Here is a 57,671-nt window from a genome sequence, read left to right on the forward strand (position 1 = left end):
TGGTGATTGTGTCGAAGAGCGGCACGACGATGGAAACCAGGGCCAACGAGCAGCTTGTCTGTCAGGCCTTGCGCAGAGATGGTCTCGAGCCCCGGCATCACTGCATTGCCGTAACCGGCAAAGGCAGTCCGATGGACAATCCCGAGCAGTACCTTCGCGCATTTTACATGTATGACTACATCGGCGGGCGGTACAGCCTCACCTCGATGGTTGGCCTGGTGACACTTGGCTTTTCACTGGGGTACGAGAAAATCGTTGAATTTCTGCATGGCGCCGCCGAGATGGATCTTGTGGCCGAGGAGACCGATATCCGCCGCAATCTTCCCCTGCTCCTGGCTGTACTCGGCATATGGAACCATAACTATCTCGGCTATCCGACGGTGGCGGTTCTGCCATACAGCCAGGCCCTGCATCGATTTCCCGCGCACCTGCAGCAGTGCGATATGGAGAGCAACGGCAAATCAATCGACAGGAATGGTCGTCAACTCGTCGGCAAATCAGGACCGGTTCTCTGGGGTGAACCGGGCACGAATGGGCAGCATGCCTTCTATCAGCTGCTGCACCAGGGCACGGAACTCGTGCCGGTGGAATTTATCGGATTTCTCAGGAGCCAGCGGGGTGAAGACCTGGAGGTGGCGGGGACTTCGTCGCAGCAAAAACTGATCGCCAATCTTCTCGCCCAATCCATAGCCCTGGCAACGGGGAAAGAGGACGAAAATCCGAATAAATATTTTCCCGGCAACCGCCCATCGATTCTATTGATAGGAAACAGCCTGACTCCGGAGGTCATGGGGTCCTTGCTTGCTCTGTATGAAGCAAAAATTGTGCTTCAGGGATTTGCGTGGAACATTAATTCATTTGATCAGGAAGGAGTACAATTGGGAAAGGCGTTGGCAACCCGATTGCTCGCGTGTATGACCGGCAGTGAAAGTCAACCTCAAGGTCTTGAGTCGAAACTCCTGAAAGCCGCCTGCAACACCGGCTGAAAGACAGGGGCTGCAGGTGAATGGTTGTTCATTCAAGGCATCCCTGAAAGCGTGATTTTTGTTGACAAACGAGATATACAACGATATTCTCGACTGCTGAATGAATAGTCAAAGGCTGAGTTTTTTCCTGTCTTTTCGCAGCTTGTGACGGAGCGATGAGCAGGCCGGGTGGATGAGTACGAGATTTTCATTCATTCGCCGGGAAATGAGAACTGCTGATAGGATTTAGAGGTTAAGGTTGCAGTATAAACAGAAATTCAAAGGAGGAATTCATGGCAAAGCATGAGACGCCCTTGTTGGATCAACTGGAGAGTGGCCCATGGCCAAGCTTCGTTACCGACCTCAAGCGGCAGGCTGAGAAAAAGCCGGAGTGCTGGGATATTCTTGGTCAGGTCGAGTTGTCGTACAAAGACAGGATCACCCACTGGAAACACGGTGGTATCGTCGGTGTTTTCGGCTACGGCGGCGGTATTGTTGGACGGTATTCAGATGTGCCGAAGCAGTTTCCCGGTGTTGAGCATTTTCACACGGTTCGCGTCGCTCAGCCGGCTTCGAAATACTACTCGACCAAGCATCTTCGTCATTTGATGGAGATATGGGAGAAACACGGTTCCGGTATGACCAACTTCCATGGTTCGACCGGCGATATCATCCTGCTTGGTACCCGTACCGAGCACCTTGAGCCCTTGTTCTGGGATCTGACCCATGACTTAAACCAGGATCTTGGTGGTTCCGGTTCCAACCTCCGGACCCCTGCCAACTGCCTTGGCCAGTCCCGCTGCGAATGGTCCTGTTATGACACCGAGGAATGCTGTCATCAGCTGACTATTAAATACCAGGATGAGATTCATCGACCAGCCTTCCCGTATAAATTCAAATTCAAATTCTCCGGTTGCCCGAATGACTGCGTTGCTGCGATTGCCCGTTCCGATGTGGCGGTAATCGGTACCTGGAAGGACAATATCCGTATTGACCAGGCTGCCGTAAAGGAATACATCGCAGGTAATTACCCATCAAATGGTGGTGCCCACAGCGGTCGTGATTGGGGCAAATTCGACATACAGAAAGAGGTTGTTGATCTCTGTCCGACCAAGTGCATGTGGATGGAAGGCGGTGAACTGAAGATTGATGACAAGGAATGTACCCGTTGCATGCATTGCATCAACGTCATGCCGCGTGCGCTCCGTCCTGGTGTCGATACTGGTGCAACAGTCTGTGTTGGAGCAAAGGCCCCGATTCTTGACGGCGCCCAGTTTGCGACCCTGATCGTTCCGTTCATGAAGATTTCCGCGGACAACGAGTTCGAGGAACTTATTGAGTTCATTGAAAAGATCTGGGATTGGTGGATGGAAGTCGGCAAGAACCGCGAGCGTGTGGGTGAGACCATGCAGCGTGTTGGTCTGCCGACCTTCCTGAGCATCATGGGAGTTGATCCGATTCCCCAGCATGTAAAAGAGCCGCGAAGCAACCCGTATGTCTTCTGGAAGGACGAAGAGGTTCCGGGTGGTTTCGAGCGTGATGTCGAGGAATTCCGCCGTCGTCATGCGGCTTAATGAGTACAAGCTTTGATCAAAGTTTCATCTCATAATCAATATAAGGAGACTTACCATGGGTTATAATCCCGATAAACCAATGGACGGTCGGATCTCGGATCTCGGCCCTCCCTACTATGAGCAGTTCCATCCGCCGGTCATTAAAGAGAACAAGGGGAAATGGCTTTGGCATGAGATCCTGAAACCTGGAATCCTGATGCATAAATCGGAGACCGGTGCAGAGGTTTATACAGTTCGTTGCGGTACTGCTCGTTTGATGTCAATTGAGCATGTCCGCGAGATCTGCGACATCGCCGATAAACACTGTGATGGTTTCCTGAGGTTCACCACCAGGAACAACGTCGAATTCATGGTCGATGATAAGGCCAAGGTTCAGCCTTTGCTCGACGACCTTGCCAGCCGTGGCAACAAGTTTCCGGTTGGCGGTACCGGTGCCGGCATTACCAATATCGTCCACACCCAGGGTTGGGTCCATTGCCATACCCCGGCAACGGATGCATCTGGTGTGGTCAAGGCCGTCATGGATGAGTTGTTTGATTACTTCACCTCGATGACTCTGCCGGCCCAGTGTCGTATCGCTCTGGCCTGCTGTCTGAACATGTGCGGCGCAGTTCATGCGTCGGATATCGCCATCCTCGGTGTCCATCGTAAACCGCCGATGATCGATCATTCCCGCATCACCGGCGTTTGCGAGCTGCCGCTGGCAATCGCTTCCTGTCCGCTTGGCGCTGTAAAACCGGCCAAGGCAACTGTTGAAGGAAAAGAAATCAAAACGGTACAGGTAAACGTTGACCGGTGTATGTTCTGCGGCAACTGCTACACCATGTGCCCGGCGATGCCTCTTGCCGACCCTGAGGGTGACGGTATAGCCATCCTCGTCGGTGGTAAGGTTTCCAACTCCAGATCGATGCCGAAGTTTTCGAAACTGGTTATTCCTTTCCTCCCGAACACAACTCCTCGGTGGCCGGAGACTGTAGCCGCCATCAAGAAGATCCTCGAGGCCTATGCCAAGGGCGCCAAGAAGTATGAGCGGCTTGGAGAGTGGGCAGAGAGAATCGGTTGGGAGAAGTTCTTTGAGGAGTGCGAAATTCCTTTCACCGACAAGAGCATCGATGACTATCGGCTGGCGTATGATACATGGCGCACAAGCACGCAGTTTAAATACACCAGCCATACGGCCAAATATACTGCTTAAATACATCAGCCATATCAAGAAGTAGGTTGTTATAGTGAGGTCTGACCAGCATCAGCTGGTCAGACCTACTGGTGCTCTTAGAAGTACCTCTAAATAGGAGATCTACCATGGCCCTTAGTAAAGAAGATCTGAAAGCTGCAATCTTGGAGAAAAGTGAGAAATCTCCTAAGCCACAGCTGTACGTCAAGGATTTCTACGCATGCGATCCTGAGGCCAAGCCACGTGATATCAAAAACGCTGCCAATGATCTGGTGAAAGAAGGAAAATTGATGTTCTGGTCATCAGGTTCGACCACGATGTATGCATTGAAAAGCCGTATTAAAAACGAAGAGGGTGAAGGCGGTATCGGAAATTAAAGATACTCGGTTTTCATATCAATCAAGGAAGGGGCGTTGAGAGTACTCAACGCCCCTTCTTTTTGCCGACTGATTTTGAAAAAAATCTCATTGAAAGACAGATGAGACGTTTTTAGATTCAGAAACCTTTGAGAAATACAAAACCAGTTTAATATTAAGTCAGGACAATTATGTTGCCCTCAATTTACTATTTAACGAAGCGTTTTTTCGCCGAATCGGAAATCAGCTCTCGCACTCATGAACGAACTGTCTGAAAATATGTATGTTGTAATGAATTGCTAGTACCGATAGTACTCAGGCTTGAAAGGACCATCGATATCAACACCGATATAATCAGCCTGTTCCTGGTTCAGTCTGGTCAATTGGGCCCCGATTTTCTTCAGATGCATCATTGCCACCATCTCGTCGAGTTTCTTCGGCAGGAAATAGACCTTCTTCTCATATCTCTCTGCGTTCTGCCATAGTTCGATCTGGGCCAGTACCTGGTTGGAAAAGGAATTGCTCATGACAAAGCTGGGATGACCGGTAGCACACCCGAGATTAACGAGTCGCCCCTCGGCAAGGATGATAATTCTTTTTCCATCAGGGAAGATGACATGGTCGACCTGAGGCTTGATGTTTTCCCACTTGAGGCTGCGGATGGCAGCTATATCGATCTCGGAATCAAAATGGCCGATATTGCAGACGATTGCCTGATCGGGCATTTTCTCCATGTGTTCTCTGGTAATGACTTTGAGATTACCGGTGCAAGTCACGAAGATGTTCCCATATGAGCAGGCGTCTGCCATCGTCACGACCTTGTACCCTTCCATCGCTGCCTGCAAAGCGCAAATAGGGTCGATCTCAATGATAAAAACGGTAGCTCCCATCCCCCGCAATGCCTGGGCGCATCCCTTGCCGACATCACCGTAGCCGACGACGACGGCGTTTTTTCCGGCGATCATGACGTCGGTGGCACGTTTAATGCCGTCAATCAGGGATTCGCGACATCCATAGAGGTTGTCGAACTTCGATTTGGTCACAGAATCATTAACATTGAAGGCAGGGCACGCCAACGTCTCCGCTTTGGCCATCTCGTTGAGGCGATGCACTCCGGTCGTCGTTTCTTCGCTTATGCCACGAATATTCTTAAGTTCAACGGGGTATTTGGTGTGCATCACGAGCGTCAGGTCACCGCCATCATCAAGGATCATATTGGGGCGCCAGTCATTGGGACCGAAGATGGTCTGGTCGATGCACCACCAGAAATCCTCTTCAGTTTCTCCCTTCCAGGCAAACGTAGGAATGCCGGCAGCAGCCATCGCCGCTGCAGCATGATCCTGGGTTGAAAAAATATTGCAGCTGGACCAACGCACTTCGGCACCGAGTGCAACGAGGGTCTCCATCAGAACCGCCGTCTGGATGGTCATATGCAGGCAACCGGCAATGTGCGCGCCCTTGAGCGGTTGTTTGTCGCGATATTCCTCGCGCAGGCCAATCAAGCCGGGCATTTCGGTTTCAGCGATGGCGATCTCTTTTCTGCCCCATTCTGCAAGTGAGATATCGGCAACTTTGTAATCTGTAGTAGAATTAGTCATGAAGGCACCTGATAAGGTCAATATTTGAGGATTGGAATAATTAGCCTCAGATCTTGGCGGCATCCCGCAGGGTAGCGGCCTTGTCTGTACGTTCCCAGGTAAAATTAGCCTCTTCTCTGCCAAAGTGACCATATGCTGCGGTCGGCCGATATATCGGTCGTAGAAGATCAAGCTGCTGAATAATAGCCTTGGGACGGAGGTCAAAAAATTCAAGAATCAGTTCGCGAATGGCATCGTTGGAAATTTTGCCGGTTCCGAAGCTGTTGACGTTGACTGATACGGGTTGTGATATTCCGATGGCATAGGCAATCTGCACTTCGACTTCGGAGGCGATTCCGGCAGCGACGATATTTTTGGCGACATATCTTCCCATATACGATGATGAGCGATCGACTTTCGATGGATCCTTCCCTGAAAAGGCGCCGCCGCCATGAGAACCTTTGCCGCCATAGGTGTCGACAATGATTTTCCGACCGGTGACTCCGCAATCGCCGACTGGGCCTCCGATTACGAAACGACCGGTTGGGTTGATAAAAAATTTGGTGTTGGCGTCAATCATATCCTGCGGCAGCACCGGTTTGATGATCATCTCCATCACCGCTTCCTTGAGATCGGAGTAGCTGACGGATTCGTCGTGCTGGGTCGAGAGGACGACCGCCTCGATACGTTTCGGTTGGCCATCGACATATTCGATGGTCATCTGGCTTTTGGCATCCGGCCGCAGCCATGCCAATTTTCCAGCCTTGCGGATTTCCGCCTGTTGTCTGGTCAGGAGGTGGGCGTAGTAGATCGGCATCGGCATCAGCACGTCGGTTTCATTGCAGGCATAGCCGAACATCAGTCCCTGATCCCCTGCGCCCTGATCGAGATCTAGACCTTTGCCTTCATCAACACCCTGCGCGATATCGGCTGATTGTTTATCGATGGAAGTCAAGACAGCGCATGACTGCCAGTCGAAGCCCATGTCGGAGGAGTTGTAGCCGATTTCTCTGATGGTTTGACGAACGACATCCGGCATGTCAACCCAGGCTGAGGTTGTAATCTCACCGGCGATGATTGCCATGCCGGTGGTAACCAAGGTTTCGCAGGCGACCCGGGCATGGGGGTCCTGGAGCAGAATGGAATCGAGGATTGCATCCGATATCTGATCGGCAACTTTGTCTGGATGGCCTTCGGAGACTGATTCAGAGGTAAAGATGTAATTGGACATGGATAACTCCGTTTGCAATAGAGATGGGATGTGTGTACCCCTCTGAGGGGCTTGACAATACCCTGATACTGGGTGTTGGATGTGATTTTGAAAAATGCAAATGGCTGTTGAGATAGTGGTGTTTGATTTCTCAAAACCATTTATTTTAATCTAAACCGGCAAGAAAAGCTTGAGTTAAAACAAGGAGGGTTTCTGCGCAAGTAAACCGTATAGGTCGCTGATATCTTGTAATAACTTGGATTAGCCTTTTTGGTTCAAGCTGTTGCAATGATCAGGTTCTCGATGTCAATGCTTGAACATTCAACAGAAACCAGTAGAATACTGGGCCTTGAAAGTGGACGGCAAAAATCGATAATGTAGCATCCTGCCAAAGAAAAAACACTTCGGCAAGGTTACATCAAGATAGAGAAGCGAGGTTTGGCTGAATAATGTCGATTGAAGAAGCGAAAAAAGTATTTACCATTGAAATCCAAGGTCTTACATCAGTACGAGATAAAATAAATCAGGAATTTCTTCGTGCTGTTGACCTCATCATGGAGTGCCCGACCCGGTTGGTTATTACCGGAATTGGAAAGTCAGGCATCATCGGTCAAAAAATAGCAGCAACATTGAACAGCACAGGGAGCCCATCGTTTTTTCTTCATCCGGTGGAGGCGATGCATGGCGATCTTGGCATGGTTACCGCTACGGATGTGATATTGGCAATATCGTATTCAGGAGAGACCATCGAATTAAACGCGCTCCTCTCCAGTATGAAAAAACGCGGAAATACGATCATCGCAATGACCGGAGGCAAAAATTCACTGCTTGCCCAGGCTGCCGATGTCGTCCTGGATATTGCCGTACCGAAGGAAGCTTGTCCCCTGGGGCTTGCACCAACCGCAAGTACAACGGCAACCCTGGCGATGGGAGATGCTTTATCTGTTGTGCTGCTCAATCGCAAAAAATTCCAGGCTGAAGATTTTAGATTCAATCATCCCGGTGGAAGTCTCGGAGAACGTTTGAAGGTCCGGGTGTCACAGGTCATGCTAACTGGGCAGGATATTCCCGTAATAACGCAAGAATTTTCTGCAGCAGAGGCAGTTCGTGTTCTGAATGAGAAAAACCTGGGTGCGGTCCTGGTTGTCGATCTGGCTGACCATGTCGTCGGAATTGTGACGGACGGAGATGTTCGCCGGTACGTGCTGGGAGATGCTGGTCTCGCTGAAGTAGGGGTCAGTGGACTGATGACGGTAAACCCGATCTGCATCGAACCTGGCATGCAGGCGGCTGATGCCTTGTCCATCATGCAGCGTCATGAAATTACGGTTCTGCCGATAATCGACAGCGAACAGAAACTGGTCGGAATCCTTCACCTCCACAATCTTCTCGGAAAGGGAGAATTTCGCTTTCTGGTCTAGGTGGTGATCCGGGAGCAATCAGCCACCGGATTGCCCTTCTATTCGGCAGTTTCGCTGTGGAATCCCCATGCTCCCGTGGTTTTTGCAAAACTGTAATACATTATCAAATTCATGGGTTTTCCTCTGCCGCTTTCCGTGCATTGCATTTTGAACAGGAGTTTGTCCTCTTCCTCTTTGATAAAGGTAATGACAGGCGATGTCAGGGATTCAGGGAGAGCGGCAGGATAATTTTCGGCAAAGAAGGCTCGAAAATGCTCTTCGAGATAGGTCTTCTTGTCACTGATAACCTGGGCCTCCCGGGTGGTGGCGAGAGTTTCACCGACCTTTCGGCGAATTTCCGCGAACTCTTTTTCCGCTTTCAACGGACTCCTGTCAATGTATCCGGCAATCTGGTGAAGGATTTTTATCGCTTCGCGGTACTGTTTTTCCGCAATACGCTTTTCGACCTGCTGCTGATCCCTGATAATTGAAGCCTGCAGCATGATCCTCGACAATTTGCGCAGGTTCCTGGCGGCATCTTCCTGATCCAGCAATTGTGGATTATCCATAAGAATCTTGCTGGCGCGTGCGAATTGTTCGATCGCCGCGTTCCACTCATTTTTTGCAAAGGCAACCTTTCCAGCCTTGATCGTCGCATAAAGATCGGCCCTGACGATATCAGTCTGGATTGCATTGAGAGTGATTTCCTCCGCCTGGTCGAGTTTGACTCCAAGGTTGATGGCTTGCTGAAAGGAGGTGAATGCTCCCGTCCAATCGGCGGAGGCAAACAGCGTATCTCCCTGCTGTTTGAGAAGCAGAAAGGTGCTTTTGTCGAGCTGTGGTTGCAGCGAGGCCCTGATATCCTTCTGTTCATCAGGAGGGAGAGGTTGTATTTGAGTTGACGCATTGTCGAAATGATCAATTGCCTGCTGCCATAGCTTTTTCTGCATTGCCGCAATCCCTTTTTCTATGGAAAGTTGAGATTGGACTCGATGCAGTTTCAACTTAAGATCACCCAGAACCGAAGGGTCGAGTTGTGGTTCTTTCTCCAGCTTCAATATTCCATTTCTGTACATCTCAATGGCTTTTTCCCAGTGTGCACCGGCAGCCAGCCGGTCACCTTCGTCCATTGTTTTCCGAATGCTGTTCAGGGTTTCGGCCAACGTTTGGGGAAAATATGCGCCGTTGACGAGCACATTGCCCGCCAACCCCTGTCGCAGATCCTCAGAGTTGAGAAGGGCGTCAATCTTTCCTGTCAGTTCATTACTTTCCTGCTTGTTGAAGATGGTGATGTCCTGTGCCAGCTTGAGGGCGGCACTGCAGTCCTCGGTTGCTTCGTTGAACCTCCTGTTATGGATATGGCCTGTGCATTCGGAGTACAATCGCAGCGCCTGATCGTATCGACCGGTATCGGAAAGGTAGACGTACGCTGGCGGAACAGTGACGCTCAGCAGACCGGCAAAAAGTGCGACTGGCACGAAATTGATGCGCTGCAAGCTGCTGAAAAACCTGGACGGTTTTCTGTCGACGGGCAGAGGGGTTCCAGCGCGTTGTTTTTTGTTGTTCGCCCCGGTTTTGCCGAGAGGTGATGCTGTTTTTTGCGGGGAAGTGTCTTCCTTGCCCTGAACCCAGTCACCGAGAAGCTCCTTGGCCTGTTCCGTGCGACGAATGTCTTCGTCAATTTTTGGAAAATCGCTTACCAGTTGCTCGACGGCAGTAAATTTCTCAAGCGCTTGCGCCGGAAGTCCTCGGAGCTCGAGGTCCTCCCCTTCTTTGTAGATTTGACGAGCCGCTTGGATTGACGTCCTGATCTGATCCGCTACTTCTTCTTTTCCGTCAAAGAAGATAGTGCCAGCAGGATTTTTGAGGATGTTCCGTAGCTGATAGAACCGCTTCTGCCCGACAAGGAGCCAGATGGTTGCCAGATCAATGTCTGAGCCTGGCGTTTCCGCATGGTCAGTCGATGAGGTATCATTTTGGCTCGTTGGTGATTCAGCAGTGCGAACACGACTGATCTGCGAGAGATCGGATAACAATTCCGCCTCTTCAATCGCATTAATCTCCATCGGTTCGGCTACACGCTCGGTCGACAACGATGCGGACGGGTTGGCATCCGAACGGTTTAGGAGTCTGGAAAAGGGAAGTTTTTCGGTATTGCCCAGGTACCATGCCGCGGCATCCTGATTAGGCGCATGTTCCTTTGAAAACAATTCGCCACTGATCATACTGCCGATGAAGATGATCAGTTCCGGAAGGGAACGAGCGTTGTTCCAGAACCCACCGAGACGTATGGCTGCCGGATCAAAATCGGGATGGAAGATGGGAGTGAGCGGTCTGCAGCGTGGAGGAATGTGAGGAAAGCCGGAAGGAATGGCGATGGAGACGACGTGATGCGAAGAAACCTGGAGACGGCCGCTGTCATCCTTGCAGATCCCTTGAATGGAGTAGGTTGCCTCGTACTGGTCCGGGGGATCGCCTTTGGCGGGTCGGACGGCTATGAATGGATGGTTGGCAAAATATGTTTCGATCTCCTCACAAATCACAACCAACTGCTGTGTGTCAGCACTCATGGTGGCCGGTTCCCCAGAAGAATTGAATGCGGTCAGGCAAATTTTGCCTGGCAGTATATCAACTTCTTTGCATAACACAAAAAAAAACGCAGCGGCTGCCGATATGAGGTTTGAATCGCAGCTCAATCAGTTGGTCACTCGATTCGCCTCGGCGATGGAACATGCTACTTGCACGAATGGATCGGTATGAAAAGATAGTTGCCTAGGACCCGAACTCCAATTGAATGAAGGAGGCACTGGTGCAGGATCTCGATTTGGCAGAACAGGATTGCGCTGCGAATTTGCAGCCTGTGAAGGTGCAGGGACGGGCAGTATGGTTGCGGTAAGGGTTAGAATTATAGATGATATACAGGCAGCATCAGGCGTCTTGCCCCAGGTGCTGCCCTGCAAACGGAGGGAGGGCGAGGATTTCCATGAAGCCTTCGACATGGTAAGCTGCGTCCAGTCGCCGATTTTTGAAGGCGATAAAGGGTACGGAGCAGGAGCCGGCGTGGAGTTGGTCTATGGTCGAGTCACCGATATAGATCGACTCATCAGGGCTGCAATCATAGTGAGAGAGAATTTCCAGCAGCGCATCCGGGGCGGGCTTGGGACGTTTGGCATTTTGCGCCGTCATCACTTTGCCGAAATAGTGACGCAGCTGAAATTTCTGCAGCAGGGGTTCCATCGTGTTGGTGCGGTTGGTCGATATCGCCAGGTGATAGTGGGGATGGACGGTATCGAGGAAGGTCGTCAGGTCCCTCTCGACTGTAAGCATTTGCAGAAATGGAGCGTAATCGCATGACAACCTGAAGCGGTCGACCTCCTGCAGGTCCAACTCGGGATAATGGCGAAATATATGGGCAATCGCGTCCATGGTATTGTGAATATGGGCGAAATCACATTCTTCTTCCGTCATCGGCGGTTTGCCGAAGTGGTGCAGAAGGTGATTGTAAAAATGCCGGTTTGATTCCCTGGAATCGAACAGGACGCCGTCACAGTCAAAGACGATGAGCTTGAGCATGGGCTGCGAAACCAAAAATAAGACGGAAAATATCAGTCAAAGAGCCGCTCTCTCAGCCTTTGGATGGCAAAGAGCAGCAGTTCCGGGTCGTTAAAGGACATAACTTTCTGGACGGTGATCGGGGTCATGTCTGGAATCATCCCGCCGCTGATTTCGATTCGCAAGCGATCGAGATCATATAGGAAAAGAAGAAACAGCTCCCGTTCTTCAGGCTGCAGTATTTTACCACGGCGAACCTGAGGATGTTGCAGTATCGACGCGACCTCATCGTTGAACCGGTTGTATTCACTCAGTCCCTGATCGAGGCAGTAGCCCTCGGCCGTCTGGGTTATTTGCTCAAGAAAACCGTGGCAGTGCGGTTCCTGGATCAGAATGTAATGTTCCTCAGTGCTTCCTGCGGCGTTGTGCCTCGACGCCCCCCGACCGAGCGGATACGCACGGCAGGCCCCGGGACGATCCTGGTAGACTGTGCAGCCCAGAGCGCTGACAAAAACACAACTCGCCCGCCCGTCATCGATCATCGTGAGATACAGTCTGGGGAACACCTCGCCTTCAGGATGCTCGATAATGACAAATTTTTCTAAAAAATCGGTGGAACTGAGACCGGTAGCCCGCCGCAGGCGAAGGACGTCATAGGGTGTCAGGGCCAGTTCCAGGAGGCGACAGCATTCGGTGAAGCATTTCAGGCCGCTGTGGCAGGAAAAGGTGAACTGGGTATCTTTTTCCAGTGTCTGGGCGTTGACCGGAAAGTGGGCGATATCGGCCTGGCTCAACCCCATGTCAGATCTTCCTTTCCTGAAAGAGGGTGAGGATGGGGCTGGCGACAAAGACCGAGGAATAGGTGCCTATCACGATGCCGATAATCAGGACCAGCGAGAAATCATGGATGACTGATCCTCCCATGAAGAAGAGGGAGGACAGGACCAGCAGTGTTGTCATCCCTGTCACGACGGTCCGGCTCAACACCTCGTTGATACTCATGTTTATGGTTTCGTACAGAGACTTCTCTTGATTTTTATGTATATTTTCACGGATGCGGTCAAACACGACGACCGAGTCGTTGATCGAGTAGCCGGCGAGAGTCAACAACGCGGTCACCAGCAGCAGGTTCATCTCGATATTCAGCAGCCAGCAGATGCCGATGACGCAGAAGACATCGTGCAGCGTGGCGAGCATGCCGGCCAGGCCGAAGCGGAGGTCAAACCGGATCGCCAGGTAGAAGACGATCCCGCACAGGGACAGGGTGATCGCCAGCAGGGCCTTGTTGCGCAGGGTGGAGCTGACCGAGGAACCGATCTCGGACTGGCTTTCGAGGACGAAATTTCTACCGGGTAGCTCCTTGTTGAGGAGAGTGGTAATGCTGTCGCTGATTCCGGAGAGGACCTCTTCGCTTTTTTTGACCTTGACGATCAGCCGCGATTCGTTCTCGACTTCCTGCAGGTCGATTCCTTCCAGGTTGTTGTCGGCGAACACCTTGCGAACTTCCGCCAGTTCAAATGGCTTTTCCGCCTGGTAATTGAGCAGCGAACCGCCGGCAAAATCGACTCCGAGGTTGGCATTGCCGAGTACGATCTGAATCAAGGCTACAATGCCGATAAGGGTGGTGATGCCGGAGATCACGAAAGAGACTTTTTTGATCCGCAAAAAATCGATATTGGGCTTTTTGATAATATTAAGATAAACGATTTGTTTTATTGGGCGTAAATAATTGAGAACATTGAACATCATCTTCGAACAGGTGAGAGCGGTATAGAGATTGAAGAGGATGCCGAGGGTGAGGGTGATGGCGAACCCTTTGATCGGACCGGTTCCGAACATGAAGAGGACGACGGCGGTAATCAGGGTGGTGACCTGGGAATCCATGATGGAAAAAAAGGCCTTGTCAAAACCACCTTCAATGCTCGATCGCACCGTTTTCCCCACCGCCATTTCTTCCCGCATACGTTCGAATATCAGAACGTTGGAGTCGACCGCCATGCCGATGGAAAGCACGATGCCAGCGATGCCGGGAAGGGTCAGGGTGGCATTGAGGATGGCGAGGCCGGAGAACAGAAAAAGGATGTTAAGGAATAAGGCGGCGTTGGCGATGGCACCGGAGGTCCGGTAATAAATCAGCATGAAGCCGACGACGAGGATTGTCCCGAAGACACCGGAGACCAGACCCTTGTTGATTGAATCCTGGCCAAGACTGGCGCCGACGGTCAGGTTCTGGATGATGTTGACCGGGGCGGGCAGGGCGCCGACACGAAGAACGATGGCCAGATCGGCGGCCTCCTCATGGGTGAAATTGCCGGAGATCTGGGCTGAGCCGCCAAGGATCCGCTCGCGGATGACGGGCGCGGAGCGGACGTTGTTGTCGAGGACAATGGCCATGCGCCGGCCGACATTTTTTTCGGTGAGCTGGCCGAACAGTTTGCCGCCTCTGCCGGTCATATCCAGACTGACGTACGGTTCGTTGAAGCTGCCGCCGATACGGACCTGGGCATCCTTCACCATATCGCCAGTCATCAGCACCTTGTTCTCCAGCAGGATGGGGCTCAGGGTCTCGACCCGCGTCTTGGGATCGACGTTTTTCTCAAAATGGATCGATGTGTCGGCGGGCAACCTGTTCTGCAGAGCCCGGGTGAGTTTTTTCGGGTCTTCGCCATCCTGCCATTGTCCGGATTTCTTTGTCTGGTCGATCAATTCCGGCAGGTTCAGGCCGGCCGGTTCGGCAACGAGCTTGAATTCGAGCTGGGCCGTATCGCCAAGCAGTTTCATCGCCCGCTTCGGATCGCGGACACCCGGTAGCTGGATGACGATTTCATCGGTGCCCTGGCGGATAATGACTGGTTCGGCGACACCGAACTGATCGATACGGTTTCGTATGATTTCAAGGGATTGGTCGACTGAATGGGTCTTGATATAATCTTTTTTCTCATCACTCAAGGTGATGATGATACGGGGAAAGCTGCCCTCCTGGGTTTCAATCTTCGTGTCGATATCGGGAAAATCTTCTTCGATCAGTTTTTTCACCTGCTCGACGCTGCCGGTATTGGGGAGGGTGAAAACGATCGAACCAGCCGCAGGAGATGGCGTCTGGATGGCACTGATCGACTGCTCCGACAGGGTATCCTTGAGATCGTTGGCCGCCAGTTCGAGGGAGTTTTCCTCCGCCTTCTGCAGATCGACCTTCAGCACCAGGTGCATGCCGCCCTGCAGATCAAGACCGAGCCGAAGCCCCTCCGGGGCCATGTACTTTTTCCACCAGTCCGGAGTCGCCGAGTAAAAGGAGGGCACAATCGTGACGACAGCGAGGGCGACGAGAAAGACCAGCAGGCCCAGTTTGAGTTTGAGTGATGTATTCATGGATATCCCGAAGTTTGCGTAACCGATGTGCTACAGGTTGTCAGATATGAATGGAAAGCGGCGAATTCCTGCCTCAGAACCTCGGGATTATACCCCAACGCATGAATCTTGCAAGGTCCAGGGAGGTATCTGCCGGAAAATGAGACCGAATCTCCCGTTGTGACGAAGGGAGTGTGCGATTATTTTTGGGGAAGGGGGCAGATCCGGCCGAGATTGATTGCATGGGCCATGCATGCGGCCCCGAAACCGTTGTTGATATTGACGACCGCCAATCCTGGGGCGCAGCTGTTGAGCATGCTCAGCAATGCGGCGATCCCGCCGAAACTGGAGCCATAGCCGATCGAGGTCGGCACGCCGATGACCGGGCACGACACCAGTCCGGCGATGACCCCGGGAAGCGCGCCCTCCATGCCGGCGACGGCGATGATGGCTGTTGCCTTGTCGAAGAGGGGGCGATGGGCGAGGAGACGGTGAATGCCGGCGATACCGACATCGTAGATTCTGGCGATTGGATTGCCGAGGCTTTCAGCGGTAACGGCGGCCTCCTCCGCGATCGGCATGTCTGAGGTTCCGGCACAGATCACTGCAATCGTTCCGGCATGATCACTGCTGCCGGGTTGTATTTCGCGGGCGCTCAGCATCTCGGCGGCTTGGTGATAGACCATTGTCGGCAGTTCGTCGCGGACGGTCCTCGCCTTGTCCTCCCCAACCTTGGTGACGAGCACTGGAGAGGTGTGGGGCAGCAGCGCTTTGGCAATGGAGATGATCTGCGTTGCAGATTTTGAAGCCCCGTAGATTACCTCGGGCATCCCGGTGCGCAGAGAACGATGATGGTCAATGCAGGCATCGGTCGTCGTTTCGGCCGGGAAATGTTTCAGCTGTTCGAGAGCGCTATCGACAGAACATCGGCCGTCTTGGACAAGCAGGAGGAGGTGTTTGAGAAAATTCTGTTCCATCAGGCGATGCCGGGAAATGTGAGCAGCGAACTGCAGAGATGATGCGATCGGTTGCGAAGCCAGCATGCAGACTAGCATGTTATGGCGTTGCGGTAAAGGATATGGAGAGATTTACGTCCCGGTCAATTTCGTGCTATTATCGATGTGTGATCGCAACAGATGCATGGCCCGTCGAATAGATGGTCAAATAGGTGTCGGGAGTGTGTGATGAATCCGGAAAGATTACCGGAATACATTCAGTTTCTCATGAATGCCGATGCGTATCCGCATCCGGTCGATGCGGTACGGCTGATCCAGACCCACATTTCCTTTGTTGTCCTTGCCGGCTCCTTTGTCTACAAATGGAAAAAGCCGGTCGATCTCGGTTTTCTCAATTTTTCGACGCTTCCCCGCAGGCGCTACTACTGCAGGCAGGAACTCCTGCTCAATCGCCGGCTCTGCCCGAAGAACGTCTATCTCGATCTGGTGGCGCTGACGTGTCAGAACGGGGCGTTTCGCCTTGGGGGCCGTGGCCGGAAGGTGGACTATGGGGTGAAGATGGCCCGGCTCCCGGAAGAGCGGATGATGAATCGGCTGATCCGCGAAGGTGGGGTCGGCCGAAGGGATATCGACAGGATCGTGACCCGGCTGGTGCCGTTTTATCAACGGAGCGAGAGTTCGGCGAAGGTGACGGAGTTCGGCAGTGTCAGGGAAGTCGGCCGCAGCGTCATGGAGAATTTCAAACAGACGGCTCCGTATATCGGGCAGAAAGGGCTGACACAGGCATGCTTCGACAGGATACGCGATTTCGCCGCCGGCTTTCTCGCCAATCGTCGCCTCTTCGACCACAGGATGGCGGAGGGGAGGATACGTGACTGTCATGGCGACCTGCACGCGGCGAACATCTGTCTCGCCGACGAGGTGATCATCTTTGACTGTATCGAGTTCAGCCGCCGCCTACGCTGCACCGATGTCGCCGCTGATGTGGCTTTTCTGGCGATGGACCTCGATTTCCATGGCTTGCACAATCTCTCTGAGTATTTTATACAACGGTTCATGGAGGCGTCAGGGGATTCAGGACTTTTGTCCATGCTCGGGTTCTACAATTGCTATCGTGCCTATGTGCGTGGCAAGATCAATCTGTTGACGGCTATTGATCCCGGGGTGGACAAGTACACAGCCGGTGAATGCAGAGAGCAGGCCGGACGTTATTTCGTCCTGGCCGAGTCCTATGCCGGATTGTCATTGTGAACGCCGGGACGAGAAAGACAGTCTATGTGTTTTTCGGCATGGTGGCCACAGGCAAGAGCTACCTGGCCAGGGCCTGGGCCGAACGGCAGGGGGGACTTTATCTCAACTCCGATATCGTTCGCAAGGAGCTGGCGGGGCTGGAACAGCGAGATCGAAGCAGGGCCTCCTGGAACGAGGGCATCTATACGCCCGGCTTCACCCGTCGCACCTATGACGAACTGCTGCGTCGCGCTCAGTCGTACCTTACAGCAGACAGCCATGTCTGCGTTGTTCTGGATGCCTCGTATCAGTCGCGAGAGGAGCGCAATCGTCTTCGGCAGGAACTTGCAGCGCAGTGCCTATTGCTTTTTATCCACTGCACCTGTCCTGAATCGACGGTGAAAAAAAGATTGGCCGAGAGGGCTGTCGACCGCCATGCGGTTTCCGATGGCCGGTGGGAAATTTATCTGCACCAGAAGGTGCATTTCATGCCTCCCGACGAATTGGAACCAGGTCAGGTGGTGAGCATCGATACCGACAGGCCGCTGGCTGTGTTGCTGGCTGCGCTGGAACAGGCGGTGCAGGAGAAGATCAACGGGGCTCATGCAGCTAAGCCGGTAAGGTGAGGCAAGCGGTGCGATGCAGGAGCGAAGATACATACCAGGCGGTCCGATCAGTCAGGGACCAATGAAGGACACCACGTGTTTACTCAGATTTACGTATTGCGCTTCCCTAAAGAGACAAGCGACCAGCCTTATATTTATCAGCTGGTCAAGGAATATGATATTGAATTCAATATCCTCAAGGCCGATATCCTGCTGCAGAGAGAGGGGGTTATGATCCTCGAACTGAAGGGGAGCAGCAAGCACAATGTCAATGCCGGTCTCGAGTATCTGAAAGGATTGGGTGTCCAGGTCGAGCGACTGGCGGCACGTATCCATCGCGATGACGAGAAATGTTTTCAATGCGGCGCTTGTACCGGAGTCTGCCCTGTTGGCGCTCTCTATATCAAGCGGCCATCGATGGAGGTACTGTTCGATCCGCAGAAATGCACCGGCTGCAGCCTCTGCGTGACGGTGTGCCCGGTGCGGGCGATGGCGGTGTCGCTCGCCGAGGAATGGGTTGTGCCGGAGGAACTGATCGTTTGATCGACAGCGGTTTGCCCGGTTGAAAACGAAAACGCCGATGAAATTGTTTCATCGGCGTTTCGGACATACGGAGCAAAGTTTCAGCGTTACAATCAGTCCTTCGCGGCGGGATTTTCCGAAGCCTCGTCCTCCGATGATGAAAATTTTGCCCAGTCGGGTAGAGCGACCTTGGGCAACCAGGAGGAAAGGGTCTGCTTCGGGGGATTGCCGGCCTGAATCTGGGCCAGAAGTTCCTTGGCCCGAGGAGCTATCTCGGCATCGGGGTAGGTCGCCAGGATATACTTCAATCGTGTTTCAGCCTCGCTTATCTTGTTTCTCCTGATGTAGAAATCAACCACAAAGAATTCATGGTTGGCAATGAATTGACGGGCTGCTTTGATCCGCGCCTTGGCCTCGGAGGTGTACGGTGAATTCGGGTAGGCACGTATCAGTTGACTGAAGAGTTGGACGGCCTTCTCCGCCCCTGAGACGTCACGGTCAATTCGGTCTATCTGCTTGTAGTTGCACATTGCCTTCTGGTAAATGACGTAAGGCATTGCTTCGTTGGTCGGGTGCCTCTCCTCAAAGGCCTCATACAGCACCAGGGCCTCGGCATAGTGCTCGAGGAAAAAATTGCAGTCGGCAGCCTTGAGTTCGGCAAGAGTGGCTTCCGGCGCGAAGGGATACCGGTCGAGGATTTCCTGGAAATATTCGAGGGCGGTAAAGTATTTGCCGACCGCATAGTCGTCCATCCCCTTTGTCACCAGATTGTTGACGGTGAGTGTTGCTGCGTCCTCGGCTTCTCCGGTAAAGGTCAGCATGTCCTTCATCTTTGCGCAGCCGGCGACATTCAACAGGAGAATGAGGATGCAGATTCTGATGAGTATCGATCCCCGGTTTGCTCTGATCGGATATAGGCTTGAGTTGTGCATTGCTCTCCGGTGTTAACGTTTAAGGCTTTGCAGATAGGCCTCAGCGGCAAGCACGGCGGTTGCTCCTTCCCCGGCCGCATTGACGATCTGGCGGACTGCCTTGCTGCGGATGTCGCCGGCGGCCATGACACCGGCAACAGCGGTGCAGGTTTCGGCATCGGTTGGAATGAAGCCCCATTTGTCGGCCTGTAGGAGGTCGAGAGGCAGGCACGTGTTGTTGGGGGTCACACCGATGAGGACAAAAACACCTTCGACCTCGAGAGTCGACGCTCTCCCTTCGTTGTCGACAAGGTTAAGCCGTTCCACCTCTGTTGTTCCTTCGATGGAGGTTACTTGACTGTTCCAGATAAAGTCGATCCTGCTATTGGCGAAGGCTGTCTCCTGGATGATCTTGGTCGCCCGCAATTGATCCCGGCGATGGATGACGGTTACTCTGCTGGCAAACTTCGTCAGGTACTCGGCTTCCTGGATCGCGGTATTGCCGCCGCCGATGACCGCCACATGCATGTTGCGGTAGAATGGCGCATCGCAGGTGCCGCAGTAGGAGACCCCTTTGCCCCGGAGTTCCTGTTCGCCTGGGATGTTGAGGGTGTTCGCCCTGGCACCGGTGCAGATGATGAGGGAGCGGCAATCGATCGCCGAGCCGTTGTCGAGGATAAGGCGTTTCCGTGCAGGATCACTCACGTCGACACGCGTTACTTCTGCGGTAAGAGTATTGAGATCGAAACGCCGGGCATGGGCTGACATCTTTTCCACCAGGTCGAAACCGGAAATTCCGTCGGGAAAGCCTGGATAGTTATCGACCCAGTCAGTAAGGAGCACCTGTCCGCCAGGGGCTCCTTTTTCGATCATGACATGATCGAGTCGTGCCCTCGCTGCATAGAGTCCGGCAGACAGACCGGCCGGCCCTCCGCCGAGGATAACGAGGTCAAAATGGTTTTTCCGCATGAAGTGAGAACGTTCGATAAGAGGGAAGGCGCTGTCTGCGGATGGGGTGCCCCTGGACGGCAGACAGCGCGGGGGAGAATCAGAGGGCTTTTTTGATCAGGTCGATCAGTTGGCCCTTGCCGACAGCTCCGGTTATCTGATCGACGACTTCTCCTTTCTTGAACAGGATGAGAGTCGGAATTGCACGGATTCCATACTTTCCGGGAGTAACGGGATTCTCGTCGACATTCATCTTGGCAATGGTCACTTTGCCGGCATATTCCTCGGCCAGTTCTTCAACCACTGGTCCGATCGCCTTGCAGGGACCGCACCACGGAGCCCAGAAATCAACCAGAGTTGGCTGTTCGGAACCGATCATTGCATTGAAATCCGCATCATTCATCTGCTGGACCTTATCATTTGCCATTGCGTGTCTCTCCTCTCATTCGGAATTGGATCATTCAGCCGTGATCAAGCTGGATTGGTTTGCAGCCGAAGAAATGTGCATTCAGTTTACCTGCTGGATATTTCGCTGACAAGCAAAAATATCGGCGGGAAGACCGGTTGCCGGCACGGGAAATCCTTCAAATGATGGCATTATCAATGAGGAATCAAGAAGGTTCCTGTTTGACAGTTCTTCAGACTGCATGCTATATTTCGTGCCGCTCGGCCTGCGGTATGTACTTGTGCTGACGGCCGTCACTCACCACAATAAGGGCTGATTTGCTGCCGTCAACACCTTGACCTGAGTTCCATGAGAAGGGGATATATGAAAAGAACCGTTTCCGATGAAATGTTTGAAGCCGCCCGGCGGGTCATCCCCGGGGGGGTGAACAGTCCGGTCAGGGCCTGTCGATCGGTCGGCTGCGATCCGTTATTTATCAAAAGAGGCCTGGGGGCTGTGCTGACCGACGTTGACGACAACGAGTATATCGATTTCGTCTGTTCCTGGGGGCCGATGATTCTCGGACATGCACATCCGTCCGTTATTGCTGCTATCCAGGCGGCAGCGGTTGACGGCACCAGTTTTGGGGCGCCGACGCCGACAGAGGTGGATTTGGCTTCGCTGGTGGTTGAGGCGGTTCCGTCGATCGAGAAGGTACGGTTTGTCAACTCCGGTACAGAGGCGACGATGAGTGCGGTTCGCCTGGCCCGGGGGTATACCGGGCGGAATATCGTCGTCAAATTTGATGGATGCTATCATGGCCACGCCGATTCGTTCCTGGTCAAGGCCGGATCGGGGCTCCTGACGCTCGGAATTCCCGGTAGCCCTGGGGTTCCGGAGGATATAGTCAAGAATACTCTGTCAATCCCCTACAACAACCTGGAGATCCTGGAAGACACCCTGAGGCAGAAGGCCGCGGAGATAGCCTGTGTCATCGTCGAACCGGTCGCCGGCAATATGGGATGTGTTCCTCCGGCTCCCGGATTTCTCGAGGGTATCCGTCGGCTGACGAAGGAACTCAATATTCTCCTGATCTTTGATGAGGTCATTACCGGTTTTCGTGTAGCCTATGGCGGTGCTCAGGAACGGTTCGGGATTACCCCCGATCTCACCTGCCTGGGCAAGATAATCGGCGGCGGCTTGCCGGTCGGGGCCTATGGGGGGAAGGCAGAGATCATGGATTGCGTCGCACCGGATGGACCGGTGTACCAGGCCGGGACGCTTTCCGGGAACCCTCTGGCAATGGCGGCAGGAATCGCCATGTTGAAAGAACTGCAACGGCCGGGTGTTTATACGGAACTTGAACGCAAATCGGCGCGATTCGAAGAGATGTTGAACGGGATTAGCCGAGCAACCGGGGTTCCGACGCAACTCAACAGGGTTGGCTCGGTGATGACGGTGTTTTTCACCCCGGATCCGGTCAGTGATTTCGAGTCGGCGATGAGATCGGACACCGAAAGGTACGGCCAACACTATCGCCAGATGCTGTCCACTGGAATATATCTGGCGCCGTCGCAGTTCGAAGCTGCCTTCGTGTCCATGGCCCATTCGGAAAAAGATCTCGATACGGCGGCAAAAATGACTGAATGGTCATTCAAGAAATTGCTCGAAAAGTGAAAAACCGATTGACTTTGGCATAGAGGCGTGCTACCAAAACCTGTTATATCAGGGCCGAAATCACGCCCCTGAAAGTGGAGACATAGATGTCGGATTTGAAAAATGAATGGATCCACTTGCTGGCAAATTACGGTCATGTCGGGTTTACATTTGTGGCCGCAATTTTCATCGGTCTGGGCGGTGGGATCCTCCTTGACCAGAAGGTGTTCGACGGCCGGACGGCGCCATGGTTTACATTTATCGGTCTGGCGTTCGGCATTGCCGCCGGTTTCAAAAACCTGTTAGACATAGTATGGCGTCATCAGGACAAAAAGAAGTGATTGACCGGAAGGCGAGAGAGTGACGGATGACTTGATGTCCCTGCATAAGATGCAGGTCATGAGTTGGGTGTATCTTGTAGTTCTGACTCTTGGGGCATGGATTTTTCACTCCGCTTTCTTTTCATGGTCGGTGTTTGTCGGAGGCGTCATTTCGATCCTCAGTTTTTGGGTATCACATAACGATGTAACCAAATTTTTCGGAACACTGGCCTCAACGGGGCCGATGGCTGAAAAGGAAAAGGTTAAAAAGAGCAGGATCGGATACATCGTCAAGTTCTGGGTACGGATTGTAATTATAGGTATTGTCCTGCTTGTCCTGATTAAGTATGAGAAGGTCAATATCTTTGGATTGATATTGGGGTTGTCAACGGTAGTGTTTACGGTTACGATTACCGCGGTAAATGTGGCCTGGCGCTATTTCTTCAGTGGGAGGAGGTAAGAAGGGATTATGGAACATCCGATACTATTTATTTCGATCATCCTTGAGAAACTTGGGCTTCCAGTACCGCACGGACCTGTGGGGCATACCATCCTTGAGCAATTGTGCGCTCCATACATGACCTACACATGGCTGGTCATGGCCTTTCTTTTCGTCGTTTCAAAGCTGACCCTTGGAAATCTCGAGATGATTCCCGGCAAAGGCCAGAATTTCTGGGAGATCGTGGTCGGAGGGATGGACGAATTCTTTGCCGACAACATGGGCCGTGAAATGACGGACAAGTTCTTCCCGATGATCGCGACCTTCGGTATTTATATTGCTGTCGCCAATCTGATCGGCTTGATCCCCGGGTTCATGTCTCCGACCGCCAGTATCAATACGACTCTGGCTTTGACGATCATCGTGTGGGTTACCCATCATGTCATCGGCTTCAGCACCCATGGAATTGGCTATTACAAACATTTCATTGGCCCGATGTGGTGGCTTATTCCGCTGATGTTACCAATCGAACTGATCAGTAACTTTGCCCGTCTGCTCTCCCTCTCCATCCGTCTTTTTGGAAACATCATGGCGAAGGAAACTCTTCTGGGTATTCTCTTTATGCTCGCCGGCGCATTTTTTGCCCCATTACCCATCATGATTCTCGGCGTCCTGGTCTCACTCGTACAGGCAATGGTATTTGTCCTGCTGACCGTGGTGTATTTTGGTCAGGCGAAGGAACATGCCCATTGACAATCCGGGATGCAGTGTTGAATGCAAAACGTCAGGTTTTTAGGAAGAAGGCCAAACATATATAATTTTTAAAGGAGAAAAAAAATGGAAGGTAACATTCAGTTGGCGTTGATTTGTATCGGTGCAGCCCTCTCTATCGGCCTTGCCGGTCTTGGTGCCGGTATCGGTATCGGTTCTGTTGGTCAGGGTGCGACAATGGGGTTGGCAAGAAATCCCGAAGTACAGCCGAAGTTGATGGTGTTCATGATTCTTGGCATGGCTCTTGCCGAGTCGATTGCAATTTATGGACTGGTTATTTCCCTGATTCTTCTGTATGCAAACCCGTTGCTTGGATAAGTTAAAGAGTAGTTGTTGAAAAAAGTTGGACAAAAAGGGCCGCAGAGAAATCTGCGGCCCTTTTTGTGTTTATATTCAAGTGTGCTGAAATGATTGCTGACAAGATGGAAGCCTGGAAAGATGATGCGATAATCACCCCGAGACGGGGCAAACATGAGAAAGCCCTTCCGCCCACAGGGATACTTCTCATCAATCCGAACGAGGCTGCTCTCGGCCACTCCCTGGTTGTTGAACTGGGAGGCGAAATGAGAAAATTTCCCCATTCAAAGGTTTCGGTCAATGCCAATCGTTACTGTGTTGCCGGACCTGCCGTTGGTGCACCGATAGCGGCCATGGTGGTAGAAAAATTGATTGTCCTTGGGGTCGAACGTATTTTTATGCTCAGTTGGTGCGGCGCCCTGTCGCCGGAACTCAAGATCGGCGATGTCGTGATCGGCGGGAACCCGTTATCTGGAGAGGGAACTTCACAGTATTACCAGACCGAGGTTCCGGCTGCTCCCTCGAGCAGACTATCGGACATGCTGTCGCAATTGGCGTCCGACCAAGGTCTCGCGCCCGTGTCAGGAAGAATCTGGTCAACTGATGCGCCGTATCGGGAGAGTCGAGCCTTGCTGCACAAACTCTGGCGAGATGACAACGTTCTTGGCGTCGATATGGAATATTCCGCTCTATGCTCGGTCTGTACTTTCCGATGTATTGAATTTGCCGCTCTATTTCTGGTTTCCGATGAACTCCTGGGGGAAAGATGGCAGCCTGGATTCAAAGACCGGCATTTTCAGGAAATCAATAAGAGACTGACACAGGCTCTTGTTTCAGAAGATATATTTGCCGTGGTCTAATATGCAACGAACTGTATACATCGTGAGTCTTGGATGCGCCAAGAATCTCGTTGATTCGGAGGTCATCCTCGGCTCTTTGGTTCAGGCAGGATGGAAGATCGTCGAAGACGCATCTTCCGCGCAGATATTGTTGATCAACACCTGCGGTTTTATCCAGTCTGCCGTGGAAGAGGCGGTTGATGAAATTCTGCAGCTGGTGAAGGTGAAGACGGAATTTCCCGATAAAAAACTGGTCGTTGTCGGTTGCCTGGTGCAGCGTTATAAAGACCAGCTGCTGCCTGAACTGCCGGAGGTTGATCTTTTTATCGGCACTGAGGGCGGTAAGGATATGGCAGGATATTTCGAGGCGCTGTTGCGTGGCCGTCCCTCGGTCCGGATTGACCTCCCATCGCCTCATCTTCCCGACAGTACCCATTCACGAATTCTGACGACTCCTCATTTCCGCTCTTTTTTAAAGGTTACAGAAGGGTGTAACAACAGGTGTTCTTATTGCATGATCCCGGCTATCCGTGGCCGCCTCCGAAGCCGGGGCATGGCAGATCTTGTTCGTGAGGCCCTCTTTCTGCAGGACAAGGGGGTGAAAGAACTGTCGCTGATCGCTCAGGATCTCACTGCGTTTGGGACCGATCAGGATAAAAAGGAAAATCTGCGCTCACTGCTTGAACTTCTACTCGCTGCCACAACAATCCCCTGGGTGAGACTGATGTATCTGTATCCGTCCGGAGTCGATGACGACCTGCTGGACATCATGGTGGATGAGCCGAGAATTGTGCCATATCTTGACATTCCGATACAACATGCGAGTACGCCGATCCTCGCGGCGATGAATCGGCGGTACTCGAGGGAAGATCTCTGCAGCCTTGTAGGAAAAATCCGTTCCAGGCTACCGGCGATCGCCTTGCGGACCACGCTTCTTGTTGGCTTTCCCGGAGAGAAGGAGGCGGATGTTCTCCTCCTTGAACAATTTCTCCGCGAAATGCGCTTCGATCACGTAGGAATCTTTGCCTACTCAAACGAGGAAGGATGTGCGTCGGAGTATTTTCCAGAACAGTGCTCGGAACAGGAAAAGGATGCGCGGCGCCAGCATCTGTTAAATGTTCAGGCAGATATATCCGCTCAGGTGCAGCAGAAATATATAGGTCGTGTGGAACCTGTCTTGATCGAAGGGCTCAGCAGCGAAACCGAACTGCTCTTGGAGGGGCGGACTCGATTTCAGGCCCCGGATGTCGATGGCTGTGTCTATATCGTCGATGGTGTAGCAAACCCCGGTGATATTGTTCAAGTACATATCACCGAGGCCCATGTATATGATCTGGTCGGAGAGATTGTTGCGACAGGCACCGAGGGGTGAATGTGCGAGCGGGTTGAAAATCGCGACTCAGTAAGAAAATCGTCGTTCGTGATCCTGCGATTATTTTTTGTTGGCGTTGACCTGCTCTCTCAGGTCCTTGCCGACTTTGAAAAATGGCAATTTTTTCGGTTTGACCTTGATCTTTTTGCCGGTTTTGGGATTGCGTCCTTCGTATGAATCATATTTCTTGATGACAAAGCTGCCGAACCCCCGTATCTCGATACTCTCGCCATTGGCCAGTGCTTCCGTCATTGTATTGATGATGGTGTTGGTGATCGCGGCAGCCTCGCGATGAGGTATATTGATTTCCTGTGCCAGAGCTTCGATGAGTTCTGATTTGTTCATACCTTTCTCCTGTTTTCCGGAAGTCGAATTGCGCCCCCGAACATGGGGTGGTACTGAAAAAGGCTGTTTTTCAGTGTGGCGGTCAGCGAAAAAGCCAAATAAAGTTCACTCGTTAATCGTCGATAAACAGAAGTTCAAGTATTTATTGAATATAATCAGTAAAATACAGCACGGATTGCTGAATATTTCACCAAGCTCCTATCTAACTGTTTAGATTTAATCAGCTATTTTTTAGTTTGTAAAGGGAATTTTAAAAATATTTTTTCCAGATCTCCGGAGTTGAGCAACCTGAATTTTCCGCTAGGCAAGCGGTGCAATCGCAGACAACCATAGGCAATCCGCTTCAGATGTAGAACGGGGTGAGCGACGGCTTCAAACATTTTCCTTACCTGTCGTTTTCTACCTTCATGGATGGTGATTTGGACCAGTGTGGCGTGTTTTATTTTTTTTAAAACTGTCAATTCAGCCGGCGAAGTGATCTTCCCTTCAACGAGAACCCCGTTTTCCAGTTGTGCAAGTTGGTCTTTGGACGGATGGCCGGCGACAAGAGCTTCGTATGTCTTGGTGACTTCATGGCTCGGATGCTGTACCTTCTGTGCAAATGCCCCATCGTTTGTCAGGATAAGCGCTCCCTCGGTATCCAGGTCGAGTCTGCCGACCGGAAATACCCGTTCGGAAATTCCTGTCAGGAGGGATGTCACAATCGGCCTGCCCTGGGGATCGGACAGGGTGGTTACGTAGCCCTTGGGTTTGTTGAGGAGAATGTAGGTCAGCCTGTTCCGGGGAGAGAGAGGCTGGCCGTCGCACTTGATGATATTTTGACCGGGGATGATCTTGTATCCCATATCGGTGATAATGGCCCCATCAACCTGAACCCTTCCCGCCTTGATCATCTCCTCTGCCTTCCGACGTGAGGCGAGGCCGCACTGCGACAGGAACTTTTGCAGTCGTACCGGATCGTTCATCGCCATGTCTTCGGAATCATTTTAACAAATCTTGAATCAACGAGTTTTTTCGTTTCTTCGTCCACTTCGAGCACGTCGGTGTACCAGGGTTTCATCCGGCAGTCGACGACGACAGGCGGTTGCAGGCCGACATGGAACCGATTCATGGTGACGGCTGAGGCATGGATGTCGGCGGCGGGTTCGAATCGGGTGAAAAAAGTCCAAAGAAATTCCTGCATCGAACCGGTGGCCTCGTCTGTATCATCGACGACCAGGATAAAAGGCCATTCGCGCAGATCGGCCCAGTCGGCGACCGTGGCGGCAAGTGTCGGGTCGGTTGCGTAGGCGATCCCCTCAAGGATCAGTGTCCCCGGCAGATAGACATGCGGCTTCGAACACCCCGGGGGCAGATTGCCGGAAAATGTACGCGGGAGCTCGCGGCATTTTTCCTTCCCCAGTCCCATCAGCATCGCTTTCGAGCCCTTGTTGACCGATGGTCCGGTATAGTCGAGGGTGTCCTGGGAAACGTTGGCGAAGATGAAGAGATCCTGCTCCCATTGAACTCGTTCGAGGACATGGGGCCAGAGAATTGAAAAGTCCGTGATGTCGATGTCGCCGTCGGTGACAATGAGGAACTTTGTCAGAGAGAGTTGTCCTTCCCCAAGTACCCTGAGCCCGCTGGCAAACGCCTCACGCGGATAACGGTCGCTGACGCGGGCGGCGGCGAGACAGTGGAAGCCGGTCTCGCCGAACGTTTTCAACTCGCGCACACCTTTCATAACCAGTGGGAATAGCGGAGACAGCAGGTCCTGGAGGAAATCGCCGATAAAGAAATCTTCCTGCCGTGGCCTGCCGACGACGGTGGCCGGGTAGATTGCCTTGTCCCGGTGGTAGATATGGCTGATCTTGAAAACGGGATAGTCATGCTGCAGCGAGTTGTAGCCGTAGTGGTCGCCAAAGGGACCTTCCGATCTCCGCTCGTGCGGCGGCACCACGCCCTTGATCGCAAATTCGACATGGGACACCAGGTCATGGCCGCCGCGCGGATCTCGCGTCATCTGCAGCTTCGACCCCAATAGCAGTGACGTCAGGATCAGTTCGGGGATATCTTCGGGCAGGGGCGCGATTGCCGACAGGATAAGGGCAGGCGGGCCGCCGACATACAGTGTCAGCGGCAGCGGCTGGTTCAATTTCTCAGCTTCGAAATAATGATACCCGCCGCCTTTGTGGATCTGCCAGTGGATGCCCGTCGTCTGGTCATCATGCCGTTGGATGCGGTACATGCCGAGATTGTGGCCGCGCCCGCCGGGGTGCTCGGTATAGACGAGCGGGAGCGTGACGAACGGGCCTGCATCCGAATGCCAGGATGTGAGGAGCGGCAGGCTGCTGAGGCGGGGTGGTATCTGGCAGTTTTCAAGAATCGGTCCGGTCGACGAGGTTTTGAGACCAATTCTGAGTCCTTCGAGCAGGAGATTGCGATGTTGCCAGACCTTGCCGATCGAAAGCGGCATGATCGATTCGGCGAGATCGACAACTCCCTTGACGAAATGCTGCGGTCGTCGACCAAAGGCCAGTTCCAGCCTTTTCGCTGTTCCGAAGAGGTTGGTCGTGACTGGAAACCGCGAGTTTCTGACCTTGGTGAAGAGGAGAGCCGGGCCTCCTCTGGCAATAATCCGTCGGTGAATTTCGGCGATTTCCAGGTGAGGATCGACTTCTTCATCGATGACGAGAAGTTCGTTTTCACGCTGCAGCAGGTCGAGAAAACTGCGAAGATCGATTAGCGTATGTCCGGCCACTGTCTACCCCTCGCTCTCATCATGGTGATGGGAATCGTCGTGGAGGAAATGATGATGGTATTCGGATTCGGAAATATGCTTTCGCAGCAGCCCGGTGAACATGTCGACAAACTGCTCGATTTCGTCGCTGTCGACGCGTGCCGCGAGGATGTCGGCGAATTCTCTGTTGCCGGCAAGTTGCAGAAAACAGGAAAAAGAGCGGCGATCGAGTTCGAGATCAAGACCGAAACAGATCTGGGACGGTGATAATGCGCTGTTGTCCATGGTACATTCTTATGAGAGGTTTGCGGCGAAACGCCAGAGGATGTGACGATTGCGGGGACCGTCGAATTCACAGAAAAAAACCCGCTGCCATTGGCCGAGAACAAGCCGCCCGTTCTCGACGAAGAGGGTGAGGGAAGAACCGATCAGCGAGGCCATGATATGGGCGGGAGAGTTGCCTTCGGCGTGTTTGAACGGTAAGCTCGCGGGGATGAACGCTGAAAGACCGGCTATGATGTCCTCCCGAACCGCTGGATCCGCCCCTTCGTTGACGGTGAGTCCGGCGGTGGTGTGGGGATTGAAGAGATAAAGCAGACCCATGCCGATCGCGCCAGGCTTCAGCAATGATTTTATCTCGTCAGTAATATCGATCAGTTCCATGTGACGCCTGGAGGAGACTGACAGTCGGCCGCTCTGCATGTACGCTCCGGAGGTAATGGTTCAGGCAGGACTCTTGTGGAAAAAGTGAGATCGGTCTCGGAACCTTCAAAACGAAAGGAACAACGACCGATTGAGAAGGTGCGGATTACAATGTCAAGGTCATGATTTTCAATAATACTCAATATATGGTTTTTCTTCTTCACAGTCAACGTCCCAGACCTGGAATATAGGTTCGAGTCTCCTGCTGTCAAATTTTATTGCAGATTATCAGATAGATATTTGATATTCTTATCTCTTGGCTTGACAGGGCCCGGCATCAGCATAGAATAAGAAGAATGTATTGAGTATTGAGTATTGAGTATTGAGAATGGATGATGCTGATAGCATATGCAAATAGATTTTCCGGGTGGAGAGCGTGTCAGTGGTCCCTGGGAAATGCCGCCGGCGACAAGGCGATGGAGTGGAGTGATGGCAGGTAATACATTCGGGCAGGTCTTTCGGGTCACGACCTGGGGTGAATCCCATGGCACGGCGATAGGGGCGGTCATCGACGGCTGTCCTTCCGGTATCGCTCTGGACCTCGAAAAAATCCAGAGAGAAATGGCGAGAAGACGTCCCGGCCAGGGCGGGGCCTCGAGCCCGCGGAAAGAGCCGGACACAATCGAAATCCTGTCCGGCGTTTTCACTCCCGAGGGAGAGGGAGCGCCGAGAACAACCGGGACCCCGATTTCCCTGGTGATTTTCAACAAGGATGCCCATTCGAAGTCGTATGACAACCTGCGGGATGTCTTTCGTCCGGGGCATGGCGACTTTACCTACCAGGCGAAATACGGGATCCGTGATCATCGCGGCGGCGGGCGGGCCTCGGCGCGGGAGACCGCCGCCCGGGTGGCCGCCGGAGCGGTTGCCGCTCAGGTCCTGGCGCAGCATGGCATCGAGGTCGTCGCCTGTACCATCGCCCTTGGCGGTATCCGGATTGCGCGTCGTGATATGGCGACCATCCATGACAATCCCTATTGCTGCCCGGACCCGGAAGCGGCTCAACGGATGGAACAGCGCGTCAGGGAGGTTCGCGGCCGGGGAGACACGGTCGGCGGCATCGTCGAGATACGGGGAAGTTGTCCCCCCGGTCTCGGCGAACCGGTATTCGACAAGCTCGAAGCGGATCTGGCGCATGGCCTGATGTCGATCGGCGCCGTCAAGGGAGTCGAGTTCGGCGCCGGTTTCGCCGCCGCCGATTTGCTGGGATCGGAAAACAATGATAGTATCTGTACATCAGGTTTTGCGAGCAACAATGCCGGCGGCGTGCTTGCCGGTATCTCGAGTGGACAGGAACTGGTGATGCGGGTGGCGGTGAAGCCGATCCCCTCCATCGCCATTGAGCAGACGACAATCAACCGTGCCGGAGAGGCGGTCACTATCAAGGTCGGGGGGAGGCATGACATCTCAGCGATCCCGCGGATTATTCCGGTATGCGAGGCCATGGTCCGCCTGACGCTGCTCGACCACCTCCTCCGGCAAAGTGCGCAGGCCGTTGAGAAATGAAAAGAAACAACGTACAGGCACAGACCATTCGCAAGATATGGATGCTGACCAGGGAATACGGCGAAATTGCCGGAGCGGGAGGCGTCAAAGACGTCAGCAAGCAGTTGGCCGAAAGTTTCGCCGCAGTGGCGGGCTGCGATGTCCGGGTGGTGCTGCCCTTCTATGGGTTTATCGATCCGGCGAAATTCGAGTGCAGGCCGCTGCAGGACAACCTCGTTCGGCGTCCGCTCCTGTTCACAGTCGATATGAACTATGTCGGTCTGGAACGACGGGAGGATGTTCGGGTTTGGACCTGCAGGCTGGGAGGGGTGACGGTGTATCTGCTGGAGTCGAACCGATTCCGGGAGAAGATGGATGTGTACACCTATACCCTCCGGGAAGAGGTCGATGAGAGTTGGAAACAGGCGGGCAAGGGACATATCGACTATTTTGCGATGAACGTCCTGCTGCAGAAAGGGGCTCTGGAACTGATGATGCTGCTTGATGAGCGCCCTGATGTCATTCACTGCCATGATGGTCATACGGCGCTGGTCCCGGCGCTGATCAACGAGTGCCCCGGCTACAGAAGTTATTTTCGCCGGACCGGTTGTCTGGTGACCATACACAACGCCGGGGTCGGTTACCATCAGGAGGTGGCCGACTTACCCTTCGCCCATGCCATTACCGGCCTGCCGCTACGCTTCATCGAATCGAACTGTCTGGCTGCGGCCTTCGACCCGTTTCTCGCCGCCGGCCCCTATGCCCTGCTCAATACCGTCAGCGAGAATTATGCCCGCGAACTCCAGGAAACGGATGATGATCAGAATACCGGCTGGCTCGGTCATCTCCTTGCTGATCGCGGGGTGGTCATCGAAGGGGTCACCAACGGCATCGATCCGGCGGATTTCAATCCGTCTGACCCGAAAAAGGCCGGTATTGCCGCGGCTTTTGATCCGGCAGACCCTGCCGACGCGCTCGCCGGGAAAAAAATGTGCAAGACCGCGCTTCTTGACGCAGTGCGCAGGAGAGCGCCGACGGGTGGGCTCGAAATAATCGGCACCTTGGAAAACAACAGCGAAATCCCGCTTTTTACGTTCATCGGCCGTCTCAGCGAGCAGAAAGGGATCGATATTCTCATCGCCGCGCTTGTGAGCTTTCTGCGCCGCCATCCACAATGCCAGATGCTCTTTCTCGGCAGCGGCGACAGGGGCGAGGAGGAAAGACTGCGATCCCTGGCGGAAACGAAGGGGCTGGCCGGAAGGGTCTGCTTTTTCCGGGGCTACAGCCCATTGGGCGCCAACCAGGTCTATGCGGCTGGAGATTTCTTCGTCATTCCCTCACGGTACGAACCCTGCGGGCTCACCGATTATATCGCCCAGCTGTTCGGCAGCATTCCGATCGTGCATCATGTCGGGGGCTTGGTCAAGGTTGTCGACGGCAAGACCGGCATCGCTTATCGCGGAGGGATAGCCGACCTGCAGGAGGCACTCGAACGCGCCATCGTCCTCTTCGGGAAGCCGCAACGGATGCGACGGATGCAGAGAGATGCAGTTCTGCGCATCCAGGAACGGCATACCTGGGATCAGGTCATGAAGGCCTATCAGCGACTCTATGAAAAGGCCCGGCTGCAGCGTTGGATGAGCGCGTCCGTATCGGTGGCCGACAATCCGGACTTGACCCCGGAAATCACTTTGAATAACAGGAGATAGATATGACTATACGAATCGGAATCAACGGCTTCGGCCGCATTGGCAGAAACATTTTCAGGGCCATCAGCAGGGATGCGGCCTTTGCCGAGGTCGAAGTCATGGCAATCAACGACCTTACCGACAATGCCACCCTGGCCCACCTGTTGAAGTACGATTCGGTGATGGGGACGTATGAGAAGGAGGTCGCCGCCGATGACAAAGGCATCATCGTCGACGGGCGGCATATCGCCGTCACCAGCCATCGCAATCCCGCCGATATCGCCTGGGGAGATGCCGGAGTTGATTATGTTGCCGAATGTACAGGTTTTTTTGTCGACAGTGATTCGGCTCAGGCCCATATTGATGCCGGTGCGAGCAAGGTCATCATCTCCGCGCCGGCGAAAGGAGGGGTGAAGACGTTCGTGATGGGAGTCAACGAGGACGAATACGATACCACCGTCCATCATATCGTTTCCAATGCCTCCTGCACTACCAATTGCCTGGCCCCGGTAGCCAAGGTCATTCTTGACAACTTCGGCATTCAGAGGGGCCTGATGACGACCGTCCACGCCTACACCGGGGATCAGCGCCTGCTCGATTTCCCGCACTCCGACCTGCGCCGGGCGCGGGCGGCCGGCCTGTCGATGATCCCGACCAAGACCGGGGCGGCGGCAGCGGTCTCTCTGGTCATACCGGAACTCAAGGGGAAATTTGATGGTCTGGCCATCCGGGTGCCGACCCCGACAGTGTCCATTGTCGATGTGGTCATGGAGGTCGAGAGGGAGACGACTGTCAATGAGGTCAACCAGGCCCTGCGCGAGGCGGCGAACCGCTATCTCGGCTATACCGATCTGCCGCTCGTCTCCATCGACTTCAAGGGGGACAGCCACTCGTCGACAGTCGATGGCAAGTGCACGAAGGTCATCGGCAAGTCGGTCAAGGTCATGAGCTGGTACGACAACGAATGGGGATACTCCAATCGCATGCTCGATCTGATCCTCCATATGGAGGCGAACAAGCTGCTGTAGTTCCGGATCATCCCGGGAATCGCCAGGCTTCTCTGAGAAGACAGGCCTGGCGTCAGGGAGATGGGGTCCCGCGAACGGTTGGGCCGGAGGGGCACCCCCCCGGCCTTGTTCCTGTGAAATGTCATGGTGGAAACGTTGAATATCGAACTTGATATCGAATCCGACGCCCTGCGGGCGAACCTGCTGGAGACCGCCGGTGAGGTGGTGATCGCCGATGACCTGCGACTGCTCCTCGAGGTTGTCCGGAAATACAGGGGGATCCATGCCAATCTCGAGAAGCTGCTGTACGAGATCTGCCATCCATTCCGGAACTGGAACCTGATCCTTCCCCAACTCCGCAGTTTTGTCCTCAAAAACAGCAACCATTTCATCGCCCACCCCCAGGGCCCTGAGTCATTTCGGCTGTTTTCCCGGATTTTCCTCGGCGTCGTGGAGGATTCCCGCCGCAGTCCCGGCCTTCTCGACCAGACGGCCGGCGCCTTGATCCTGTGGCTGGAGAAGATCGTTTCACTGCTTGACGAGAACAGTATCCCCCGGTTTGCCGAGCCTCTGAACGAGCTGCTGCGCCGGCTCGGAGAGGAAGGAGAAGAAGAAAATCTTCTCCTGACGCATATCGTCCATGGCCAGCATCCGATCAAGAAGTTCGCCGGCCGCATCCTTGAGCTGGCGGGTGACAACACATCGTCATTCGATTTCCTGCCGCTCGCCGAATTCGCCCGAACAGTCCAGCAGAAGACCTACCTCTCCTGGTTGCAGGAGGACGATCCGCTGCCATGGTTCCTCGATCGCTGCGGCATAAAGGCGGAAGACTTCCGGTTCGGTGGGATTTTTGCCAGGATTTCCCATGAAACCCTCAGGGGGCACCTGGCGACGGTGGAAGGGCTTGATTTCGAGAAGGATCCGATCGGCAGCTTGCGATGCGTCCTGGATCTTCCGGCTGGGATCGATATCGTCAAGTATTACCGTGAAATACCGAACCTGCTGGTCGAGCATATGGGGGATGGGCGGCCGGGAGAGGGGCAACCCTCCGCCCTGGATCCGGGCGTCGAAAACGACAAGTTGTTGTTTCTTTTTAAAATCATGGATACGGCCGGTCTGCACCTGATCCATGAGGAGATGCTGCGGGAAATCAACCGCAGCTTGGTCCAACTGATTCGCCAGCAGAGTTTCGAAGAGATCGAAGAGTTCCTGCTCATCACCTTCAAACTGCTCAAGGTCAACGTTCGCAAATACCCGCATACCTCGCTGCAATGCATCCAGGTTCTTGGCGGTGAAGTCTTCGATCGCGGCAACAGCCGGATGGTTGAAGCCTTTCTCTGGGGAGTGGTGCGGTTTGGTTTCCAGCATGCCAATGTCAGAGGGGTCGACGAAGACTGGCAGCCGCTGGCCAACCCTGCCCATCTCAGCAATATCAGGGTGTGGCTGCATCTGATCATGCGCGAGCCGAAATGGTGTTCGACGCTGTTTTCCGCGCTCATCATCCATCTGAAACTGTCCGGCACCTGCGTCAAGGATACCGATCTGTTCCAGCGTGACATCACTGAACTGCTGAACCATCCGATCGAGCCGATCTACAACCTGGCCAAGCAGTTCACCAAGCTGATGCCGGTCTTTTACAACGAGATCGGGTCGGAAGGGGAATTGCGGGATGTCTCGACTGAACTCGACGAGATTCACCGGCGCAAGGATGTCCTGATCCATTTCCTGCGCAAGCAGGGTCATGTCGAGAGTTCCAACCTGATCGTCGACTTCATCCAGGCGATCTTTCTGTTCTGGAAGACCGGGGACAAAAACCTGCTCCACCCTTTTCTTCCGGTCGAAGTATTTAATCAGGTGCAGGTCAATGGACCGTTCGTCGATGGTCAGCGTCTGCTCGTCCAGCGGCTCTGGGACGAGATGTCGTTCAGGCGGATCAGCGATCTGCTGGCGGTTGACCAGGAGGCCGTAACACAGTTTCTCAGGCGGCAGGAGGATATCGAAGCCGCTGAGGTCCGCCGCTTCGAACTCCTGGTCAAGATGTACAGGCTCCTGTACAAGAAGTACATGCTCGGCTTCGAGGAGCTGCGGTCGGAACTGATCCAAGCCGTCCATGACGGTTTTCCGGAGATGGAAAAACTACTGGTCAATCTTCAGCACGATGACACCGAAAGCTGTCTCGAGGCCCTGCTCGACAGTCTCGAGGGGTTGAAGGAGATCATCCTGTCACCGGAGAAATTCGAGGCGCGGGAGGATATTTATTACAAACGTCATATCGCGGTCGACATCCCCTCCGTCTACGGCAGGTACAAGGAAAGGAAATTCGACGCCCTGAGCCTGACCTTCAGGCTGGAGAACCTGGCCAATATCTACCTGGAGAAACTTTCGGTCACCGTCAACCTGACCTTCATCACCCAGGCCACGTTCTTCAGCATCGTCAGGTCGATCAAGCTGTTCATGCAGGCCCTGCGGATCGACGGCATCAGCTCCCGCCGGCTCAACACCTACCTGTCGCTGCTCTCGAGCTCGCTCAAGGTGCGGCGCTTCTCCTACACCCAGTACCTCGATATCTTCCGCGGCCTCTCGGAAGGAGTCAAAGACATCATCTATGCCTACTACACCAATATTCACCAGAACAATCTGTCGTTGATCATTCCTCAGATCGGCCGGAAGAACCTGCTGCCGAAATTCATGAGCCTGTACGATGAGGGTGAGATCGGTACTTCGGTGCAACGGTTGTCGGAAGCCTTTTTCCGTGATCTGATCGCCTCGACCTTCGGCTTGCAGCATCTCGACAACTTCATCCTGCGCATTATCCAGACCCTGGAGAATCAGAAGACCATCCTCGACCAGAACCGTCTCGATCTGTTGATGACCTATAATCCCGACAAGGCCGTTTCCCTGCTGCATCGGCTCAACCCGTTCACCCACAATCTCATTCATCTCGGCAACAAGGGGTACAATCTCGCCACCCTGATATCGGACGGCAAGCCGGTGCCGCCGGCCTTTGTCATCACCACCGAGGTATTTCGCTGTCGCGAAGTCGTCTTCGGTTTCTCCCAGGCCCGTGAAGATTTCATGCGCCGGATCAGGTCCTCGCTCAACGAGGTCGAACGGCTGACCGGCAAGGTCTTCGGTTCCCCCGATGCGCCCCTGCTCCTCTCCGTCCGCAGTGGCGGGGCGATCTCGATGCCGGGCATGATGGCCACCGTCCACAATGTCGGGTTCAACGAGGATCTGATCGAGGAGTATGTCGAGCGCCACGACAATGCCTACCTCGCCTGGGACAATTACCGCAGGTTCCTGCAGTCATGGGCGATGGTGTCCGGTATGGAGCGGGAGGATTTTCAGGTCCTGATGGATGAGGCCAAGGCCAAGCATCAGGTCAGTCTGAAAAGGCATTTTTCGCCGGAACAGATGCGGGAACTGGCCCTGTCGTATCAGAAACTGATCCGCAAGCGGGGCCTTGGGATTCCTGACGACCCCTGGTTGCAGCTGGTAAATGCGATCGAGCTGGTGCTCGATTCCTGGGGTACCGACAAGGCCATCGATTACCGCAAGATCATGGATGTCTCCGATGCCTGGGGAACTGCGGTCATCGTCCAGGCCATGGTGTTCGGCAATCGCAGCGATACTGCCGGCGCCGGAGTCGTATTCACCTCACATCCGTATCGCAAGGTCCATCGGGTTGCCCTGTGGGGCGATTATGCCTATGGCGACCAGGGCGAAGACATCGTCTCCGGTCTCGTTACCAGCTGCGCCGTATCGATGGAACAGGCCCAGCTCGATGGGCGGGCGGTGGAGGATACTCTTGAACGGCGGTTCCCGGCGATATACGCGCGCCTGCTCGAGATATCGAGGGAGCTGGTCTATGAGAAACGATGGAATCCCCAGGAGATAGAATTCACCTTCGAAGGGCCGAATCCGGAGGATCTTTATCTCCTGCAGACCAGGGATATGATCACCATCAAGAAGAAAGAGCATCTCAATGTCTTTGTCGACAGCGATGAACTTGTGCCTTCGCATCTTGGCCAGGGCATCGGGGTGTCCGGATCGGCGCTTTCAGGCCTCGCTGTTTTTACCGAAGAGAATATCAACGATCTGCGGCGGCGTCTGCCCAACACTCCGCTGATCCTGATCCGGCAGGATACGGTACCGGAGGATATCAAGGTCATCAATATGGCGGATGGACTGCTGACCTCGCGCGGTGGGCAGACATCGCATGCGTCCGTGGTCGCCGTCAGGCTCGAAAAGACCTGTGTGGTTGGCTGCAAGGCCTTGCGGGTGTACGATACCGGGCAATATTGTGAGATCGGGGGCATCCGTCTCGGGTTTGGAGATGAGGTCTCCATTGACGGCAGGACCGGGGCGGTCCTGCGTGGCACGCACCTCATCCGCGAAGAATATCACATCTTGCCGATATGATGGATCTGGGCTGTCACGCCCTTGTGGCATGTAAGGAGGAGGCTATGTCGAAAAAAGAGTTTGTCAAAGGGCCGAAGCTGTTCTCGCTGGCCAGGAAAAAGGCGTTGCATTTTGGCCTGCCGCAGACCAAGGGCATCAAACTGGCGGAATTGATCTGCAGCATCCAGGAGAAGGAGGGATACGAACCCTGTTTCCAGCGGCGGGAGATATGCCATGAGCTCCAGTGCTGCTGGCAGGCATCATGTAATGCCAAGATGACTGCCGAATAAAAAGGCCGGTACATGCCCGCGATGCGATTCGATGTCAACGCTTTTCGGGAACGCCAAGTTTCTTGAGAATATGCACCAGTGGACAGAATTTGGAAATGCCGAATTGAAGTAGGTTGAGACCGACAAATGCAGTAAACCAAAGCCAGTACTTGCTGTGAAAGATCGGACTCGCCTCAACTCCGAGGGAGAGACTGAGAAGTATGAAGAAACCTGCCAGAGAATGAACCCAGTCCAGTATAATCATTGCTGTTCTCCTTTTACTGTCTGACGAACGTCCTGCTTTTCCCCCTTCAATTGTCCGGACAAAACAACACATGCATCTTCTGGATGAGTTCCAGGATGCGTTTGTCCGTGATCCTGTTGTAAATGAAGTTGGCATCCTTGCGGAAATCGATAATTCCCTGACTCCGCAGAATGTTGAGATGCTGGGACACATTGGCGTTCGTGGTTTTTACACTGTCCCTGATTTCTCCGACCGACAGCTCCTGGTCCTGCAGCAGGCAGAGTATCTTCAGGCGGATTGGATGGGACATGGATTTGAGCAGTTTTGAAACCGCATCGATCTGTTCATCTTTCATGCATGCGTCCTTGTGGGGTAAAAAATATTTCACAAATTAATTAATTAGCCTGGAGTGGTTTGTAAAGAAAAATTTCAAGGATTCAGCAGAATAAAACCATGGCGACAACGGTGGCGGATGGATTCCATCGGCTCAGAACGATACAGACCGGTTGCGTGGCTGAAAACCTTATCGGTTGAGCGATGAAACGGTTAGGAACGACGGTGGCCAGCGGGGGGACGATCCGAGGGGAAATGCCAGGGGCTTTTTTTTGCCGGTGCAGAGGATAAACTTGAATCTCTGCAGAGAAAAGAGTTTATTGGGTTGTCGTCTGCAGTGGAACTCAAATTCAGTCAATGGAGCCGGGAAGGCGGCTTTCCTTCCCTGGGAATATTTCTGCTTCACCGGATTGGTGGAGAATTCACTGAAGAGGAGGCTGGATGGACGGAAAGAACATTGGATTGCTGAGGTTGGAAAACTGCTGTCTGCATCTGGTCGATCTGCAGGAAAGTCTCATGGCCCAGATCCATGGGAAGGACCGGGTGGCGGCGACCACCAAGTTGATGCTGCAATTCGCCAGAATTGTAAAGCTGCCGATCATCGCCAATACTCAGTATAAAAAAGGTCTCGGGCCGTATGTCGCCGATCTCGAATCGATGATGGGCGATATCCCGAGACCTGATAAAGTGGAGTTCGGAGCCCTTGCCAATGTGCAGACTCGAGAACTCTATGGATCTTTGCCCGAATCGGTCACGACCGTCATTCTCTGCGGGGTCGAATCGCATATCTGCATTTACCAGACAGCGGTTGGGATCCTGGAGATGGGCAAAACACCATGGATTGTCGCCGATGCGGTTTCGTCGCGTGACGTGGAAAACCATCAGCTGGCCCTGCAGCGTCTCAGGGATCTCGGCGCTGTTATCGGCCCGGCCGAGATGATCATCTACGAACTTCTGGGACGTGCCGGCACGCCGATTTTCAAAGAGGTGTTGCCGCTGATCATCAGCCATACTTCATAAGAAGAGTATGCTGTTTTTAATCTCATTGTCCTGCAGACCGTCCTGCTGACTCGATTTTATTCACTTGACCCAAAGAGTTGACTTGTTCATGAAAGGTAGCGAAATTCGATCGAAGTTTCTCCGGTTCTTTGAAGGCAAAGGACACACCGTCGTCGACAGTTCTCCCCTCGTCCCCAAGGATGATCCCACCCTGCTCTTCACCAATGCCGGTATGGTTCAGTTCAAGATGGTGTTCATGGGCGAGGATAAGCGACCGTACTCCAAGGCCGTCACCAGCCAACGGTGCGTCAGGGCGGGCGGCAAGCACAACGACCTGGAAAATGTCGGGTACACCGCCAGGCACCATACCTTTTTCGAAATGCTTGGTAATTTTTCCTTCGGCGACTACTTCAAGGAAGATGCGATCCGTTACGCCTGGCAGTTTCTCACCCGGGAACTCGGGTTGCCGCCTGAGAAACTCTGGGTCTCCGTCTTCGAGGATGACGACGAGGCCTTTGATCTGTGGGAAAAAGTCGAGGGTCTGCCGAAGGGAAGGATCGTCCGCATGGGCGAGAAGGATAATTTCTGGGCGATGGGGGATACCGGGCCATGCGGTCCCTGCTCCGAAATCCATATCGACCAGGGGGTCGAGGCTGGTTGCGGCCGGAGCGACTGCGCCCTGGGGTGCGACTGCGATCGTTTCCTGGAATTGTGGAACCTCGTGTTCATGCAGTTCAACAGAGCCGAAGACGGATCCATGACCCCCTTGCCCAAGCCGAGTATCGATACCGGCATGGGGCTTGAACGGGTGGCGGCCGTCCTCCAGGGGAAATTGACCAACTACGATTCCGACCTCTTTGCCCCGATCATCGCAAAACTCGAGCAGCTCTCGGGGAAACGGTACAAGGAACACAACGGCGACGACACGGCGATGCGGGTCATCGCCGATCATGCCCGGGCTACCGCCTTTCTTGTTGCCGACGGGGTGTTGCCGTCCAACGAGGGGCGAGGGTACGTCCTGCGGCGGATCATGCGACGGGCCGTCCGCTATGGGAGAAATCTCGGCCTGACCACGAATTTTCTCGAACAGGTGGTCGAAACCGTCGTCGTCTCCATGGGAGCAGCCTACCCTGTGCTGGAGGGTGCTACCTCCCTGCTCGCCAAGGTCGTGCGCAACGAAGAGGAGCGGTTTCGGGAAACGCTCGAGCACGGGCTGCAACTCCTTGAAGAGGAGATTGCGAAGCTCGAATCCGCGAGCGCCAGGATCCTTCCCGGCGCCTTTGTCTTCAAACTGTACGACACCTATGGTTTTCCTTATGACATCGTTCGCGATATCGCCAACGAACGGCGATTGGTCATCGATGAGGCCGGATACCAGGCGGCAATGACAGGCCAGCGCCGCCAGTCGAGATCTTCGCGTAAGGATGAAGGGCTGCGCCTGCGGGAGGATGGCATCAAATCGTTGATTGAAGCCGGAGTTGCAACAACCTTCGTCGGCTATGACTGCCTGGAGATCGAGTCGGAAATCAAGGGACTGATTGACGACGGAGGGGCTTGCGTCGACGATCTCGGCGCCGGAAATCAAGCGAAAGTCATCGTTGCGAGGACTCCATTTTACGCTGAATCCGGCGGGCAGGTTGGTGACAGTGGCGAAATACGCTGGGCGAACGGTAAGGCGGAGGTGAAGACGACGTCACTGGAGGGGGAGGCAATAGTTCTTCATGACGCCGTGATCGTCGAGGGACAACTCGCTGTCGGGCAGAAGGTCACCCTGGCGGTCACGAATGAGAGCCGCAAGGAGGTCGCCGCTCATCATTCGGCCACGCATCTGCTCCATGCGGCGCTAACCCAGGTGCTCGGCGATCATGTCAGGCAGGCCGGTTCCCTCGTCGGGCCTGGCCGACTGCGTTTTGACTTCACTCACTTTTCACCGTTGAGCCAGGAAGAAATCGAGCGGGTCGAGGATATCGTCAACGAGCAGATTCGGGCTGATTTTCTGATACGAACGAGAATACTGGCGAAGGAGGAGGCCATCCGGGAAGGGGCGAGGGCGCTGTTTGGCGAGAAATATGCTGACGATGTCCGGGTGGTGAATATCGGCGAGGTCAGCATGGAATTGTGTGGCGGCACGCATGCAGGATCATCGGGTGAGATCGGGTTGTTCAAGATTCTCTCCGAAAATGGCATTGCTGCCGGAATTCGCCGGATAGAGGCAGTGGCCGGCAGGACGGCTTTCGAGTATGTGCGGAAGGTCTGTCGCCGTGACAGTGAGATCGGCAGGCTGTTGAACGCCCGTGAGGAAGAGGCGCCATCAAAAATAACATCTCTGCTCCACAATCAGAAGCAATTGGAGAAGCAGATCGCCGATCTGTCGACGCGTCTCGCTGCCACCCGGCTTGACGGCCTGCTGGAAAAAACTATTGATGTCGCCGGCGTCAAGGTCCTGGCTCTGGAACTTTCACTCGACAGTGCCAAGACGTTGCGGGAGGTCGGGGATAAGGTCAGGGATCTTCTCCAGTCCGGCGTTGCCGTCCTCGGCGGCGAGATCGAGGGGAAAGCGGCGATTCTGGCGTTGGTGTCAAAGGATCTGACCGCAAGGATACAGGCGGGAGACCTGGTCCGTCAGGTTGCGGCGATTGTCGGGGGCAAAGGCGGCGGTCGGCCGGACATGGCTCAAGCTGGAGGGCCGTTGACCGACAAGATCGGAGAGGCAATAGCCTCGGTTCCAATGATTGTCGGGGCAATATTGAAAAAATAATCAGTGATCGACGAATGCAAAAAATCACCGACCGGTAGATTCGACAAGCCGTGGGAGCCTTGAAAATACCAGAAAAATGGCATTTTCCCCGTTTTATAAATTGGTTGACACGTTGACATATTTACAGTAAAGATTTTTTTGCTGTAGTGAATGGTGGTTCATTTTTACGTGGAATAATCTTGTTTTGCTCGGAAAATTTTCAATTTTCTGCATGTGCGCAATGCGGTCAACATTCATTGATTGAATGTTAAGTTTTTTAAGTTATCAAAGTTAATCGGGAGCTTACTAACATGATAACGATGGACATCACGTTGCTGATCCAGATTGTGAACATGGTCATTCTCATGTTCCTCCTTAATGGAGTTCTTTACAAGCCGGTAAAGAAGATTCTGAAGGATAGGGCGGAAAGGCAGCAGGGAATGCAGGGCGAAATTGCGAAATTTGAAAAGAATGCACGGCTTCGCCAGCAGGAAGTTGATGAAAAGATGGCAAAGGCGTCGGGAAAAGCCAAGGCCGCTCTTGATTCCACGAGGGCTGAAGCCCAGGCTGCTGGAGACCAGAGGCTCGGTGCGATCAAGGCGGAGGCTGAAGAGGGCAAGAACAGGCAGCTTGCTGAGATCAAGGCTCAGATCGATAGTGCCAGGGCAGGCCTTAAGGCAAATCTTGATGGATTCGCAAACGATATGGCCAGTAAAATTCTGGGAAGGAGTCTATAGAGATGAGAGGAGTGAAACACGTAGCCCGACTGATGGTTCTGGTCACGGCAGCTCTATGGTTTGCCTTGTCCGGTGGAACTGTTTGGGCGGCTGAACAGACGAGTCATGAGGCATCGGGTGCGGTCCAGGAGGTTGCGTCGGGACAGGGGCAAGATGCTGCTACTGTCGAGCCTGGCCATGGAGCAGCGGCTGAAGGTGGGCATGGTGCGGTCAAAGACAGTCTTTCGGCGGAAAAACTGAAAGATCTGGGGTGGCGCGTTGTCAACTTTATCGCGTTGATGATCATTCTGGTCAAATTCGGTGCAAAACCTATCGGCGCCGGTCTTGCCGGCAGACAGAAGAAGATCAAAGACGAGATAGAAGAGCTGGAGGCCAAGCGGGCTGCTGCAGAGAAATCGTATCGGGATTTCGAGTCCAAACTTGCGACGGTCGAAAAGGATATCGATAAAATTGTCGAGAAAGCAGTTGCCCAGGCCGAACTCGAGAAAGTCAAGATTCTCGAGAGAGCGGAACAGGCGGCTGCCGATATCAAACGGCAGGCCGAGTTGGCGGTCCAGAAGGAAATTATGGATGCAAGGCGATATTTGAAGGATGAAGTGGCTGACAAGGCTGCTGCTATGGCTGAATCGCTGATCATGAAAAATCTCACCCCTGGCGATCAGGTGAAGATTGTCGAAGATTATCTAGCAAAAGTGGGGGCCGTACAGTGAAACAGACTATCCTCGCACGCCGATATGCCAAGGCGCTCTTTATCGTTGGCAAAGAGCAGAAAAATTATGACGAATACAATCAGATCCTGCAGGGGGTTGCCAATCTCTACGTGTCCAACCCCGAGGTGGTCGATGCGTTGACAAATCCTTTGTACCCCTTGGATATCAAAGAAAAGGTCATGGCCGGCATGATCAAGTCCATGGGCGTCGACAAGGTCATGGGCAATTTCCTCACCTTACTGGTTCACAAAAAAAGGACCATGATCCTGCCGGAGATTGCCGAAGAGTTTCAGGTCATGGTTGATAGTGAGAAGAATATCAGTCATGGCCATGTTGTTTCGGCAATCGAGCTCAGTGCTGAATTGCAGGAGAATGTTCAGGCAACATTAGAAAAGCTGACAGGCAAGAAAGTGAAACTGACCACCAGCGTTGATCCATCGATTATCGGCGGGATTATTGCCAAGGTCGGCGATCTCGTACTGGATGGCAGTATCAAAACACAACTTGCAGGTTTAAAAGATTCCATTAAGGGGAGAGAATAGATGCAGATCAAAGCTGAAGAAATTAGTCAGATCATCAAGGACCAGATCAGTGAGTACGAGACCAGTGTTGATTTGAACGAGACTGGAACTGTCATCTCTGTCGGTGACGGTATCGCCCGTGTCTATGGCGTTCAGAACTGCATGGCCATGGAACTTCTCGAGTTTCCTGGTGGAATCATGGGCCTCGCCCTGAATCTGGAGGCAGATAACGTCGGTTGCGCCGTTCTCGGGAATGTCTCCAACATCAAAGAGGGCGATGTCGTCAAAAGAACCGGAAAAATTGCCGAGGTCCCCGTAGGACCGGCAATGCTCGGCAGGGTTGTCGACGGTATCGGCCAGCCGATTGACGGTCAGGGACCGATCAAATCAGATATTTCATCCAAGATCGAGGTTCTTGCCCCCGGCGTTATCGCCAGAAAGGGTGTGCATGAGCCATGCTATACCGGTGCCAAGGCGGTTGATGCCATGACCCCGGTCGGACGCGGCCAGCGTGAACTTGTCATCGGCGACCGTCAGATCGGTAAAACCGCACTCTGCGTCGACGCGATCATCGCTCAGAAGAATACTGATGTCTATTGCATCTATGTTGCGGTCGGACAGAAAAAGTCGACGGTGGCTCTTGTTGTTGAAGCCCTGCGGAAACATGGGGCGATGGAGTATACGACGGTCGTCGCCGCCTGCGCCTCCGATCCGGCTCCAATGCAGTATGTCGCTCCGTTTGCCGGATGCTCTATGGGTGAGTACTACCGTGACAATGGCAAACATGCCCTGATCATCTACGACGATCTGTCGAAACAGGCCGTTGCCTATCGCGAACTGTCACTGCTTCTTCGACGTCCACCGGGACGTGAGGCCTATCCCGGCGATATTTTCTTCAACCACTCTCGTCTGCTCGAACGATCCGCCAAGGTCAATGACGCCCTCGGCGCCGGTTCCTTGACAGCCCTGCCGATCATCGAGACCCAGGCCGGTGACGTTTCCGCCTTCATTCCGACGAACGTTATCTCGATCACCGACGGCCAAGTCTATCTCGAACCGAACCTGTTCTTCTCAGGTGTACGGCCGGCCATCAACGTTGGTCTTTCCGTCTCTCGTGTTGGTGGTGCAGCCCAGGTCAAGGCGATGAAGCAGGTAGCCGGTACACTTCGACTAGATCTCGCTCAGTATCGTGAGTTGGCCGCCTTCGCCGCCTTCGGTTCAGATCTCGATGCCGCCACTCAGGCAAAGCTTACGCGGGGCGAAAGACTGGTCGAAATCCTCAAACAACCACAGTATCAGCCGCTGCCGATGGAAAAGCAGGTCACGATCATCTATGCCGGATCAAACGGTTTCCTTGATAAGCTGCCGGTGAGTGCGTTGGCTGATTATGAGAAGGAACTTTACTCTTATATCGAGTCGAATGACCCGTCGATCTTTGCAGACCTCTTGGAGAAAAAAGAGTTTACCCCCGAAATCAAGGAGAAACTCAATAAAGCACTGACCAGCTTTGGTGATACGTTCAAGGCAACCAAGGGTCTTAACTAATAGTAGATAGGTCCAAATATGCCGAGCTTAAAAGAAGTCAAAACCAAGATCCAGGGTGTCAAGAAGACATCGCAGATCACCAAGGCCATGAATATGGTCGCTGCGGCAAAGCTGCGCGGCGCGCAGGAGAAGATGGAGGCGTTTCGTCCTTATACCCGGAAATTCAATGAGGCGATGTCCAATCTGTCCGGGGGGGCAACGACCGATCAGTTCCCTTTGATGGAAAAGCGTGATGTTAAAACGGTGGAACTGGTTGTCGTAACTTCCGACCGTGGGTTGTGCGGATCCTACAACGCCAATATTGTCAGGCTGGCCTTGAAAATGATCAAGGAATACGAAGCCGCAGGCAAGAAGGTCAGTGTTGTCTGTGTCGGGAAAAAAGGTTTCCAAGCCTTCAACAAGACCGGGAAGGTCAGAAAAAAATTCGTCGATATCATGGGCACCTTTCAGATGTTCAACGCTCGTGAGGTTGCCTCCGATGTCGCCGACAACTTCCTCAAGGGCAACAGTGACAAAGTCGAGGTGATCTACGGTGAGTTCAAGTCGGTGGCCGTACAGGCCCCGACATTTTCCCACTTCCTGCCTGTGCAACCGGTCGAAGTTGTCGGCACGGAGACGGCAAAGAAAATCTCCGGCGATTATATATACGAACCGTCGACCGAGGAGATCATGGACGTCCTTCAGCCGCTCTATCTGAACGTCTTGATCTATCAAGCGATGCTTGAGGTCGGAGCGAGTGAACATGCGGCACGCATGACGGCAATGGATAATGCCACCAACGCCTGTAAAGATATCGTGGCCAATTTAACAATTGTGTACAATAAGGCTCGCCAGGCCTCCGTTACCAATGAACTGATGGATATCGTTGGCGGTGCCGAGGCCCTTAAATAATAATTGACCTTCGAAAATCAAATACATCTAAGGAGGGGTAAAGCCCTATGAGTGAGCAAAAAATTGGTAAAGTTACACAGGTAATTGGCCCTGTCATCGATGTCGAGTTTGAGGCAGGCAATCTTCCTAACATCATGAACGCATGTTTTGTCAGCAATCCCGGCATATCCGATGTGCCTGACAACCTCGTCATCGAGGTCGCTCAGCATCTCGGCGACAATCTCTGCCGTTGCATCGCCATGGACCAGACAGATGGGCTCGTGCGCGGACTTGAGGTCAGGGATACCGGAAAGCCGATCACCATCCCCGTAGGGCCAGCGTCTCTTGGCCGGATCATGAATGTTGTCGGCCGACCTGTTGATGGCTTGGGACCGATCGATTCCGACAAAACGATGCCGATTCATCGGGATGCGCCGCTGTTCACCGAACAGGACACGGAGGTGCGGGTTCTCGAAACCGGAATCAAGGTCATCGATCTGCTCGTTCCTTTCCCTCTGGGCGGGAAGATGGGATTGTTCGGCGGCGCCGGTTGCGGCAAGACCGTAATCATGATGGAGATGGTCAACAACATCGCCATGCATCACGGTGGTATCTCGGTGTTCTGCGGCGTAGGCGAGCGGACCCGTGAAGGCAACGACCTGTACCATGAGATGAAGGAGTCCGGCGTACTGCCGAAAGCGGCTTTGATCTACGGTCAGATGACCGAACCTCCAGGAGCCCGTGCCCGTGTCGCCTTGACCGGTTTGACCGCGGCCGAATACTTCCGTGATATCGAGGGCCAGGACGTTCTCTTCTTCGTCGACAATATCTTCCGGTTCACTCAGGCCGGTTCGGAGGTTTCCGCTCTGCTGGGTCGTATTCCTTCAGCCGTTGGTTATCAGCCGACTCTGGCCACAGACCTCGGGGCGCTGCAGGAACGTATCACTTCGACGACAAAGGGATCGATTACAGCCGTACAGTGTGTTTACGTCCCTGCTGACGACTTGACCGACCCGGCTCCGGCAACGACCTTCGCCCATCTTGACGGTACCGTTGTTCTCTCGCGTCAGATAGCTGAGCTTGGTATTTACCCGGCGGTCGATCCTCTTGACTCCACTTCCCGTATTCTTGATCCGAATGTCATCGGCGAGGATCACTATCACACCGCGCGTGGAGTTCAGGTGTCTCTGCAGAAATATAAAGATCTGCAGGATATCATCGCCATTCTCGGGATGGAGGAGCTTTCCGAAGAGGATCAGATGCTCGTCGCTCGAGCTCGGAAGATCCAGAGGTTCCTGTCGCAGCCTTTCAGTGTTGCCGAGGTCTTCACCGGCATGGCCGGCAAATTCGTCAAGGTTGCCGACACCGTTCAGGGCTTCAAAGAGATCCTTGAAGGCAAACATGACGACCTGAATGAAAACTCCTTCTACATGGTTGGATCAATTGATGAAGCAGTAGCTAAGGATGCAAAGTCAAAAGCTCAATCCTAATTTTTTGAAGGGGTAAATTTCATGGCACAACAGATAAGACTGGAGGTTGTAACTCCCAAAGGTGCAGTCGTTAGCGAAGATGTCGATATCGTTAACGCACCGGGATACGGGGGTGACTTTGGTGTGCTTGCAAATCATGCGCCCTTTTTATCTACGATAAAGATTGGGACACTGACGTATGAGCAAGGTCGTAAACGTGAAACTCTGATGGTCAGTGGCGGGTTCTGTGAGGTCTCGAACAACAAGATAACCTTCCTCGTAGAAAGTGCGGAATTTGGAAGTGAGATTGATGTTGATCGTGCAATGCGAGCCAAGGAACGCGCTGAGAAGCGATTGGCTCAGGCTGCTCAGCATGATGAGCAGTTCAACAGGGTTCGCGCAGAGGCTGCGCTCAAAAGGGCGATGGCCAGGATCAAGACCGCAAAAAATATCTGATTGATATTCGTTTATAGTAAAAAGCAAAGGCCATCTGTATTCAGATGGCCTTTGCTTTTTGCACTGCACTCATAACATCTCATTTCAAACTTTCATCAAGGGCACAGTCGACACTGTTGAGGAAGAAACGGCAGAAGGGCTTGTGACAGCGGCGCGCCGAAGTCACGATTTTCAGATCACGGAGAGGCACTGAGGCTTGCAGTAGTGGTTTGGACGTATAAACTGATTCCTTTGACGATCTCGTCTGTGACGGTTTCAACAAATTGCTGATTCTTCAAATTTTCCGCGTCAATCTGATTGCTGATAAAAGCGATTTCCAGCAGGATTGAGGGCATCTGGGCGCCGATGAGGACGTAAAACGGCGCCTGCTTCACGCCAAGATTTTTAACATCGCCAAAGTTCTTGCCATCAAGTCCGGTCAGCATGGATTTGTGGACATATTTGGCCAGTCGCGAAGATTCGTCGATCTTGGAATTTTTCAAAATATCCGAGAGGATACCTTCGAGATCGCTCATTTGATGGGTCGATGTCGCATTTTCCATAGCCGCAACCCGCATTGCCTCGGCGTTGGTGCTCAGGTTCAGGAAATACGTTTCAAGGCCACGTGTCTCTTGTGACGGATGAGCGTTGAGATGCAGGGAGATAAAAAGGTCGGCCTCCTCGGTGTTGGCAATTGCCGTCCGCTCTTCTAAAGGAAGGAAGATGTCTTCGTTGCGGGTCAGAATCACTTCACAGTTGAGCTGTTTTGCCAATTTCGGTTTGAGGATCTGGGCAATCTTGAGGACGATATCCTTTTCCTGCATCTGGTTGGCTATCGCCCCGGGGTCTTTGCCGCCGTGGCCGGGATCAAGCACGATTTTTCTGACCCCTAGTCCCAGTTGCTGGGCAAGGGAAAGTTTGCTTTGACCCTTGGGAAGGGCATCTTCCTTTGGCATGGCCGGGGGCGGGAGAAGGCGTTTTTTTTGATCCTGGCGGATGACGACTACGGCTGTCGCAGGTTGTTTTTCTCCTTCAGCTGCAGGTGGCTGCTGTTGGATGTCGGTCAGCTCTGATTGTGGCGATTCTGATGATGCGGGGGTTGAACCTGCAGGTTTGCCAACGGTCGGTTTTTTGGCGGCCGTCACTGCAGATTGTCTGGCCCCGTGAACGTCGATTATGATGCGGAATGGATTCGGGAGACTGAAAATCTTGTAGCTATCGATTTCGTCGACATCAAGGAAGACGCGTACTGTGTCGGCCCGTATCTGATCGATCCGCATCTGTTTGAGAAAAGCTTGTTGAACAGCTATCCGGCGTCGTTGATCGGGGGGGATATAGCTGTTGTTAAAATCAATATACAATTTTTTAGGTGGCCCCTGCGGCTCTTTGACCACAATTTCGCTGTAGGTGACAGGGCTGTCGGCCATGACCACGATACGGGTGTATTCGGGGGAGGACCAGAACTTGACAGGATGAATCGTAACGAGCTGGTTGATCTGTGAATTGTCGACAAGCGATCGAGGCAAGGGAATGTCGTAATCCCTGGAGAGGGTTTTGAGCTTTTCTGCCGCCTTCGCGTGAAAATCTCCCTGGGGATACTGTGCTATGATCTTCTCGAGGGCGATCGTCGCGTTTTTCGGATCCTTCTTGAATTCAAGATAGAGAAGCGCTTCCAAGTAGAGGGCATCATCGGCGAGGGTATGTTCGGGAAAGAGGCGGGAGGCATCTTTGTAATATGAGAGGGATTCTTCGAGATCAATACCGAGACTGAAACGTTCGTACATGCTGCGGTACATGTTGCCGAGCATATACAGACAGGCCGGAGCCTGGCCTGATTTGGGGGTCAACAGGTAGACCTTGCGGAAATTACGCGTGCCTTTGAGCCAGTTCTCCCGTGAGCGGGCAAGTGTACTGTTGTTCTGTAGTTCATTGAAATAAAACTTGGCTTGCTCGTAGAGCTGGCCTGGGCTGGAAGATATCGGGGCAGACGGTTGACCTGCTTCGGGAAGGCCAGTGGGTTGCGCCGAAACAGTGGGGTCTGAGCTGATGAGTCCGACCAGGACGAAAAGAAAGATGCAAAACCGAAACATGTCGTCGATTACAATCCAGGGCACCGGAATGGTTAGGTGGTGGTTGGACGCCTCTGTGTGGAGAGTGAAAAAGTCGGCCCCATCAGTATACGCCAATGTACAAAAAAGAGTTTTACAAGACAAAATAAATAGATGAGGTACTTTTCCACAAAAGTCAATATATCAATTGCTCTCCTTAAGGCTGCAGAGGCCTTTCAAGGTGTACAGGGCTTCCATCGCCTGCCGCGGGGTCAGATCGTCGACTGACAACCGCTGAATAAACTCTCTGACCTGATCGGGGCTCGGCTGAAAGAGGGGCAACTGGTTCGGATGGGTCTTGCGCCTGCCTCGTTTCGGCTTGCTGGTCCTGGCAATATACGGATCACCTTCGCGATCAAATTCGCTTTGTTCAATGTTTTTCAGAATTTCTTCGGCACGCTGGATGACATGGGCCGGCACCCCCGCCAGTCCGGCGACCTGGATGCCGTAACTCTTATTGGTTCCACCTTCGATCAGTTTGTGGAGAAAGATGATTGAATCATTCCATTCCCTGACTGCCACCGAGTAATTTTTCACCCGTTCCTGGGTCAGGGCCAGATCGATGAGTTCATGATAGTGGGTGGCGAACAGCGTCTTCACCCCCTTGTCGTCCTTCCCGGCAAGTTCTTCGGCAACTGCCCAGGCAATGGAGAGACCATCGTAGGTCGAGGTTCCGCGCCCGATTTCATCGAGGATGACAAGGCTTCTGGAGGTCGCGTTGTTCAAGATATTGGCAGTCTCACTCATCTCCACCATGAAGGTCGATTGGCCGCGACGGAGATCATCCATGGCCCCGACCCTGGTGAAAATACGGTCGACGATGCCGATCCTGGCGTAGTCGGCGGGAACGAAACTCCCCATCTGGGCCATCAGTACGATCAGCGCGGTCTGGCGGAGGATCGTCGATTTCCCGGCCATGTTCGGGCCGGTGATGATCAGGACCTCCTGCCCTTCCTGATCGAGGAGGATGTCGTTGGGGACGAATCTTCCGGTCGGCATGCCCCGTTCGATGACGGGGTGGCGGCCCTCCCGGATGTGGATCACGTCGGATTCGTCGATCAGCGGTCGGTGGTAGGCGTGGTTACGGGCAGTTTCGGCGAGGGAGCAGAGAAAGTCGATCTCGGCGAGCGCCCGGGCAGTGGCGAGAATCCGCTCGCTCATCGCCGCCAGGTCGCTTCTGAGCGCACAGAACAGGTGATATTCCAACTCGAGTCGGCGCTCCTCGGCGCCAAGAACCTTGCCCTCGAACTCCTTCAGTTCCGGGGTGATGAAACGCTCGGCATTGACCAGGGTCTGCTTGCGGATATAGTGATCGGGGACCTTGTCGAGGTTGACCCGGCTGACCTCGATATAGTAGCCGAAGACCTTGTTGAACCCGATTTTCAGTTTCGGGACACCGGACTGCTCTCTTTCCTTTGCTTCCAGGGACAGGATCAACTGCCGTCCGTCCCTCTGGATCCGGATCAGCTCGTCGAGCTCAGCGTTGAACCCCTCCCTGATCAGGTTCCCTTCCCGTAGCGAAACCGGCGCCTCTGGATGGATGGCGGATTCCAGAAGGGCCCTGATGTCGACGAGAGGGTCGAAGGCGGCGGCAATAGCGGTAAATTTTTCGCCGGCGCAGCGGTTGAGCAGGGCGACGCAATCGGGCAGTGAGACCACCGAGTCGCGCAGGGCGAGCAGATCCCGACCGTTGCAGGTGCCCAGCATGATCCGGCTGTTGAGGCGCTCGATATCGTAAATCCGGCTCAGCAGTGCGCGCAACTGCTCGCGGATGTCCCTGTGCTGATAGAGAAAATCGACGGCATTCAGCCGGCTGATGATCGATTCCAACTCCTGGAGAGGAAAGAGCAGATTGTGTTTCAGCAATCGTGCCCCCATCGGCGTACATGTCTGGTCCAGGACCGACAGCAGGCTGCCCTCGCGCTTGCCGCCGATGATGGTCTGGGTCAACTCGAGGTTGCGGCGTGAGGCGTCGTCGATCTGGAGGTAGGAGGAGAGATCGAGGGGAGTGAGTTTCTCGATATGGTTGATCGCCGCTTTCTGGGTCTCCCCGACATACTCGATGATGACCGCGGCGGCAGCGATACCGGAGGTCAAGGCGCCGCAGCCGAAACCATCGAGCGTCACCACATTGAAATGCTCGTGCAGCAGTTCGGTCGCGGCGTGGGGTGAAAAGCAGCGGGAGTGACGTTCGGTAAAACAGACCCCGGGGAGCATGGCGGTGATTGCGCGCTTCAGGTCGGCGAGGGTCTCGGTCTCGGCTTCATCGAGAAGGATCTCGGCCGGGGCGAGGCGGGTGAGCTGATCGAGCACGAGGCTGCCGTCGCTGGAGGGGTCCTCGACCTCGCCGACGAGGCATTGTCCGGTGCTGACATCGACAAAACTCAGGCCGTAGACCGGGGCCTTGGCCGGACGGGCGAGGGCGCAGATGTAATTGTTGCTCCGGTCGTCGAGGACCTGGCTGTCGGTCACCACCCCGGGGGAGAGCACCCGCACGACTTCGCGTTTGACGATGCCCTTGGCGGCGGCGGGATCCTCGGTCTGCTCGCAGATGGCCACCCGGTGCCCGGCGGCGATCAGCTTGGCCAGATAGCCGGAGGCGGAATGGAAGGGCACACCGCACATGGGGATCCGGTTTTCATCGTCCTTGCTGCTCCGGGAAGTCAGGGTGATGCCGAGCACCTTCGCGGCCGTGATCGCGTCGTCGAAGAACATTTCATAGAAATCGCCCATTCGGTAAAAGAGAATGGCATCCTCGAACTGGCCCTTGATCTCGAGATACTGCTGCAGCATCGGCGTCATTTTCACTACGGTCGTCATGCAGGTTCCTGTCGCCAGAGGTTTTTCATAGATCGGCCGGCAATTCGTGCAGCGAAGCGGAGAGGCCATGCTCGTCAATCGTCAGCACCGCATAGGCGCCCATGGCCCCATGACGGCCGGTGCCCCTGAAACTGCCGGGATTGAGCAGTAGAATGCTGCCGATCTTCGTGCGCTGGGGAACATGGGTATGGCCGAAGATGATGCAGTCGACGGCCGGAAACAACTGCAGGAGCCGATCCTCGATCGTCTGTCTGTTGCCGGCCCCATGGCAGATGCCGATGGTAAACCGGCAGTATTTGACGATCTTGTGAGGCGGAAGCGCCGTCTGGGTGTCGATAGTGCACATATTGCCATGGACCGCATGGACCTCCTTGCCGGAAAAAGCCCGAAGAATCCGCCTGTCGATCAGATCGCCGGCATGAATGATAACCTGGCAGTGGGAAAACGCATGCCTGACCTGCCGTTGGAACAGGTCGGTGCACTCAGATATATGGGTGTCAGAAAGAACGCCGATGCGCAACATGATGGACGAACGCCTCCAGAAAAATAAAAAACGCATTATACCGGTTTGCCTCCCCGGGCCATAGGAAAAAACCTGATGAAGACAAAAGCCCTCATCCTGAAGAGATATCGGCCTGGAGACCGGCGGCAGACTTCCGGGAAATGATAATGATTGCGGAAAGCCGTCATGAAAAGTTATATTATAATATTTAACTCATCAAAACTGGATGTCCCATATATACCTACTCTCGAAGTGTGGGGACGTCTCATTATCCATTTTCGGCACGACCGAAACAGCACGGAGAACTGCGATGTACACTGCTTCCGACCTGCGCAAGGGCCTCAAGGTTCAGATTGACGGCAATCCCTATATCATTATCGATTTCGAATTCTCAAAGCCCGGCAAGGGTCAGGCCCTGTACCGGTGCAAGATGCGCAACATGATCAGCGGCAACCAGCTCGTCCAGACCTACCGCTCGGTCGACAAATTCGAGAAGGCCGACCTCGAAGAGCGGAAGATGCAGTATTTGTATAACCAGGAAGACGAGTACCATTTCATGGATACCGACAACTACGAACAGTTGTTCATCACCAGGGACCATCTCGGCGACAACGTCAATTTTCTGATCGACAATATGGAGGTCGAGGTGCTGTTCTTCAACGGCAAGGCCATCGATGTCAGCCTGCCTATTTTCGTCAATCTGGTGGTAACCCAGGCCGACCCATGGGCCAAGGGAGACACTTCCGGGACTGATACCAAACCGGTGACGGTGGAGACAGGGTACGTTCTCCAGGTGCCGCCCTTCGTCGAGGAGGGAGACAGGATTCAGATCGACACCCGTACCGGCGCCTACGTGACCAGGGTCAAGGAATAACCCCGGTCATGCTCGACCGCCAGGGGCTGCACCTCCGTGCGGCCCTTTTTGCTTCCATCCGCGATTTTTTCTCTTCCCGCGGCTTCCTCGAGGTCGATACCCCGCTGCGGCAGCCCGTCATCATCCCTGAGAGCAACATTGTCCCCCTCGCCGCCGAGGGCCAGTATCTGCAGACCTCGCCCGAGCTCTGCATGAAGCGCATTCTGGCCGCCGGCTGTGATAAAATCTTTCAGCTCTGCCCCTGTTTTCGCAAGGGTGAACGGGGCCGTTACCATCTCGAAGAGTTCACGATGCTGGAATGGTATCGCCTTCATGCCGATTATCGGCATCTGATGGACGACTGCGAATTCCTCCTCGCCGAGGTCGCCTTCGGCATGGCCAAAGATGGGGCGGGCACCGGGCCCGGGGGCGAAGACGGCGGGGGCGGGCGGTTCGACCTCGCAAGACCGTGGCCCCGCTTGTCCGTCGACGATGCCTTCCGCCGCTACAGCCCGTTGTCTCTGGAACGGAGCATGGCCGATGATTGCTTCGAGGAGATGCTGGTCGAACACGTCGAGCCGAAGCTTGGCTTTGTCAAACCACTGTTTCTCTACGATTATCCTGTCGAAATGGCTTCCCTGGCGCGGAAAAAACCTGGGGACCCGAACTGGGCGGAACGGTTTGAGCTGTATCTGCACGGGGTGGAACTGGCCAATGGCTATTCCGAGTTGACCGATGCCGGCGAACAACGGCAGCGCTTCGCCCGGGAGCTGACCCGGATCGAGGCGATGGGCGGCAGCCACGGCGGCATGCCGGAGCGCTTCCTCGCCGATCTCGAGCGGTTGCCGGCGGCAGCCGGCATAGCGCTGGGGGTGGATCGGCTGTTCATGCTGCTTGCCGGTTATGGTGAGATCGGCAGGGCGGTGCCCTTTGGTCCGGATGATTTCTGAGCAGTCCGTTCCCGACGATTTCAATACGGCCCGCCGGTTTGCCTTCAGAGAAAGAACAGTGGCGTGAACCCCTGCAAAGATGCTATCGTGCCATATGTTTATTGATGGACAGTGACTCCTGCCGTTTGTTTAATCGCCTGCCAACAAGGATGCTCAAGAACAATGGAACAACAACAGCATCAACAAATCAGAAAGTATCTCGATCTCTTCGTCCGCTGGAAGAGCTTTATCGTCGCGGCGATCCTGATCAGCCTCCCCGTCGGTCTCGCCGTGTATCTGACGACCCCCAAGGTGTATCAGTCCACTTCCCTGCTCAGTTATGAGCAGCGGTCGATCAACCCGAGTCAGAGTAGGTTGTCGCCGGATATGGCCTCCGCCATCCGCGATGTGGTCTCGACCTTGACCAAGATGGTGACCAGCCGGACCAATCTCGAAAACGTTATCACCACCCTCGATCTTTATCCCGAGATGCGGCAGAGACTGCCGATGGAAGATGTCATCGATATGATGCGCAAGAATATCGAAATCGTACCGATGAATCAGGGGGATATCTTCGAGATCCGCTATTCCGGTGGTAAGCCTGACAAGGTCGTCAAGGTCACCAATGCCCTGGCCGCCAAATTCATCGAAGAGAACCTCAAATTCCGGGCAGAGCGGGCCACCGAAACCTCAGCCTATGCCAGTGACGAGCTGGAGATGGCCAAGACGGTCATGGATCGGAAAGATGCGATCATGCGCGACTATAAGCTCAAACATTACAATGAACTGCCGGAGCACCGACAGACCAATGTGTCACGCCTGATCGCTCTGCAGGA

Annotated in this window: 52 protein-coding genes (2 of these 52 running past the window's edge); 32 read left to right on the forward strand and 20 right to left on the reverse strand. The window is 53.9% G+C overall.

The genetic code is table 11. The features are described from left to right. The 4 genes from HNQ81_RS02990 to HNQ81_RS03005 form a co-directional block, all read left to right on the forward strand. Positions 1 to 986, forward strand: the 3' portion of a protein-coding gene (locus HNQ81_RS02990) for a glucose-6-phosphate isomerase (RefSeq protein ID WP_244960467.1). It extends 598 nt beyond the left edge of the window; the window shows 986 of its 1,584 coding nt (coding positions 599-1,584); its start codon lies off the left edge, out of view; it ends in the stop codon at positions 984 to 986. 272 nt (positions 987 to 1,258) lie between these two features. Continuing rightward, on the forward strand, positions 1,259 to 2,539 hold the full coding sequence (gene dsrA, locus HNQ81_RS02995; protein WP_183348174.1) for a dissimilatory-type sulfite reductase subunit alpha: 1,281 nt from the start codon (positions 1,259 to 1,261) through the stop codon (positions 2,537 to 2,539). 55 nt (positions 2,540 to 2,594) lie between these two features. Next, entirely contained in the window at positions 2,595 to 3,734 is a 1,140-nt protein-coding gene (gene dsrB, locus HNQ81_RS03000) for a dissimilatory-type sulfite reductase subunit beta (RefSeq protein WP_183348176.1), read from the forward strand. A 107-nt stretch (positions 3,735 to 3,841) separates the two neighbouring features. After that, entirely contained in the window at positions 3,842 to 4,090 is a 249-nt protein-coding gene (locus HNQ81_RS03005; RefSeq protein ID WP_183348179.1) for a dissimilatory sulfite reductase D family protein, read from the forward strand. A gap of 278 nt (positions 4,091 to 4,368) precedes the next feature. Here the strand turns inward: HNQ81_RS03005 and ahcY are convergent, their stop codons facing one another. Continuing rightward, entirely contained in the window at positions 4,369 to 5,667 is a 1,299-nt protein-coding gene (ahcY, locus tag HNQ81_RS03010; RefSeq protein ID WP_183348181.1) for an adenosylhomocysteinase, read from the reverse strand. 46 nt (positions 5,668 to 5,713) lie between these two features. After that, positions 5,714 to 6,877 carry a methionine adenosyltransferase gene (gene metK / locus HNQ81_RS03015; protein WP_183348183.1) on the reverse strand — a complete coding sequence of 388 codons (1,164 nt, stop codon included), beginning with the start codon at positions 6,875 to 6,877 and terminating at the stop codon, positions 5,714 to 5,716. Between the two features lie 428 nt (positions 6,878 to 7,305). Between metK and HNQ81_RS03020 the strand changes: the two genes are divergently transcribed. Beyond that, positions 7,306 to 8,277: a KpsF/GutQ family sugar-phosphate isomerase gene (locus HNQ81_RS03020; protein ID WP_183348185.1), complete on the forward strand. Its 972-nt coding sequence runs from the start codon at positions 7,306 to 7,308 to the stop codon at positions 8,275 to 8,277. Between the two features lie 38 nt (positions 8,278 to 8,315). Here HNQ81_RS03020 and HNQ81_RS03025 read toward each other — a convergent pair whose 3' ends face one another. The 5 genes from HNQ81_RS03025 to larB all read right to left on the reverse strand — a co-directional run bounded on the left by HNQ81_RS03025 (position 8,316) and on the right by larB (position 16,133). After that, positions 8,316 to 10,826 (reverse strand): ubiquitin-conjugating enzyme family protein, encoded by a 2,511-nt coding sequence (locus HNQ81_RS03025; RefSeq protein ID WP_183348186.1) that lies wholly within the window; start codon positions 10,824 to 10,826, stop codon positions 8,316 to 8,318. Between the two features lie 358 nt (positions 10,827 to 11,184). Further along, positions 11,185 to 11,829 (reverse strand): HAD family hydrolase, encoded by a 645-nt coding sequence (locus HNQ81_RS03030; protein WP_183348188.1) that lies wholly within the window; start codon positions 11,827 to 11,829, stop codon positions 11,185 to 11,187. A gap of 32 nt (positions 11,830 to 11,861) precedes the next feature. After that, the gene (locus HNQ81_RS03035) at positions 11,862 to 12,608 is read right to left on the reverse strand and encodes a YkgJ family cysteine cluster protein (protein WP_183348190.1); all 747 of its coding nucleotides are present in this window, start codon (positions 12,606 to 12,608) and stop codon (positions 11,862 to 11,864) included. 1 nt (position 12,609) lies between these two features. After that, a complete protein-coding gene (gene secD, locus HNQ81_RS03040; RefSeq protein WP_183348192.1) occupies positions 12,610 to 15,177 on the reverse strand; it encodes a protein translocase subunit SecD in 2,568 nt (855 codons plus the stop codon). Positions 15,178 to 15,356: 179 nt separating this feature from the next. After that, on the reverse strand, positions 15,357 to 16,133 hold the full coding sequence (larB, locus tag HNQ81_RS03045; RefSeq protein WP_183348194.1) for a nickel pincer cofactor biosynthesis protein LarB: 777 nt from the start codon (positions 16,131 to 16,133) through the stop codon (positions 15,357 to 15,359). Between the two features lie 207 nt (positions 16,134 to 16,340). On the opposite strand from larB, the gene HNQ81_RS03050 reads away from it, so the two are divergent. The 3 genes from HNQ81_RS03050 (at position 16,341) to HNQ81_RS03060 (ending at position 18,490) form a co-directional block, all read left to right on the forward strand. Continuing rightward, a complete protein-coding gene (locus HNQ81_RS03050) occupies positions 16,341 to 17,363 on the forward strand; it encodes a phosphotransferase (RefSeq protein WP_183348196.1) in 1,023 nt (340 codons plus the stop codon). Beyond that, complete coding sequence (locus HNQ81_RS03055; protein ID WP_183348198.1) at positions 17,360 to 17,968, forward strand: AAA family ATPase; 609 nt, start codon at positions 17,360 to 17,362, stop codon at positions 17,966 to 17,968. The genes HNQ81_RS03050 and HNQ81_RS03055 overlap by 4 nt, the downstream gene beginning before the upstream one ends. Before the next feature lie 75 nt (positions 17,969 to 18,043). Continuing rightward, positions 18,044 to 18,490 carry an NIL domain-containing protein gene (locus HNQ81_RS03060; protein WP_183348200.1) on the forward strand — a complete coding sequence of 149 codons (447 nt, stop codon included), beginning with the start codon at positions 18,044 to 18,046 and terminating at the stop codon, positions 18,488 to 18,490. A gap of 92 nt (positions 18,491 to 18,582) precedes the next feature. On the opposite strand, the gene HNQ81_RS03065 is transcribed toward HNQ81_RS03060, so the two are convergent. The 3 genes from HNQ81_RS03065 to trxA all read right to left on the reverse strand — a co-directional run bounded on the left by HNQ81_RS03065 (position 18,583) and on the right by trxA (position 20,755). Next, positions 18,583 to 19,401 (reverse strand): outer membrane protein assembly factor BamD, encoded by an 819-nt coding sequence (locus HNQ81_RS03065; protein WP_183348202.1) that lies wholly within the window; start codon positions 19,399 to 19,401, stop codon positions 18,583 to 18,585. A 12-nt stretch (positions 19,402 to 19,413) separates the two neighbouring features. After that, positions 19,414 to 20,349, reverse strand: a complete 936-nt coding sequence (gene trxB / locus HNQ81_RS03070; protein ID WP_183348204.1) for a thioredoxin-disulfide reductase — start codon at positions 20,347 to 20,349, stop codon at positions 19,414 to 19,416. A gap of 79 nt (positions 20,350 to 20,428) precedes the next feature. Next, positions 20,429 to 20,755: a thioredoxin gene (gene trxA, locus HNQ81_RS03075; RefSeq protein ID WP_183348206.1), complete on the reverse strand. Its 327-nt coding sequence runs from the start codon at positions 20,753 to 20,755 to the stop codon at positions 20,429 to 20,431. A gap of 342 nt (positions 20,756 to 21,097) precedes the next feature. Between trxA and hemL the strand changes: the two genes are divergently transcribed. The 7 genes from hemL (at position 21,098) to rimO (ending at position 26,407) form a co-directional block, all read left to right on the forward strand. Further along, a complete protein-coding gene (gene hemL, locus HNQ81_RS03080) occupies positions 21,098 to 22,390 on the forward strand; it encodes a glutamate-1-semialdehyde 2,1-aminomutase (RefSeq protein ID WP_183348209.1) in 1,293 nt (430 codons plus the stop codon). 86 nt (positions 22,391 to 22,476) lie between these two features. Further along, the gene (locus tag HNQ81_RS03085) at positions 22,477 to 22,710 is read left to right on the forward strand and encodes an AtpZ/AtpI family protein (RefSeq protein WP_183348211.1); all 234 of its coding nucleotides are present in this window, start codon (positions 22,477 to 22,479) and stop codon (positions 22,708 to 22,710) included. Positions 22,711 to 22,744: 34 nt separating this feature from the next. Further along, entirely contained in the window at positions 22,745 to 23,149 is a 405-nt protein-coding gene (locus tag HNQ81_RS03090; RefSeq protein WP_183348213.1) for an ATP synthase subunit I, read from the forward strand. A 9-nt stretch (positions 23,150 to 23,158) separates the two neighbouring features. Next, on the forward strand, positions 23,159 to 23,881 hold the full coding sequence (gene atpB / locus HNQ81_RS03095; RefSeq protein WP_183348216.1) for a F0F1 ATP synthase subunit A: 723 nt from the start codon (positions 23,159 to 23,161) through the stop codon (positions 23,879 to 23,881). Between the two features lie 84 nt (positions 23,882 to 23,965). Next, positions 23,966 to 24,217 (forward strand): ATP synthase F0 subunit C, encoded by a 252-nt coding sequence (gene atpE / locus HNQ81_RS03100; protein WP_035225754.1) that lies wholly within the window; start codon positions 23,966 to 23,968, stop codon positions 24,215 to 24,217. Positions 24,218 to 24,306: 89 nt separating this feature from the next. Continuing rightward, positions 24,307 to 25,056, forward strand: a complete 750-nt coding sequence (locus HNQ81_RS03105) for a nucleoside phosphorylase (RefSeq protein ID WP_183348218.1) — start codon at positions 24,307 to 24,309, stop codon at positions 25,054 to 25,056. A gap of 1 nt (position 25,057) precedes the next feature. Beyond that, positions 25,058 to 26,407 carry a 30S ribosomal protein S12 methylthiotransferase RimO gene (gene rimO / locus HNQ81_RS03110; RefSeq protein WP_183348220.1) on the forward strand — a complete coding sequence of 450 codons (1,350 nt, stop codon included), beginning with the start codon at positions 25,058 to 25,060 and terminating at the stop codon, positions 26,405 to 26,407. Positions 26,408 to 26,467: 60 nt separating this feature from the next. On the opposite strand, the gene HNQ81_RS03115 is transcribed toward rimO, so the two are convergent. The 5 genes from HNQ81_RS03115 to HNQ81_RS03135 all read right to left on the reverse strand — a co-directional run bounded on the left by HNQ81_RS03115 (position 26,468) and on the right by HNQ81_RS03135 (position 30,173). Next, complete coding sequence (locus HNQ81_RS03115; RefSeq protein WP_183348222.1) at positions 26,468 to 26,752, reverse strand: HU family DNA-binding protein; 285 nt, start codon at positions 26,750 to 26,752, stop codon at positions 26,468 to 26,470. Between the two features lie 224 nt (positions 26,753 to 26,976). After that, positions 26,977 to 27,717: a pseudouridine synthase gene (locus tag HNQ81_RS03120; RefSeq protein ID WP_183348224.1), complete on the reverse strand. Its 741-nt coding sequence runs from the start codon at positions 27,715 to 27,717 to the stop codon at positions 26,977 to 26,979. Next, positions 27,714 to 29,492: a UbiD family decarboxylase gene (locus tag HNQ81_RS03125; protein WP_183348226.1), complete on the reverse strand. Its 1,779-nt coding sequence runs from the start codon at positions 29,490 to 29,492 to the stop codon at positions 27,714 to 27,716. Before HNQ81_RS03125 ends, HNQ81_RS03120 begins: the two co-directional genes overlap by 4 nt. A gap of 3 nt (positions 29,493 to 29,495) precedes the next feature. Beyond that, on the reverse strand, positions 29,496 to 29,756 hold the full coding sequence (locus HNQ81_RS03130; protein ID WP_183348228.1) for a hypothetical protein: 261 nt from the start codon (positions 29,754 to 29,756) through the stop codon (positions 29,496 to 29,498). Between the two features lie 9 nt (positions 29,757 to 29,765). Continuing rightward, positions 29,766 to 30,173 carry a secondary thiamine-phosphate synthase enzyme YjbQ gene (locus HNQ81_RS03135; protein WP_183348230.1) on the reverse strand — a complete coding sequence of 136 codons (408 nt, stop codon included), beginning with the start codon at positions 30,171 to 30,173 and terminating at the stop codon, positions 29,766 to 29,768. 429 nt (positions 30,174 to 30,602) lie between these two features. On the opposite strand from HNQ81_RS03135, the gene aroC reads away from it, so the two are divergent. The 5 genes from aroC to HNQ81_RS03160 all read left to right on the forward strand — a co-directional run bounded on the left by aroC (position 30,603) and on the right by HNQ81_RS03160 (position 39,044). After that, entirely contained in the window at positions 30,603 to 31,679 is a 1,077-nt protein-coding gene (aroC, locus tag HNQ81_RS03140; protein WP_183348239.1) for a chorismate synthase, read from the forward strand. Then, positions 31,676 to 33,367, forward strand: coding sequence for a glycogen synthase (locus HNQ81_RS03145; protein WP_240191624.1), 1,692 nt, complete (start codon positions 31,676 to 31,678; stop codon positions 33,365 to 33,367). Before aroC ends, HNQ81_RS03145 begins: the two co-directional genes overlap by 4 nt. A gap of 2 nt (positions 33,368 to 33,369) precedes the next feature. Further along, a complete protein-coding gene (gene gap / locus HNQ81_RS03150; protein ID WP_183348247.1) occupies positions 33,370 to 34,374 on the forward strand; it encodes a type I glyceraldehyde-3-phosphate dehydrogenase in 1,005 nt (334 codons plus the stop codon). 123 nt (positions 34,375 to 34,497) lie between these two features. Next, positions 34,498 to 38,775, forward strand: a complete 4,278-nt coding sequence (locus tag HNQ81_RS03155) for a PEP/pyruvate-binding domain-containing protein (protein ID WP_183348249.1) — start codon at positions 34,498 to 34,500, stop codon at positions 38,773 to 38,775. A 44-nt stretch (positions 38,776 to 38,819) separates the two neighbouring features. After that, positions 38,820 to 39,044, forward strand: coding sequence for a hypothetical protein (locus HNQ81_RS03160; protein WP_183348251.1), 225 nt, complete (start codon positions 38,820 to 38,822; stop codon positions 39,042 to 39,044). A gap of 34 nt (positions 39,045 to 39,078) precedes the next feature. On the opposite strand, the gene HNQ81_RS03165 is transcribed toward HNQ81_RS03160, so the two are convergent. After that, positions 39,079 to 39,288, reverse strand: a complete 210-nt coding sequence (locus tag HNQ81_RS03165; protein ID WP_183348252.1) for a YgaP family membrane protein — start codon at positions 39,286 to 39,288, stop codon at positions 39,079 to 39,081. 46 nt (positions 39,289 to 39,334) lie between these two features. Then, complete coding sequence (locus HNQ81_RS03170; protein ID WP_183348253.1) at positions 39,335 to 39,622, reverse strand: ArsR/SmtB family transcription factor; 288 nt, start codon at positions 39,620 to 39,622, stop codon at positions 39,335 to 39,337. Positions 39,623 to 40,041: 419 nt separating this feature from the next. Here HNQ81_RS03170 and HNQ81_RS03175 point away from each other — a divergent pair, with 419 nt between their 5' ends. From HNQ81_RS03175 to HNQ81_RS03215, 9 genes are all read left to right on the forward strand, one after another. Continuing rightward, positions 40,042 to 40,620, forward strand: coding sequence for an isochorismatase family protein (locus HNQ81_RS03175; RefSeq protein WP_183348254.1), 579 nt, complete (start codon positions 40,042 to 40,044; stop codon positions 40,618 to 40,620). A gap of 88 nt (positions 40,621 to 40,708) precedes the next feature. Further along, positions 40,709 to 43,357 carry an alanine--tRNA ligase gene (alaS, locus tag HNQ81_RS03180; protein WP_183348255.1) on the forward strand — a complete coding sequence of 883 codons (2,649 nt, stop codon included), beginning with the start codon at positions 40,709 to 40,711 and terminating at the stop codon, positions 43,355 to 43,357. Between the two features lie 290 nt (positions 43,358 to 43,647). Continuing rightward, positions 43,648 to 44,073 carry a F0F1 ATP synthase subunit B gene (locus HNQ81_RS03185; protein WP_183348256.1) on the forward strand — a complete coding sequence of 142 codons (426 nt, stop codon included), beginning with the start codon at positions 43,648 to 43,650 and terminating at the stop codon, positions 44,071 to 44,073. A gap of 11 nt (positions 44,074 to 44,084) precedes the next feature. Next, a complete protein-coding gene (locus HNQ81_RS17750; RefSeq protein WP_183348257.1) occupies positions 44,085 to 44,783 on the forward strand; it encodes a F0F1 ATP synthase subunit B family protein in 699 nt (232 codons plus the stop codon). Next, positions 44,780 to 45,325, forward strand: coding sequence for an ATP synthase F1 subunit delta (gene atpH, locus HNQ81_RS03195; RefSeq protein ID WP_183348258.1), 546 nt, complete (start codon positions 44,780 to 44,782; stop codon positions 45,323 to 45,325). The genes HNQ81_RS17750 and atpH overlap by 4 nt, the downstream gene beginning before the upstream one ends. Continuing rightward, complete coding sequence (gene atpA, locus HNQ81_RS03200; protein ID WP_183348260.1) at positions 45,326 to 46,849, forward strand: F0F1 ATP synthase subunit alpha; 1,524 nt, start codon at positions 45,326 to 45,328, stop codon at positions 46,847 to 46,849. It begins immediately after the preceding gene. An 18-nt stretch (positions 46,850 to 46,867) separates the two neighbouring features. Beyond that, positions 46,868 to 47,740, forward strand: a complete 873-nt coding sequence (gene atpG, locus HNQ81_RS03205; RefSeq protein WP_183348261.1) for an ATP synthase F1 subunit gamma — start codon at positions 46,868 to 46,870, stop codon at positions 47,738 to 47,740. Positions 47,741 to 47,787: 47 nt separating this feature from the next. Then, positions 47,788 to 49,209, forward strand: a complete 1,422-nt coding sequence (gene atpD, locus HNQ81_RS03210) for a F0F1 ATP synthase subunit beta (RefSeq protein WP_183348262.1) — start codon at positions 47,788 to 47,790, stop codon at positions 49,207 to 49,209. 21 nt (positions 49,210 to 49,230) lie between these two features. After that, the gene (locus HNQ81_RS03215) at positions 49,231 to 49,644 is read left to right on the forward strand and encodes a F0F1 ATP synthase subunit epsilon (protein WP_183348263.1); all 414 of its coding nucleotides are present in this window, start codon (positions 49,231 to 49,233) and stop codon (positions 49,642 to 49,644) included. Positions 49,645 to 49,820: 176 nt separating this feature from the next. On the opposite strand, the gene HNQ81_RS03220 is transcribed toward HNQ81_RS03215, so the two are convergent. From HNQ81_RS03220 to HNQ81_RS03230, 3 genes are all read right to left on the reverse strand, one after another. Further along, positions 49,821 to 51,713: an N-acetylmuramoyl-L-alanine amidase gene (locus HNQ81_RS03220; RefSeq protein WP_183348264.1), complete on the reverse strand. Its 1,893-nt coding sequence runs from the start codon at positions 51,711 to 51,713 to the stop codon at positions 49,821 to 49,823. A gap of 162 nt (positions 51,714 to 51,875) precedes the next feature. Continuing rightward, positions 51,876 to 54,551, reverse strand: a complete 2,676-nt coding sequence (mutS, locus tag HNQ81_RS03225) for a DNA mismatch repair protein MutS (protein ID WP_183348265.1) — start codon at positions 54,549 to 54,551, stop codon at positions 51,876 to 51,878. 25 nt (positions 54,552 to 54,576) lie between these two features. Further along, positions 54,577 to 55,074, reverse strand: a complete 498-nt coding sequence (locus HNQ81_RS03230) for a metallophosphoesterase family protein (protein WP_183348266.1) — start codon at positions 55,072 to 55,074, stop codon at positions 54,577 to 54,579. A gap of 289 nt (positions 55,075 to 55,363) precedes the next feature. Between HNQ81_RS03230 and efp the strand changes: the two genes are divergently transcribed. The 3 genes from efp to HNQ81_RS03245 form a co-directional block, all read left to right on the forward strand. Further along, entirely contained in the window at positions 55,364 to 55,927 is a 564-nt protein-coding gene (gene efp / locus HNQ81_RS03235; protein ID WP_183348267.1) for an elongation factor P, read from the forward strand. A gap of 8 nt (positions 55,928 to 55,935) precedes the next feature. Then, entirely contained in the window at positions 55,936 to 56,856 is a 921-nt protein-coding gene (gene epmA / locus HNQ81_RS03240; protein ID WP_183348269.1) for an EF-P lysine aminoacylase EpmA, read from the forward strand. Positions 56,857 to 57,018: 162 nt separating this feature from the next. Further along, a protein-coding gene (locus tag HNQ81_RS03245) for an XrtA system polysaccharide chain length determinant (protein WP_183348270.1) crosses the window boundary here: on the forward strand, positions 57,019 to 57,671 show its start. It continues 928 nt past the right edge of the window; the window shows 653 of its 1,581 coding nt (coding positions 1-653); the start codon lies at positions 57,019 to 57,021; the stop codon falls past the right edge of the window.

This window comes from Desulfoprunum benzoelyticum, assembly GCF_014201505.1.
GTDB lineage: Bacteria > Desulfobacterota > Desulfobulbia > Desulfobulbales > Desulfocapsaceae > Desulfoprunum > Desulfoprunum benzoelyticum.

Bases quoted from the DNA above. Each gene is read 5' to 3' on its own strand.
- HNQ81_RS03145 (WP_240191624.1), top strand. From the start codon at position 31,676: ATGAAAAGAAACAACGTACAGGCACAGACCATTCGCAAGATATGGATG.
- atpB (WP_183348216.1), top strand. From the start codon at position 23,159: ATGGAACATCCGATACTATTTATTTCGATCATCCTTGAGAAACTTGGG.
- HNQ81_RS03085 (WP_183348211.1), top strand. From the start codon at position 22,477: ATGTCGGATTTGAAAAATGAATGGATCCACTTGCTGGCAAATTACGGT.
- rimO (WP_183348220.1), top strand. From the start codon at position 25,058: ATGCAACGAACTGTATACATCGTGAGTCTTGGATGCGCCAAGAATCTC.
- HNQ81_RS03130 (WP_183348228.1), bottom strand. From the start codon at position 29,756: ATGGACAACAGCGCATTATCACCGTCCCAGATCTGTTTCGGTCTTGAT.
- HNQ81_RS03215 (WP_183348263.1), top strand. From the start codon at position 49,231: ATGGCACAACAGATAAGACTGGAGGTTGTAACTCCCAAAGGTGCAGTC.
- HNQ81_RS03170 (WP_183348253.1), bottom strand. From the start codon at position 39,622: ATGAAAGATGAACAGATCGATGCGGTTTCAAAACTGCTCAAATCCATG.
- HNQ81_RS03175 (WP_183348254.1), top strand. From the start codon at position 40,042: ATGGACGGAAAGAACATTGGATTGCTGAGGTTGGAAAACTGCTGTCTG.
- atpD (WP_183348262.1), top strand. From the start codon at position 47,788: ATGAGTGAGCAAAAAATTGGTAAAGTTACACAGGTAATTGGCCCTGTC.
- ahcY (WP_183348181.1), bottom strand. From the start codon at position 5,667: ATGACTAATTCTACTACAGATTACAAAGTTGCCGATATCTCACTTGCA.
- trxA (WP_183348206.1), bottom strand. From the start codon at position 20,755: ATGGCAAATGATAAGGTCCAGCAGATGAATGATGCGGATTTCAATGCA.
- atpE (WP_035225754.1), top strand. From the start codon at position 23,966: ATGGAAGGTAACATTCAGTTGGCGTTGATTTGTATCGGTGCAGCCCTC.
- aroC (WP_183348239.1), top strand. From the start codon at position 30,603: ATGGCAGGTAATACATTCGGGCAGGTCTTTCGGGTCACGACCTGGGGT.
- alaS (WP_183348255.1), top strand. From the start codon at position 40,709: ATGAAAGGTAGCGAAATTCGATCGAAGTTTCTCCGGTTCTTTGAAGGC.
- HNQ81_RS03005 (WP_183348179.1), top strand. From the start codon at position 3,842: ATGGCCCTTAGTAAAGAAGATCTGAAAGCTGCAATCTTGGAGAAAAGT.
- gap (WP_183348247.1), top strand. From the start codon at position 33,370: ATGACTATACGAATCGGAATCAACGGCTTCGGCCGCATTGGCAGAAAC.
- HNQ81_RS03120 (WP_183348224.1), bottom strand. From the start codon at position 27,717: ATGAACGATCCGGTACGACTGCAAAAGTTCCTGTCGCAGTGCGGCCTC.
- HNQ81_RS03030 (WP_183348188.1), bottom strand. From the start codon at position 11,829: ATGCTCAAGCTCATCGTCTTTGACTGTGACGGCGTCCTGTTCGATTCC.
- secD (WP_183348192.1), bottom strand. From the start codon at position 15,177: ATGAATACATCACTCAAACTCAAACTGGGCCTGCTGGTCTTTCTCGTC.
- HNQ81_RS03090 (WP_183348213.1), top strand. From the start codon at position 22,745: ATGTCCCTGCATAAGATGCAGGTCATGAGTTGGGTGTATCTTGTAGTT.
- atpA (WP_183348260.1), top strand. From the start codon at position 45,326: ATGCAGATCAAAGCTGAAGAAATTAGTCAGATCATCAAGGACCAGATC.
- efp (WP_183348267.1), top strand. From the start codon at position 55,364: ATGTACACTGCTTCCGACCTGCGCAAGGGCCTCAAGGTTCAGATTGAC.
- dsrA (WP_183348174.1), top strand. From the start codon at position 1,259: ATGGCAAAGCATGAGACGCCCTTGTTGGATCAACTGGAGAGTGGCCCA.
- HNQ81_RS03135 (WP_183348230.1), bottom strand. From the start codon at position 30,173: ATGCAGAGCGGCCGACTGTCAGTCTCCTCCAGGCGTCACATGGAACTG.
- HNQ81_RS03220 (WP_183348264.1), bottom strand. From the start codon at position 51,713: ATGTTTCGGTTTTGCATCTTTCTTTTCGTCCTGGTCGGACTCATCAGC.
- HNQ81_RS03185 (WP_183348256.1), top strand. From the start codon at position 43,648: ATGATAACGATGGACATCACGTTGCTGATCCAGATTGTGAACATGGTC.
- HNQ81_RS03155 (WP_183348249.1), top strand. From the start codon at position 34,498: ATGGTGGAAACGTTGAATATCGAACTTGATATCGAATCCGACGCCCTG.
- epmA (WP_183348269.1), top strand. From the start codon at position 55,936: ATGCTCGACCGCCAGGGGCTGCACCTCCGTGCGGCCCTTTTTGCTTCC.
- HNQ81_RS03165 (WP_183348252.1), bottom strand. From the start codon at position 39,288: ATGATTATACTGGACTGGGTTCATTCTCTGGCAGGTTTCTTCATACTT.
- hemL (WP_183348209.1), top strand. From the start codon at position 21,098: ATGAAAAGAACCGTTTCCGATGAAATGTTTGAAGCCGCCCGGCGGGTC.
- trxB (WP_183348204.1), bottom strand. From the start codon at position 20,349: ATGCGGAAAAACCATTTTGACCTCGTTATCCTCGGCGGAGGGCCGGCC.
- HNQ81_RS03105 (WP_183348218.1), top strand. From the start codon at position 24,307: ATGATTGCTGACAAGATGGAAGCCTGGAAAGATGATGCGATAATCACC.
- HNQ81_RS03065 (WP_183348202.1), bottom strand. From the start codon at position 19,401: ATGCACAACTCAAGCCTATATCCGATCAGAGCAAACCGGGGATCGATA.
- HNQ81_RS03025 (WP_183348186.1), bottom strand. From the start codon at position 10,826: ATGAGTGCTGACACACAGCAGTTGGTTGTGATTTGTGAGGAGATCGAA.
- HNQ81_RS03160 (WP_183348251.1), top strand. From the start codon at position 38,820: ATGTCGAAAAAAGAGTTTGTCAAAGGGCCGAAGCTGTTCTCGCTGGCC.
- dsrB (WP_183348176.1), top strand. From the start codon at position 2,595: ATGGGTTATAATCCCGATAAACCAATGGACGGTCGGATCTCGGATCTC.
- HNQ81_RS03020 (WP_183348185.1), top strand. From the start codon at position 7,306: ATGTCGATTGAAGAAGCGAAAAAAGTATTTACCATTGAAATCCAAGGT.
- HNQ81_RS03115 (WP_183348222.1), bottom strand. From the start codon at position 26,752: ATGAACAAATCAGAACTCATCGAAGCTCTGGCACAGGAAATCAATATA.
- metK (WP_183348183.1), bottom strand. From the start codon at position 6,877: ATGTCCAATTACATCTTTACCTCTGAATCAGTCTCCGAAGGCCATCCA.
- HNQ81_RS03035 (WP_183348190.1), bottom strand. From the start codon at position 12,608: ATGGGGTTGAGCCAGGCCGATATCGCCCACTTTCCGGTCAACGCCCAG.
- mutS (WP_183348265.1), bottom strand. From the start codon at position 54,551: ATGACGACCGTAGTGAAAATGACGCCGATGCTGCAGCAGTATCTCGAG.
- larB (WP_183348194.1), bottom strand. From the start codon at position 16,133: ATGGAACAGAATTTTCTCAAACACCTCCTCCTGCTTGTCCAAGACGGC.
- atpG (WP_183348261.1), top strand. From the start codon at position 46,868: ATGCCGAGCTTAAAAGAAGTCAAAACCAAGATCCAGGGTGTCAAGAAG.
- HNQ81_RS03050 (WP_183348196.1), top strand. From the start codon at position 16,341: ATGAATCCGGAAAGATTACCGGAATACATTCAGTTTCTCATGAATGCC.
- HNQ81_RS03230 (WP_183348266.1), bottom strand. From the start codon at position 55,074: ATGTTGCGCATCGGCGTTCTTTCTGACACCCATATATCTGAGTGCACC.